The organism is Trueperella sp. LYQ143 (genome assembly GCF_046599595.1).
Classification (GTDB): Bacteria; Actinomycetota; Actinomycetes; order Actinomycetales; family Actinomycetaceae; genus Trueperella.
Genome location: NZ_JBKIWR010000017.1, coordinates 1 through 52,941, shown reverse-complemented (window position 1 = coordinate 52,941; position 52,941 = coordinate 1). Strand labels below are relative to the sequence as shown.

The 52,941-nt window shown below is 51.5% G+C and carries 42 protein-coding genes and 1 tRNA gene; 26 read left to right on the top strand and 17 right to left on the bottom strand.

Annotation, left to right across the window (positions count from 1 at the left end; genetic code table 11):
* Positions 1 to 874: 874 nt before the first annotated feature.
* The 4 genes from ACLHIL_RS07385 to gatC all read right to left on the bottom strand — a co-directional run bounded on the left by ACLHIL_RS07385 (position 875) and on the right by gatC (position 6,159).
* Positions 875 to 2,293, bottom strand: a complete 1,419-nt coding sequence (locus ACLHIL_RS07385; RefSeq protein WP_411297313.1) for an NAD-dependent malic enzyme — start codon at positions 2,291 to 2,293, stop codon at positions 875 to 877.
* A gap of 582 nt (positions 2,294 to 2,875) precedes the next feature.
* Complete coding sequence (gene gatB / locus ACLHIL_RS07380) at positions 2,876 to 4,366, bottom strand: Asp-tRNA(Asn)/Glu-tRNA(Gln) amidotransferase subunit GatB (protein WP_411297312.1); 1,491 nt, start codon at positions 4,364 to 4,366, stop codon at positions 2,876 to 2,878.
* Positions 4,367 to 5,863 carry an Asp-tRNA(Asn)/Glu-tRNA(Gln) amidotransferase subunit GatA gene (gene gatA, locus ACLHIL_RS07375; protein WP_411297311.1) on the bottom strand — a complete coding sequence of 499 codons (1,497 nt, stop codon included), beginning with the start codon at positions 5,861 to 5,863 and terminating at the stop codon, positions 4,367 to 4,369.
* Positions 5,860 to 6,159 carry an Asp-tRNA(Asn)/Glu-tRNA(Gln) amidotransferase subunit GatC gene (gatC, locus tag ACLHIL_RS07370; protein ID WP_411297310.1) on the bottom strand — a complete coding sequence of 100 codons (300 nt, stop codon included), beginning with the start codon at positions 6,157 to 6,159 and terminating at the stop codon, positions 5,860 to 5,862. Before gatC ends, gatA begins: the two co-directional genes overlap by 4 nt.
* A gap of 35 nt (positions 6,160 to 6,194) precedes the next feature.
* On the opposite strand from gatC, the gene ACLHIL_RS07365 reads away from it, so the two are divergent.
* Entirely contained in the window at positions 6,195 to 7,454 is a 1,260-nt protein-coding gene (locus tag ACLHIL_RS07365; RefSeq protein WP_411297309.1) for a phospholipase D-like domain-containing protein, read from the top strand.
* 250 nt (positions 7,455 to 7,704) lie between these two features.
* Here ACLHIL_RS07365 and ligA read toward each other — a convergent pair whose 3' ends face one another.
* Positions 7,705 to 10,413, bottom strand: coding sequence for an NAD-dependent DNA ligase LigA (gene ligA, locus ACLHIL_RS07360; protein WP_411297308.1), 2,709 nt, complete (start codon positions 10,411 to 10,413; stop codon positions 7,705 to 7,707).
* 347 nt (positions 10,414 to 10,760) lie between these two features.
* On the opposite strand from ligA, the gene ACLHIL_RS07355 reads away from it, so the two are divergent.
* From ACLHIL_RS07355 to ACLHIL_RS07335, 5 genes are all read left to right on the top strand, one after another.
* Positions 10,761 to 11,948: a sensor histidine kinase gene (locus ACLHIL_RS07355; RefSeq protein ID WP_411297307.1), complete on the top strand. Its 1,188-nt coding sequence runs from the start codon at positions 10,761 to 10,763 to the stop codon at positions 11,946 to 11,948.
* On the top strand, positions 11,941 to 12,627 hold the full coding sequence (locus ACLHIL_RS07350) for a response regulator (RefSeq protein ID WP_411297306.1): 687 nt from the start codon (positions 11,941 to 11,943) through the stop codon (positions 12,625 to 12,627). The genes ACLHIL_RS07355 and ACLHIL_RS07350 overlap by 8 nt, the downstream gene beginning before the upstream one ends.
* A gap of 154 nt (positions 12,628 to 12,781) precedes the next feature.
* On the top strand, positions 12,782 to 13,507 hold the full coding sequence (locus ACLHIL_RS07345; RefSeq protein WP_411297305.1) for an ATP-binding cassette domain-containing protein: 726 nt from the start codon (positions 12,782 to 12,784) through the stop codon (positions 13,505 to 13,507).
* Entirely contained in the window at positions 13,507 to 15,969 is a 2,463-nt protein-coding gene (locus ACLHIL_RS07340) for an ABC transporter permease (protein ID WP_411297304.1), read from the top strand. Before ACLHIL_RS07345 ends, ACLHIL_RS07340 begins: the two co-directional genes overlap by 1 nt.
* 140 nt (positions 15,970 to 16,109) lie before the next feature.
* Positions 16,110 to 16,352, top strand: coding sequence for a WhiB family transcriptional regulator (locus tag ACLHIL_RS07335; RefSeq protein WP_411297303.1), 243 nt, complete (start codon positions 16,110 to 16,112; stop codon positions 16,350 to 16,352).
* Between the two features lie 399 nt (positions 16,353 to 16,751).
* On the opposite strand, the gene ACLHIL_RS07330 is transcribed toward ACLHIL_RS07335, so the two are convergent.
* The gene (locus ACLHIL_RS07330) at positions 16,752 to 18,182 is read right to left on the bottom strand and encodes a sensor histidine kinase (RefSeq protein ID WP_411297302.1); all 1,431 of its coding nucleotides are present in this window, start codon (positions 18,180 to 18,182) and stop codon (positions 16,752 to 16,754) included.
* Between the two features lie 38 nt (positions 18,183 to 18,220).
* Here ACLHIL_RS07330 and ACLHIL_RS07325 point away from each other — a divergent pair, with 38 nt between their 5' ends.
* From ACLHIL_RS07325 to ACLHIL_RS07300, 6 genes are all read left to right on the top strand, one after another.
* Complete coding sequence (locus ACLHIL_RS07325) at positions 18,221 to 18,715, top strand: DUF2505 domain-containing protein (protein WP_411297301.1); 495 nt, start codon at positions 18,221 to 18,223, stop codon at positions 18,713 to 18,715.
* Positions 18,716 to 18,738: 23 nt separating this feature from the next.
* Positions 18,739 to 19,548 carry a thymidylate synthase gene (locus tag ACLHIL_RS07320; protein ID WP_411297300.1) on the top strand — a complete coding sequence of 270 codons (810 nt, stop codon included), beginning with the start codon at positions 18,739 to 18,741 and terminating at the stop codon, positions 19,546 to 19,548.
* 11 nt (positions 19,549 to 19,559) lie between these two features.
* Positions 19,560 to 20,135, top strand: a complete 576-nt coding sequence (locus ACLHIL_RS07315) for a dihydrofolate reductase (protein WP_411297316.1) — start codon at positions 19,560 to 19,562, stop codon at positions 20,133 to 20,135.
* A gap of 106 nt (positions 20,136 to 20,241) precedes the next feature.
* Complete coding sequence (locus tag ACLHIL_RS07310) at positions 20,242 to 20,709, top strand: YbaN family protein (protein ID WP_411297299.1); 468 nt, start codon at positions 20,242 to 20,244, stop codon at positions 20,707 to 20,709.
* Positions 20,710 to 21,294: 585 nt separating this feature from the next.
* Entirely contained in the window at positions 21,295 to 23,367 is a 2,073-nt protein-coding gene (locus tag ACLHIL_RS07305) for a Dam family site-specific DNA-(adenine-N6)-methyltransferase (RefSeq protein WP_411297298.1), read from the top strand.
* A gap of 96 nt (positions 23,368 to 23,463) precedes the next feature.
* Positions 23,464 to 25,461, top strand: coding sequence for an AlwI family type II restriction endonuclease (locus tag ACLHIL_RS07300; protein WP_411297297.1), 1,998 nt, complete (start codon positions 23,464 to 23,466; stop codon positions 25,459 to 25,461).
* 82 nt (positions 25,462 to 25,543) lie between these two features.
* Here the strand turns inward: ACLHIL_RS07300 and ACLHIL_RS07295 are convergent, their stop codons facing one another.
* The gene (locus ACLHIL_RS07295) at positions 25,544 to 26,863 is read right to left on the bottom strand and encodes an amidohydrolase (protein WP_411297296.1); all 1,320 of its coding nucleotides are present in this window, start codon (positions 26,861 to 26,863) and stop codon (positions 25,544 to 25,546) included.
* An 82-nt stretch (positions 26,864 to 26,945) separates the two neighbouring features.
* Positions 26,946 to 28,346 carry a C4-dicarboxylate transporter DcuC gene (dcuC, locus tag ACLHIL_RS07290; protein WP_411297295.1) on the bottom strand — a complete coding sequence of 467 codons (1,401 nt, stop codon included), beginning with the start codon at positions 28,344 to 28,346 and terminating at the stop codon, positions 26,946 to 26,948.
* Between the two features lie 307 nt (positions 28,347 to 28,653).
* Between dcuC and ACLHIL_RS07285 the strand changes: the two genes are divergently transcribed.
* Entirely contained in the window at positions 28,654 to 30,006 is a 1,353-nt protein-coding gene (locus tag ACLHIL_RS07285) for a lyase family protein (protein WP_411297294.1), read from the top strand.
* Between the two features lie 56 nt (positions 30,007 to 30,062).
* The gene (locus tag ACLHIL_RS07280; RefSeq protein ID WP_411297293.1) at positions 30,063 to 30,941 is read left to right on the top strand and encodes a LysR family transcriptional regulator; all 879 of its coding nucleotides are present in this window, start codon (positions 30,063 to 30,065) and stop codon (positions 30,939 to 30,941) included.
* A 585-nt stretch (positions 30,942 to 31,526) separates the two neighbouring features.
* On the opposite strand, the gene ACLHIL_RS07275 is transcribed toward ACLHIL_RS07280, so the two are convergent.
* Positions 31,527 to 31,865 (bottom strand): PadR family transcriptional regulator, encoded by a 339-nt coding sequence (locus tag ACLHIL_RS07275; RefSeq protein ID WP_411297292.1) that lies wholly within the window; start codon positions 31,863 to 31,865, stop codon positions 31,527 to 31,529.
* Complete coding sequence (locus ACLHIL_RS07270) at positions 31,843 to 33,222, bottom strand: hypothetical protein (RefSeq protein ID WP_411297291.1); 1,380 nt, start codon at positions 33,220 to 33,222, stop codon at positions 31,843 to 31,845. Before ACLHIL_RS07270 ends, ACLHIL_RS07275 begins: the two co-directional genes overlap by 23 nt.
* Before the next feature lie 713 nt (positions 33,223 to 33,935).
* Between ACLHIL_RS07270 and ACLHIL_RS07265 the strand changes: the two genes are divergently transcribed.
* Positions 33,936 to 34,009, top strand: a tRNA-Met gene (locus ACLHIL_RS07265).
* Here the strand turns inward: ACLHIL_RS07265 and ACLHIL_RS07260 are convergent.
* A complete protein-coding gene (locus tag ACLHIL_RS07260; RefSeq protein WP_411297315.1) occupies positions 33,969 to 34,313 on the bottom strand; it encodes a helix-turn-helix domain-containing protein in 345 nt (114 codons plus the stop codon). The genes ACLHIL_RS07265 and ACLHIL_RS07260 overlap by 41 nt on opposite strands.
* Before the next feature lie 108 nt (positions 34,314 to 34,421).
* Here ACLHIL_RS07260 and ACLHIL_RS07255 point away from each other — a divergent pair, with 108 nt between their 5' ends.
* The 11 genes from ACLHIL_RS07255 to ACLHIL_RS07205 all read left to right on the top strand — a co-directional run bounded on the left by ACLHIL_RS07255 (position 34,422) and on the right by ACLHIL_RS07205 (position 47,483).
* Complete coding sequence (locus tag ACLHIL_RS07255) at positions 34,422 to 34,616, top strand: helix-turn-helix domain-containing protein (protein WP_411297290.1); 195 nt, start codon at positions 34,422 to 34,424, stop codon at positions 34,614 to 34,616.
* Positions 34,617 to 34,634: 18 nt separating this feature from the next.
* Positions 34,635 to 35,696 (top strand): hypothetical protein, encoded by a 1,062-nt coding sequence (locus tag ACLHIL_RS07250; protein WP_411297289.1) that lies wholly within the window; start codon positions 34,635 to 34,637, stop codon positions 35,694 to 35,696.
* A gap of 182 nt (positions 35,697 to 35,878) precedes the next feature.
* Complete coding sequence (locus ACLHIL_RS07245) at positions 35,879 to 38,458, top strand: VaFE repeat-containing surface-anchored protein (RefSeq protein ID WP_411297288.1); 2,580 nt, start codon at positions 35,879 to 35,881, stop codon at positions 38,456 to 38,458.
* Between the two features lie 175 nt (positions 38,459 to 38,633).
* Positions 38,634 to 40,364 (top strand): hypothetical protein, encoded by a 1,731-nt coding sequence (locus ACLHIL_RS07240; protein WP_411297287.1) that lies wholly within the window; start codon positions 38,634 to 38,636, stop codon positions 40,362 to 40,364.
* Positions 40,365 to 40,383: 19 nt separating this feature from the next.
* Positions 40,384 to 41,001, top strand: coding sequence for a hypothetical protein (locus ACLHIL_RS07235; protein ID WP_411297286.1), 618 nt, complete (start codon positions 40,384 to 40,386; stop codon positions 40,999 to 41,001).
* The gene (locus ACLHIL_RS07230; protein WP_411297285.1) at positions 40,991 to 41,218 is read left to right on the top strand and encodes a hypothetical protein; all 228 of its coding nucleotides are present in this window, start codon (positions 40,991 to 40,993) and stop codon (positions 41,216 to 41,218) included. The genes ACLHIL_RS07235 and ACLHIL_RS07230 overlap by 11 nt, the downstream gene beginning before the upstream one ends.
* Before the next feature lie 4 nt (positions 41,219 to 41,222).
* Entirely contained in the window at positions 41,223 to 41,606 is a 384-nt protein-coding gene (locus tag ACLHIL_RS07225; protein ID WP_411297284.1) for a PrgI family protein, read from the top strand.
* On the top strand, positions 41,539 to 43,962 hold the full coding sequence (locus ACLHIL_RS07220) for a VirB4-like conjugal transfer ATPase, CD1110 family (protein ID WP_411297314.1): 2,424 nt from the start codon (positions 41,539 to 41,541) through the stop codon (positions 43,960 to 43,962). The genes ACLHIL_RS07225 and ACLHIL_RS07220 overlap by 68 nt, the downstream gene beginning before the upstream one ends.
* Complete coding sequence (locus ACLHIL_RS07215; protein ID WP_411297283.1) at positions 43,952 to 44,911, top strand: RCC1 domain-containing protein; 960 nt, start codon at positions 43,952 to 43,954, stop codon at positions 44,909 to 44,911. The genes ACLHIL_RS07220 and ACLHIL_RS07215 overlap by 11 nt, the downstream gene beginning before the upstream one ends.
* Positions 44,912 to 45,142: 231 nt before the next feature.
* Positions 45,143 to 46,651 (top strand): CHAP domain-containing protein, encoded by a 1,509-nt coding sequence (locus ACLHIL_RS07210; protein ID WP_411297282.1) that lies wholly within the window; start codon positions 45,143 to 45,145, stop codon positions 46,649 to 46,651.
* 1 nt (position 46,652) lies between these two features.
* Positions 46,653 to 47,483 (top strand): hypothetical protein, encoded by an 831-nt coding sequence (locus ACLHIL_RS07205; protein WP_411297281.1) that lies wholly within the window; start codon positions 46,653 to 46,655, stop codon positions 47,481 to 47,483.
* Here ACLHIL_RS07205 and ACLHIL_RS07200 read toward each other — a convergent pair.
* Genes ACLHIL_RS07200 through ACLHIL_RS07175 form a run of 6 tightly spaced genes read right to left on the bottom strand, consistent with a single transcriptional unit; the run spans position 47,431 to position 52,586 of the window.
* A complete protein-coding gene (locus ACLHIL_RS07200) occupies positions 47,431 to 49,167 on the bottom strand; it encodes a VirD4-like conjugal transfer protein, CD1115 family (RefSeq protein ID WP_411297280.1) in 1,737 nt (578 codons plus the stop codon). The two genes, ACLHIL_RS07205 and ACLHIL_RS07200, sit on opposite strands and share 53 nt — an antisense overlap.
* Complete coding sequence (locus ACLHIL_RS07195) at positions 49,164 to 49,679, bottom strand: hypothetical protein (RefSeq protein ID WP_411297279.1); 516 nt, start codon at positions 49,677 to 49,679, stop codon at positions 49,164 to 49,166. The genes ACLHIL_RS07200 and ACLHIL_RS07195 overlap by 4 nt, the downstream gene beginning before the upstream one ends.
* Positions 49,676 to 49,987, bottom strand: coding sequence for a hypothetical protein (locus ACLHIL_RS07190; RefSeq protein WP_411297278.1), 312 nt, complete (start codon positions 49,985 to 49,987; stop codon positions 49,676 to 49,678). The genes ACLHIL_RS07195 and ACLHIL_RS07190 overlap by 4 nt, the downstream gene beginning before the upstream one ends.
* On the bottom strand, positions 49,984 to 50,820 hold the full coding sequence (locus ACLHIL_RS07185) for a DUF3801 domain-containing protein (RefSeq protein ID WP_411297277.1): 837 nt from the start codon (positions 50,818 to 50,820) through the stop codon (positions 49,984 to 49,986). The genes ACLHIL_RS07190 and ACLHIL_RS07185 overlap by 4 nt, the downstream gene beginning before the upstream one ends.
* Positions 50,801 to 52,255, bottom strand: a complete 1,455-nt coding sequence (locus ACLHIL_RS07180; protein WP_411297276.1) for a relaxase/mobilization nuclease domain-containing protein — start codon at positions 52,253 to 52,255, stop codon at positions 50,801 to 50,803. Before ACLHIL_RS07180 ends, ACLHIL_RS07185 begins: the two co-directional genes overlap by 20 nt.
* On the bottom strand, positions 52,200 to 52,586 hold the full coding sequence (locus tag ACLHIL_RS07175; RefSeq protein WP_411297275.1) for a MobC family plasmid mobilization relaxosome protein: 387 nt from the start codon (positions 52,584 to 52,586) through the stop codon (positions 52,200 to 52,202). The genes ACLHIL_RS07180 and ACLHIL_RS07175 overlap by 56 nt, the downstream gene beginning before the upstream one ends.
* Positions 52,587 to 52,941 lie beyond the last annotated feature (355 nt).

Below are 52,941 nucleotides of genomic sequence, written 5' to 3'. Positions count from 1 at the left end.
GTCCTGAGCCAGGATCAAACTCTCCACAAAAAACCAGAGAGCAAACCAGCTCAAAAAACCAGAAACATCTGGCACAAAAACCCAGCCAGCACCAAACAAAACATCCAGCACCAACCAGAAAACAAAAACATAAAAAACTAGCACACTATTGAGATATCAAACAACACACTCACCTGTGATGACAGATCCTTACCGGATCCACCCCCTCAGGAGCAACCTCTCCAGAGTAGTAAATCTTTCGACTCATTTCAAGCTGAATCTTGTGATTCACATCGCTGAAGCGATCCGCCACTTAGCTCATCTGCAGCGCCCGACATTTTTCTTTGCCGGTTCGCCTTGCTGACTCCCTCAGCGGCAAGAAAAAACTTTACGAGGCAATGTGCGAGATGGTCAAACCACATCGCGGTGTCACTCCTCACAAGCGGATCAAGCACCGAAATTACAGCGTTTTCCCAGCTTATGAGCGAGCACACAGCGCGTTACAGTGGACAGGTTTTCTCTTGGCAGATATTTAGAAGATTCCGCGGAATATTGCCTTTCCAGCCAGTAAATACCACTATTCCGCCGTCGCGCGAGTTCCCCTTTCACTCACCACGCGTCACTACCCCGTAATTTCCAACGCACAGTGCTTAGCCTTCCCCACCGAAGCGCATACCCTATACCGCGGCGCGAAAGGGAGAACCCATAAACATCGAAAAATCTCCCCCAAATATCCTAGGTATAACAACACCACGAGCAGATCATCATCACCGCTCATTGACTGAAATCCAAACAATCCCCCGCATAAACTGCAAATGCCACTGGTGGGGTGTGCACAATACCTACTATGCACGCCCCACCAGTGGCGAGAACCGTATATGAACCGAGAACCCGGCTAGATACGATCAGACCTTTCCGCTAATTCGCTGTGTTTATGCGAGAATTCCTCACGAATTGCACTTGCCACCTTATCCGCTAATTCGTCATGGAATACGCCCGGAATGATGAAGTTTGCATTCAGTTCTTCCTTCTTGACGGTACTAGCAATAGCACTTGCCGCAACCACCAGCATCTCATCCGTCACCTCATGAGCACGAACATCCAACATACCTCGGAACAGCCCCGGGAACGCCAACACATTATTGATCTGGTTAGGATAATCCGAACGCCCAGTCGCCACTACCGCGGCATACCGCCCAGCTTCAATCGGATCAACTTCCGGCGTCGGATTTGCCAACGCGAAAACAATAGCTCCCGGCGCCATCGTCGCAATATCTTCACCGCTCAAAATATTGCCAGCCGACACCCCGATGAAAACGTCCGAACCGCGCAAAGCCTCTTTTAACGAACCGTCAATCTGGCGCGGATTAGTATTTTGCGCCAACCAATCCCGATCAGGATCCGCCTCACGCCGAAATGCTCCCAAAGTGCCAGCACGCCCGACACCAATAATATCCTGCGCACCTTGGCGCTTTAGCAGCCGAATAATGGCATTTCCGGCTGCCCCCACACCAGAGACAACAATTCGTGCGTCAGCAATGTTTTTCCCGACGACTTTCAACGCATTAATAAGCGCTGCTAACACCACAACGGCCGTGCCATGCTGATCGTCATGGAAAACCGGAATATCCAACTCCTGACGCAAGCGACGCTCAATCTCAAAACAACGTGGAGCAGAAATATCCTCCAGATTAATTCCGCCAAACCCCGGCGCTAACGCCTTCACGATGGCAATAATCTCCTCTGGATCTTTCGTATCAAGACATATCGGCCACGCATCAACATTGGCAAAATTCTTAAATAGCGCCGCCTTTCCCTCCATCACTGGCAAGGCAGCCGTTGGGCCAATATCTCCCAAACCTAATACCGCCGTCCCATCCGTCACCACCGCGACCGTGTTCTTCTTAATCGTTAACCGACGCGCAACCGTTGGATCCTCAGCGATCTGCTCACAGATCATCGCCACCCCAGGGGTATAAATCTTCGACAAATCCTGACGAGTACGCAAAGGACGCTTCAGCGTCACTTCAATCTTTCCACCCAAATGAGCCTGAACGGTCGCGTCATGAATACCGTAAACCCGCACGCCCTCGCGTTCTTCCAGTTGAGCACGAATAGACTTTGCATGGCTGAGATCAAAGGTGTAACACGTGATATCAAATAGCAAAGCGCTCTCATCAGAACGGACCATGTCAACGCCAGTCACCATGGCACCTTCGCGCGAAATAGCCGTAATAACTTTTGCTGTAGCTTGCGGATCATATTCTGTTTCAATGCGCAGCGTAACAGCGTAACTTGGATATGCGTTGACCATAACGTCCTCTCAATGAACAGGTATTTGCCCAGGCTATTGTGCCAAATAATCTTGCGCACCTACCGAATATTTCATCCTGCGAAAAACTCGACTACTTTTTCACACCACCGACCATCCCATCTGCCGATCCAATCAAGTTGTTACCGCACACGGACACCACTCACATACGCAGCTTTCAACTTCAACCACACGCTGCTTAGCAGCTCATATCTCGTTAACTCGTGGTAGATCTGCGCCACCAGATCCCTGTGAATTCTCGTTGGAATTGCAACACTTTGTTTCCTTTAAGGAGTGTTGTGATGCGGGTTGCGCCCCCCCCCTTCATGCGGTGTTGCGTATCGTTTTTGGGGATGTTGAGTATCTGTTGTGGGAATGAATTATCAGTTCGTAGCAGTGATTACGCGAGATTGATTCGGCACGGTTTTAACTTCACTCATAGCGCGCATCTTTTTGGAGTTTCAGAGACGAAACCGGGAGGCTGTGACGTAATAACTCGTCACAGCCTCCCGGTAACAATCGCGTGCAGACAGCAGCCATATCTGCTCGCTTCAGCACAGCCAAGATAGCGAGAGCAACAGTTAGCTACTGTGCGCGCTCCATGATGAGCTCCCGCACCCGCGCCGCGTCAGCCTTACCGCCCGTCGCTTTCATCACTGCTCCCACAATCGCACCAGCGGCTTGCACCTTACCAGAACGAATCTTCTCTAAGACGTCAGGCTGCGCCGCCAAAGCTGCGTCCACTGCCGCCGCCAAAGCTGCATCATCGGAAACCACTTCCAGCCCGCGAGCCGTAACAACCTCACGAGGGCTGCCCTCACCAGCTAAAACGCCCTCCAAGGCCTGACGCGCAAGTTTATCGGTGAGCGTCCCGTCAGTAACTAACAGATCAAGTTCCGCAATATGCTCCGCAGTAACCGGCACATCTGCCAACTCACATCCGCTCTCCTTGGCATAACGGGCCAACTCGCCCATCCACCACTTGCGCGCCCCCGCCGGACTCGCCCCAGCTTGCACGGCAGCGTCAATAACATCGACAGCATCCGCATTAACGATGTCCCGCATCTCCCGATCCGATACTGCCCACTCGCCCTTCAAACGGCGCTGCTTAGCTGCCGGCAACTCAGGAAGCGCGGCCCGAATCGACTCCACCAATTCCTTTGACGGCACAACCGGAACCAGATCTGGCTCCGGGAAATAGCGATAATCATCCGCATCCGACTTAGGCCGACCAGAGATAGACTTTCCCTCCGTCTCAATCCAGTGCCGAGTCTCCTGCAACACTGAACCGCCAGCTTCTAACACCGCACCCTGACGCTGCATCTCGTAAATAACCGCGCCTTCAATCCCCTTAAAAGAATTGACGTTCTTCGTCTCCGTGCGGGTTCCATACGGCGATGTTGGGCTAGGACGCAAAGACACATTGACGTCAGCGCGAATATTGCCCCGCTCCATCCGAGCTTCCGAAACACCAATCGCCCGTGCAATATCCCGAATCGTTTTGACGTACTTTGCCGCCACTTCCGGGGCACGAGCTCCCGCACCCTCCAACGGCTTAGTTACAATCTCCACCAGCGGCACCCCAGCGCGGTTGTAATCAACCAGCGAATACGAGGCGTTCTGCAACCGGCCATCGCCACCCATATGGACGTTCTTGCCAGCATCTTCTTCAACATGCGCACGCTCAATATGCACCCGGAAGATCTCGCCATCATCCAACTCAATATCCAAATAGCCGTCATAAGCTAACGGCTCATCCGACTGTGACGTCTGGAAATTCTTTGACAGATCCGGATAGAAATACTGCTTACGAGCAAAGCGACACGAGGAAGCAATCTTACAGTTCAACGCCAGACCCAACCGAATCGCATACTCAATACCTGCCCGATTCAACGTCGGCAATGCACCAGGCAGACCTAAGGAAGTCGGCGTGGTGTAGGTATTGGAATCCCCACCAAACGCATTGAGGGCACGATCAAAAAGCTTAGTCTTTGTTGATAACTCGACGTGACATTCCAAACCTAAAACGGGATCGTACTTCGCGCAGACCTCGTCAAAGTCCATTAATTCATCCATTTAGGCTTCCTCCCCTGCCGGGCAGTGCAACACTGCAGGATCCGCGGAGCTTTCCACCATCGCTCCGATTCGATACATACGCGCGTCTTCATGCGCAGGTGCAATAATTTGAACACCGACGGGCAAACCATCTGCCAAACCGGCTGGCACCGACATCGCCGGCACACCCGCAAGGTTCGCCGGAGTTGTCGTCAAATCATTGAGGTACATGGCCATGAGGTCATCCGTCTTTGACCCAAACGGGAAAGCCACAGTAGGCGCCGTGGGAGTCAAGAGCACATCAACCTTTTCAAAAGCCGCCGCCAAATCCCGCTGTACCAAAGTCCGTACCCGCAAAGCCGAACCATAGAACGCATCGTAATGACCGGTAGATAAGGCATACGTTCCCAGCAAAATACGGCGCTTGACTTCCGAACCAAACATGGCACCGCGCGTAGCGCTCATCATCGTCTCAGCAGTCACCGGACCATCCGTCGGCGTTACCCGGTTTCCATAGCGAACGCCATCAAACCGAGCCAAATTCGACGAGGCCTCCGCCGGCATAATCAGATAATACGCAGCAATTGCCGCATCGAATGACGGGCATGAAATCTCCACAACTTCCGCACCGCGGGCAACAAGTTTACGGACGACCTCATCAAAGACCGCCATCACGCCAGCCTCGCAACCCTCAGATTCGATCTCTTTTACCACACCGATCTTCACACCCGTCAGATCTTCAGTGTTTGCCCCATCCTGCGTCGCCTCAACGAGGTGATCCGCCGGATGTGGCAACGAAGTTGAATCATTGGGATCATAGCTCGACAAAATCTCCTGCAATACCGCCGCGTCCATCACATTGCGGGCAACCGGCCCGGCCTGATCGAGCGAGGAAGCCAAAGCGACGATTCCATAGCGCGAGATATTGCCATAGGTTGGCTTCGTACCGACAGTTCCCGTCATAGCTCCCGGCTGACGGATAGAACCACCCGTATCCGAACCCAATGCCCACGGAACCTGGAACGCTGCCACCGCAGCCGCCGACCCACCGCCGGACCCGCCAGGAATCAAATTCTCCCCCCACGGATTAACCGACGGACCAAAGGCAGAATTCTCCGTAGAAGAACCCATTGCGAACTCGTCCATATTCGTATGGCCCACAATCGGCAAACGAGCAGCCTTGAGGTTAGCCACCACTGTCGAGTCGTATGGCGCAAGCCAACCTTCCAGCATCTTTGACCCACAGGTCGTCGGACGCCCGCGATTGCACATATTATCCTTGATTGCTACCGGCACACCCGCATACGGCGGCAGTTCCCGCCCGGCCGCGCGATCGGCGTCAACACTGCGAGCAACCTCCAATGCGCCTTCCTCGTCAACGAACAAGAAAGTATTGAGCTTCTCATTCGTCTGGGCGATTCGATCTAAACACGCCCGCGTCAATTCCTCTGAGGTGATTTCTCCTGCCCGCAGCTTCTGCGCTAACTCGCACGCACTGAGCTTCAATAGCGTGTTCATGCATCCTCCCCTAGGATCGGTGGCACCATAAATTTGCCATCCTCATGTGCCGGCGCTGACGCCAAAACGGCCTCAATATCCACCTCTTGAATCTCATCATCCTCACGCCACACATTCTGTAAGGGGATCGGATGGGAGGTCATCGGAATATCGTCAGTGACAATCTCAGAAACCTTACTCATTTTTTCGGCAATCTCATTGAGCTCCGTCGTAAATTTCACGGTTTCCTGCGGTGTCAACGCGATATGTGCTAAGTCAGCCAGACGGGCGACTTCTTCTTCAGAAAATATCGACATGTCGTTCAGTGTAATACTTTGGGTAGGATGAACACATGTCACGATTCCGCAATATGAACAGCACCGGCCTGAAAAAGGCAACAAAATGGGGAATCGCTGGCGTTCTCGCCGCTCAAGCTGCCGCTATTGCTGCCGTGATTGCCGTTGATGAGCACCGTAAGCGCCGCAACCCTACCACCGGAGAATTCCCGACGATGGAGCCTCGGAGCGTCTGCGTCTCCGACTCGGAATTAACCGTCTACACCTACGGCGAGGATCTCTACACCGATATGCTCACCGCAATCCGGGAAGCCCGCTATCAAATCTACTTTGAGATGTATATTTTCAAGGCCGACGATGTGGGCTACATGTTCCGCGAAGAGCTTATCGCTGCTGCACGTCGCGGCGTGAGTGTATTCCTCATCATCGATACTTTCGGCAACCTCAACCAAGATCCGCGCTTCCGTTTCTTCCCGAACCATCCAAACCTGCATATTATTCGTTTCCCTCTGCTCCGACTCGGCATTTTCACCGGAAAAGGACGCGATCGCGGATTTGACCACCGCAAGATTTTAGTCGTCGATTCCACTATCGGATTCGTCGGGGGCTACAACATTGGGCGGCTCTTCGCCCAACACTGGCGTGACACCCACCTGCGGATCGTTGGCCCGCAAGTATGGGAACTCGAAAACGCCTTTGTGGATATGTGGTCGGTATATCGCAAGAGCCACCATCCGATGCTGCCTGATCGAGGGCAAACACGATGGACCTCCAAGTTGCGCGCAATCCAGAATATCCCTGCGTTCAAGTCCTACCCAGTACGTGCCACCTACCTATCGGCAATTGATCGAGCTGATAAAAAGGTGTGGATCACGATGGGATATTTTGTGCCGGATCGAGCAATCTTGCACGCGCTCAAGAAAGCAGCTCACCGCGGTGTTGACGTGCGCGTCCTGTTGCCACAGTATTCCAACCATATTGTTGCTGATTGGGTTGGCCGCCCTCACTACGGCGATCTTCTCCATGCTGGTGTACGAATCTTCCGCTATGAACAAGCGATGATTCACGCTAAGACGATGACCGTTGATGGAATCTGGTCAACCGTCGGAACAACAAATATTGATCGGCTATCTATGGCAGGCAATTTTGAGGTGAACGTCGAGGTTTTTGACCACAACTTCGCCGCGCTGATGGAAGAGATCTTCGCCTTGGATCTGACGAACTCACACGAGCTAACCGCGGAAAAATGGGATAAGCGAGATCGCATCGCCCGCATTACCGAGCGAATCCTACGCCCCTTAGCACCGCTTATCTAGACCTGCTCTGCTCGTTAAGTTTTATCCGTGTTGCCCGCGCGGATCTATCCGCCTGAACTGCACCGCGGATTTCCAAACAAAGTTCCGCTTACAGGCGTATCTCTTGGCGTCCAGTTCGAGTTCGCTAAAGCGCTTCTCCCCTTTTACCAAAAGGGCTAGCGCTCTTGGGCTCGTTATGGCTCGCGCCCGCTACAACGTGCATAGTTTCACACGTACCTTGCTCCACGAGCCAAACGAGACTCCTCAACCCTCACCCAGCAACACCAATACGGGAAAGGAATTCTGCTTCACTCCACACCGGAATACCCAGGGTCTGCGCCTTCGTCAGCTTACTCGCGCCTGGCTTTGATCCGGTAACGACGACGGTAGTCTTTCCGGAAACTGACGTGGTGAAGTTTGCCCCCGCTGCCTCCACTAACTCACGCACATCATCACGGGTGCAATGGGTAATCGTTCCCGTCACGACGACGTTCATACCCGCCAACGAGTCTGGTATGACCTGCGCAAGGTACGCCGCAACACCAGTTTCTCCATCCGTTGCCGAATCCTGATCCATATTGGGCAGCTCTAAGCCAGGTATTGCGTCATTTTCTTCTGCTTGCCGTTGACGAGAAACGCCCGCTTTTGCTGGCTCTCGATCGTTAAAACGCACCCCACATGCACTCCACGTCGAAATGATTTCCTGATGCCACGGCTCATCAAACCAATCCAGTAGCGATTGACCGATTATCTCTCCGATACCTTTCATATCAGCGAATGGCTCTTCTCCCTGAGCAATCTGGGCACGACCAGTTGCGATAATCTCGTGGAGATCTGGAATGTTACGAGCAAGCAAACGGGCAGCTTCCGGCCCAACATGACGGATATTCAAGGCCACAATCTTGCGCCATAACGGCTTCGTCTTCGCCCGTTCCAACTCGGCAATAATCGTTTTTAGCGTCTTTGTTGCCACGCTTGGCTGTTTCATTTCGTAGCTTGTGCGTGAATTATTGGGGGCATACCACGTAGGTTTCGTCCATCCAGCACGAATATATCGCCACGTCTGGGCCGCTCCACTGCCGCTCGGCGCCCAGGTGTACACCCCACGCATATCCTCCGCAGTCAGTTCAAAGAGCCGTGCCTCTGTGTCTAACTGTGGTCGTTGTGGACGCGGGATCCCCAGTTCGTCTTGTATGCTCTGGGCAATCGTCTGATCAGAATTGCAGATAGTACCTGACTCATCAATAATCCCGTAGGCTATCCGGCGTTCGCGAGAAAGCTGCATCCGCACAGTTGGGGCCGGCGCCTGCGCAACAAGCGGCCACCCGCGACTTTCTAAATCGAGGGCAATCTCGTCGGTAAATTCCAACGTTTTCCCCATTGCCAAGGCAAGTAAGGCTTCCTCGCGATAGCGTTCCGGATCGGTGAGCCACTGAGCAGTCATTTCCCCTAGCGCTTCAATATCTAATCCACCCCGAGAACCGATATGGATTACGCGACGCAGGAGCTGGGCAGGGCACGAGCGCGTATTGAGACAGCGAAAATCTTTTTCATCAACCTTTGCCGGCTGGATTGGCCCCCCACATGAGGGGCACAGTTTTGGCATGACGAAATCTCGTTCATCACCGTCACGATCAGCAAGAACGGGACCGAGTACCTCAGGGATAATATCTCCAGCTTTACGAATGATGACGGTATCGCCGATCTTGACGTTCTTACGGGCTACTTCCCCAGGATTATGTAACGTTGCTTTCGATACGGTTGAGCCGTCCACAAATACTGGTTCCATCACCGCATAAGGAGTCACCCGCCCGGTTCTGCCAACCTGGACTCGAATATCGAGCAGCCGAGTCTGCACCTCAATCGGCGGATATTTGTATGCCACTGCCCATAGCGGAATACGTGAGGTGTATCCGAGCGTATCTTGGCTGGCACGATCAGAGACTTTAATAACGACTCCATCAAAATCGTGTGCTAACGATTTACGGGCATGTTCGTACCGATCCAAAAAGTCATTAATCTGTTCAAGCGTAGTAACCGTGCGCGTCTGTTCTGATAACGGCAAACCCCAGTCATTAAAGGTCTGGTACGCACCTTCTTGGGTTGCCAATGCCGCGCGCAACTGCGAATTCTCCCCCTCGACAGCACCTACTCCATGTGCAATAAAGGCCAAACTACGCAAGGCATAATCATTGTTATTTTCTTTTTGACGCAATATCCCGGCAGCCGCATTGCGCGGATTGACAAAGGACTTCAGCAAGCTCATGCGCTCAACCCGAGCTGGTATATCCGCCGTATCGGCGCTATCTGTACTCCGGCTTCGCTGCTCGCTCGCCATCCGATTGCGGTTTCGGTTGAACGCCTCAATTTCCTTATTGCGCTGCTCGATTTGTGCATTTCGCTCATCCAGTAATTCGTGGTACTGCTCGAACGCAGCCCGCGGGAAGAAGATCTCGCCACGAATCTCAACGATTGTCGGATGATTTTCTCCGGTTAATTGCAGCGGTATGGAGCTAATAACCCGCGCATTATCCGTAACGTCTTCTCCGGTAATTCCATCACCACGGGTAGCAGCCTGAATAAGCACGCCATCGCGGTAGGTCAGACTGACGGCAACCCCATCAATTTTGACTTCCGCCGTAAACCGCGGAGTATCCGATAAATTTTTCACCGTCGAGTCATACCAATTTGCTAGCTCATGACGCGAAAACACATCTTGCAAGGAATACATACGTTGGCGATGACGCACATCTGTGCCAGTACGTTGAGATTTTGCGCCAACCCGCATGGTGGGAGACTGCGGATTCCACAGTTGCGGATATTCCTCCTCTAAGTGACGCATCTGCCCGATCAACTCATCATAGGTTGCGTCAACCATCGTCGTTTCCCCAGTCAGATAGTACGCATCCTGGGCCGCATGTAATCGCGGCGCTAGCTCATTCCATCGTTCCTGGGCAGCAGCAAAACTCAAATCTTTCACATGCATATTCTTCCTCATATACGCGCGCCCGTTAACGAGCATCCACAATCCGCGCGCCCTCGCCGTCTTCTTTTTCTGTTTGACGCTCCTGCGCTTTTCTCACTTCGCGTTTTCAGTTTTCTTACACAAAGTGGCACTGTTGCGTCCTTTACGGCGCTATCGGGCGCGCCACTGGTCATACCTCGCTATAAAACTTCACTACTTCGCCACAGGTCATGCCCCTGCCTCTTTAGCACTGTTTTGCCGGTAGCACATGCACTAAACCGTGCGGCTGATAGCTCTTTGCTCCGCCTCTAGTCGCACAGGATAAGCTGCCACAATCATCAAAATTTACGTACCCTAGACGCATGAACAGCTTTACTACCTGGAAAGGGATCTCGCTAGCAGATCTCGCACTCGCGCTGTTCATCATGTTTCTTGGTTTTGCTGACGCGGGCACCGCACCAGCAGTAAGCCTTACCAAATATGCCATCTGGGGCGTCGTGGTATGCGTGCAAGTTCTGGGTACTCTCCTGCGGCGCACCCATGCACTGCCCGCTGGAATCGCGGTCTACCTTGCTGCCCTCGTGCGGTTCATCCTGTTCCCCTATCAGGTTTTTCTGCACGACGTCGCCGTCCTCCTAGCCTTATATGCAGTAGTGGTCTACGCACCACGATCTGCCCGTTACCCAGCTATCGGCGGGGCAATGCTCGGAGCAGGTCTGTTAACCATCATGGATCCCCGAATATCTGGATCTATCTTCTCTTTTCTTTTCATCATGGCGACAATGCAAGCCGTCGTCATCGCCACCGCCGCTATGGCCATTGCACGCTGGCAGCAACTAAGTCATGTGCAATCGCTGATTCATCAAGCTGAAAGCGCTCAACGCGATGCGGAACGCGAAGCCGAACTGGCAGTCATTAACGAACGCACCCAAATTGCCCGCGAGATGCATGACATCGTTGCCCATACGCTCTCCATTGTGATCGCTCAAGCTGACGGTGGGCGCTACGTTGCCGCAATGAACCCCGAAGCAGCACAACGATCCCTAGAAGTTATTGCTGATATGTCCCGTGCCGCACTGGCAGATATTCGCTCTATCATCGGCGTTCTACGCGATCCCGACGATCTGAGTGCGCCATTAGCCCCGCAACCGATTGACGCCGACGTCAAAGATATGACTGATCGTATCCGCGAATCAGGACGTTCAATCTCCTACGTCCAAACCGGCCAATCGCGCTCATTACCCGTCGGTGCTGGAAATGCTCTATTCCGTATCTGCCAAGAAGCCCTCACAAATGCCTTGAAACATGCCGGCCCCCAAGCACATATCACGGTGGCCCTCCATTGGCGCACCAACGAAGTTATCCTGACCGTCTCAGACAACGGCCGAGGCGCTGCCGCATATAACGACGGAAAAGGGCACGGCATTATCGGCATGAATGAGCGCGCCGCTATTTTTGACGGAACCGTTACCGCTGGCCCACAAGCCGGTGGTGGCTTCCGAGTAACTGCGACAATCCCAACCTCAGAGAAAAGGACGAAGCATGTGTGAAAAGATTCGCGTTGCACTCGTTGATGACCAAGACCTAGTGCGCAGCGGCTTTGCGATGGTGATTGATTCTCAGCCTGATATGCAAACCGTGATGGAGGCGTCGCATGGTAAACAGGCCCTGGACCGGCTTGCATTAGTCCCCGCTGACATCGTTTTGATGGATATTCGCATGGCAGGCATGGATGGCCTGGAATGTACGGAACGGATCAGCGAAACTGAGTTTCCCCACGGAGTACGCCCGAAAGTTATTATCCTAACGACATTCGATCTTGACGAATACGTCATGCGAGCAATCCGTGGTGGCGCCTCAGGTTTCTTACTCAAGGATGCCCCTCCAGCGGAAATGTTGAACTCTATCCGAACTGTCTACCGCGGGGATGCGGTCATTGCACCGTCATCTACTAAACGCCTGATCTCCTATGTCGCCGAGAAAGCCCTAGAAGATCGGGTGTTAAATCCAGATCTCGTTGCCGGATTGACCACTCGTGAAAGCGAAGTTCTCTACCACATGGCCCGAGGTCTATCGAATACGGAAATTGGTGAAGAGTTAGATATTGCTGAAGCCACGATTAAAACCCACGTCGGTCGTATTTTCGCCAAGCTCGGCGCGCGCGACCGCGTACAAGCGGTGGTTTTAGCGTACGAAGCAGGATTAGTGCGACCCGGAGATGTGAACTAGCGAGCACGCCCCGAGCACTACCGGCGCCATGTATCGTATTCACTTTCCGAGGAGAGCTCATCCTTCTTCACTCGGCTTTTCCTACTCCAATAGCGAGCCTTAGACCGCTTACGCATACGCGATAGCACCACAAATACAAGGAAATGGAACCCTGATGATCCACTTAGAGTACGTTCGCAAGACCGGCAGTTTGGGGCGCGAATACGGCATCGTACTCGATGACGTCAGTTTCACTGCCCACGCCCAATCCTTAACTATGGTGCTCGGCTCAGCACCAGCAACGATAACGATGCTGATGGCACTCATTGCCGGATACGATACGCCAGATTCTGGCACGATCACGGTTGCCGATGTGGATGTGTCACGTGTGAGCACCAGAGGATGTGACGTGTTGCGTCAACGCACCCTCGGTTTGTTATATCCCACTCATAACCTCCTGCCTTCGTTAACCGTCGCAGCTAATCTCGTCTTTCCGGCACGTATAAACCGCCAACCTGTCAGCACCGAATCCTACGAACGAGTGCTTGACCTATTCGCTATCCGCTCCTTACTTTCCTACTATCCTGACGCGTTAACTGTTCTGGAACGACAGCGGGTTGCCTTGGCTTCGCTGGCATTAGCTGGCCGCTCTGTTATCGTCTGTGAAGAACCAGCAGCACACCTGAATTCTCGGGATTTAGAATCCCTGACGGCCCTCCTACGGCTTTGCGTTCGAGAACTAGATATGACGGTTCTCGCGCTAACCAGGAATCCTGTGTGCGCCAGTCATGCCGACCACGTTATTGTGCTAGATGACGAGCGCGTCGCCGGAGAGCTACATACGCCAGATCTGACCGCAATCTATTCTGCACTCTCTGCCCTACGTGGGGATGTTTGCTAGTGTTACGGGCATCATTGGAACACAACTGGCGCAGCTATCTTCTCGCTGCGTGCGCCATGTGCTACCTGTGTATTTTGGTGTTCACCTCAGAAGTACTGCGCGGATACGGCGATCAAGCAGTCGATTTTTCTGCCAAACGCTCTGTCCCTAACTCTGACGTCTTGGTATATTCCGAGAATCGTCCGGCACTTGACGTCGCCAAAGATATTTCCCAGTTGCCGTCAGTACGCGAAGTGTACGTCGATGCTTCGCGTCCAGTTGATCTGCTATTCCTTGAGGAACACCTCGTCGCCAATATGCGAACATTGCCGCCCGCTTCGCTACGCACCCAGCATTTACTTTCTGGATCGTTCCCGACTTCCCCAAACCAGGTAGCTATCAGCTATCACGTTGCTGAACAACTGAACGTCACCGTCGGGCAAAGTATTACAGTTTTGGAGGATCGGCTTGCCCAAAAGCTCAACATCACCGGAATTTATGCCCGCTCCCCGTTGCGAGATCAACTAGAAACCGGCCTTGAGATCCTCTCCACGATTCCTCCTGCCGACGATTATTTGGCTTATCAAACAGGCGATTCCATGACCGGCGGTATCGAGGTGCGGCGCGCCCCTGGGTATTCGCGCTCTCAGCTCCTCCAGGAGGTGCTAGCCGTCCCCGATACGCTCGCTATTACTAACGCCGAGCGGCTAACCAACGAAGTGAAATACGAATCCTCGGCAGTACGCCAAGTCCTTGCACCACGGCTGTGGGTTATTGCAACTGGAGGGTTCACTGCCCTATGCCTTATCGTTTTTGGTTTCATCTGGGCTGGCCAAACCCGCAAAGATGACGTGCGAATCAACCACGCGCACGGCCGTGCAACTGCCCGAATAGCAGGGATTTTTATTCGTGAATCCCTGATACTGTGGGGGATTTCGTGTGCAGTAGGGCTGCTCTGTGGTTACGCAATAACGGCAGTCATTATGGCCAATTTTGCTTCCTCTCCGGCGGCTTTCTTTTTACCCCCACCGCTTCACGGCACCTTAGGCGCAGTCATTCTCGCGCTATGTGCTACTTTTGCCTGCGCAATTCTCGGAGGCGGAATTTCCTGCTATGTAGCCCATAGCACGGCTATTCGCAGCGTGGCAGTCAAAGCCTTTACCGTTGTAGTAGGGGGCGGCATACTTGGCGCGCTGTTGCTGCATATCTCGATTGAAATGCCGCTTTTCGGCTATCCAGGGTGCTCTGTGCAGACCTTGGCAATCCATGCAGTCGGATATTTTGCACTTACGATCTTCGCTTTCCTATTGGCAATCGTCTTACATCGCATTTTTACTCGATTTATCCTGACGGATACTCGGATCACCCTGCTCTCTCGTACTCGGCAATCCGCTCTGCAGGCACTGTGCCTATGGGTGTTTTTAATCCTTATTGCAGCGATAACCGCGGCACAAACCTCGTCAGCCGGAATGCGTTCACCAATCAGCAACGATAGTTACGATATTGCCGTCCACGCTACGGTCGATTCCGGGTTGAGTGCTGGGCAGACGACAGCTCTCAACACCTGGACAGGGGCATCACGTCGGCTCGCCCTCGCTGAACTAGATGGCGCAACCAATAGCGAAACGAATGAGGCATTAGGGCCGATTTACATTGTTGACCCCCACCAAGCTGCTGAATTCTTCGGAGTTGACCCTGACGATCTCTCTGGAACGATTCTCTTCCCCGCCGAAGACTCCCCCGCTACCGCAGAAAAAATGCCAATAACCTTTACGCTGCATAACATCGGCTATCACGTAAATCTGAGCGTTCGCAATGCGCGTGTACCAATCCCCTTAGTCTCGCGCGAATCCCTGATGGCAGATATCCCAATTAGCGAATACTGGCTCACTCTCACCGGTAGTGCGCGCCACAATATCGCTGAATCCTATCTCGACTTAAATACTGTTCTACACAGCGCCTCCCTCAACGCGGGCGACCATACAAACAGCGAATCAGAACATAGCTTCGATATATCCTTAGCTCAACCTCTGGCTGCTGAGCATATCGATATGGGTCACGTGTTTGGAACAGCGCACATTATGTGGTGTGTTATCTTCGTCAGCACAGCATTATTCGCTATTCGTTCTGCGCTGGGGTATGCCGCACAAGTACGAATCTTGCGTTCGCATGGATTGAGCGTGGAACGTATCGGGGTTATGCATATCATTCACTCTGCCCTCGTGCTCATTACCTTCCTCATTGCTGGCGTGGCGTTAGGCATTGCCGGCACGTTTGTTGCCGTCTACCTCCCCGGCTTTGACGCGCGGATGCCTTTCCACATTCCAGTTAAGGAGTTGGCGATGACGATGGCGCTCATCTCTGGTGGCTATCTCCTGGTATCTATCGTACACGTTCTGAGTTGGACTATTCGTGTGCGCAATCACATGACCTGGCGATATGTAGGTGAGAATCACAGTTTTACCTCTTTACCCGGCAGCTAAAACCTGCGAAGGTGTAGAGCGTATATGTACGGCTAATTTGCCACTGCAGCTTACCGCTCGAATATGGAAAGGTGCAGGTGAATAACCGTCATACTCTGCACTAAATACGCATTATTACCCGAGCGTGAGGAGAGACTCCAATGGATTGGCGTCATTGGGCTGCCTGCCTGAACGAAGACCCAGAACTGTTCTTCCCTATTGGTTCTTCTGGTCCGGCTATGGCTCAGGTAGAACGCGCCAAAGCTGTCTGTGCCACATGCACTGTCCAAGAAACCTGCTTGAAGTGGGCGTTGGATAACAACCAAGACGCTGGCGTATGGGGCGGCATGTCTGAAGATGAGCGCCGCACTCTTAAGCGCCGCACTGCCCGCGCTCGCCGTTAGGGCACGCTGCTGTATCTCGGTGAAATCCATCGCGCATGGTGTGCTTTCCTGAGATGAGCCGCCACACATCCAAGCCGGATAGTAGATAGCTGCAAGCAACACGCAATTTTGCGCGCTATCGCTTCAACTCTGAATGTGCCGCAGCAAGGCGATTCAACAAAAACAACAGGGCTTCCCTATGATGGGAGGCCCTCAGTTATATAACGCATACCGCTAACAGGCTGCCACAATGTATCACCAGCGCTTGGCCGCACCCGTAATCGACCACCATTCAACATACTGGCTAATCAGCCTGCGATAGCGTGGGCGTCGTTTTACTTCGCATGCGATACACCCCGCGTATTTCCGTATTTTCTAGCTACCTATTGCCCTCTCGCCATAAGCGACGGTTCTTTGCACCTAGAACGAACGGATATGCAAGTCGAGATCGACGCACACACCTCCGCCCTCATTCGCAGACCACTCAATATTTCCTTTTAATTCTGCATTGACCATCGTCTTGACGATCTGCATCCCTAAGCCTGGGCGCGGCCCCTGCGGTCCTACGCCGATTCCGTTATCCGCCACTGTGATATGCAGATGATTGCCCTCGCGCTGGGCAGTAATATCTATTCGCCCTCCGTTAGGCAGACCATGCTCAATCGCGTTAGAGATGATCTCGTTCATCACAACGCCCAACGCCGTCGCTTGTTCCGCCCGAACCATCCCAAAAGTGCCGTGGAATGTGGCGATTACTGGCTCCTCCGTCACTGCCGCATCGCGAACCATGCGTAATACCGGCACAAATACCGAATCAAAATCCACCACTTCATTGATGGTTTGGGATAATTTTTCGTGCACGACGGCGATTGTCGCCACACGGCGTTGTGCCGTCTCCAAAGCACTGCGGGTATCTGAGGAATCCGCACGGCGCGCCTGCATCCGCAAGAGAGCCGAAACCGTCTGCAAATTGTTCTTCACCCGATGGTTGATCTCGCGAATCGTGGAATCCTTTGAAATCAGCTCCCGTTCTTGCCGGCGCAACTCGGTAATATCCCGGCACAAAATCACCGCGCCCAGGCGCTCAGCCCCGCGATGCAACGGTACCGCCCGCAGAGAAATAACAACGCCATGCGCCTCGGCTTCAGCCATCCACGAAGCTCGACCCATCAGCACTAGGGGCAAGGCTTCGTCAACCTGACCAGCCGTTTCTATCCGATTGCTCACCTGTTCCGCGAGGACCGAACCTAGAATCGGCTCTTCAATTCCAAAGCGTCGAAAATGCGATACCGCATTGGGCGAGACATATTTTGCCACTCCATCGGCATCCACATGAACTAGACCATCAGGCACGCGCGGAGTGCCGTGACGATAGCCTGTCGGTGAATTCTCTGCCGGAAATTCTCCCCGCGTCACCATCTCAATAAGAGTGTGCGCAATCGCTTCATAATTTGCTAATGCCTGCGACGGCACCCGATCGGCACGGCGAGCAGAAACAATAGCCATCGCCGCAATAACGTCCTTCTTGAACCGAACCGGAACAATACGTATGAGCGATACTTCGTCCTCATCAGCAACAGACTCGCAATGATCCAGCACGCGCTTAACGTCAGCAATAATCTTTTCCGGAGGCGGAAATCCCACCTGATCGGTGCGGTACACAGTGTGTGCCGTCGCCGGGCGCGCCTGCGCGACAGCAACCGGAGCCTTCGCACCACGAATGTAAAGAACCAGGTCAGAGAAGGTGATATCGGCGATGATTTGCCAATCACCAGTCAGTTGATGAAGCCAATCTTCCTGAGGCTCAGTGAGCGTTGCTTCGCGAGCAAGAATTTTCGACAGCGTAGGCACACTTCCCACAATAGTCAGGAATCGTGTTGAATAGAATTATGAAATTCGAATCAGAGACGAGTTACATTGGCCCGCTTGACGATGTTATTGAGGTGCTGGTTTCCCGCGAGTTGCTTCTCCGGCGCGCTGAACGCCTGGGGCATCAGGGAGAAATCACCTATTCTCGCAGTTCACAGACGCATACCTGGAGCATAACCGTCGATAACGCCCAGCTACCCTCAATTGCCAAATCTGTTATCTCTCACCCCCTCACGGTTGAGGTATGTGGTACGACACGCCCAATCGGTGACGGGGCGGCGATTGATTATCACGTGCAGGTTCATGGCGCACCCGTTCGCGCGCATATTGATCTCATTGCCGCCAACGCAGGAGCGACCACGCCCGCAAAAATCACTGGCGAGATCTCCGTCAATATCCCGTTGTTCGGCAAACGTATCGAAAAAACTGCTATCAGCCATATCGCAAAGTTCATTGCTGAGGATACTGATCTCGTCAATACGGAATTAGCCCAGCGCCGAGCTGCCTCGAATTAACTGACGTGGTTTACACTGACGCTATGGTCCACATCAATAGGCAATATGAAGATCTCCTCGCCGACGTTCTCGCGAACGGCACACATAAGGGCGACCGCACAGGTACTGGCACGTTATCCGTCTTCGGTCGTCAACTGCGTTATGACCTTGCGAATGAGGGGTTTCCCCGATTGACGACGAAATTCGTCGCAATGAAGGCCATTAAAGGTGAGTTGTTATGGTTCTTGCGCGGGGATACGAATATTAGCTGGCTCCACGAACAAGGTATCACTATCTGGGATGAGTGGGCCGACGAAAATGGCGATCTCGGGCCGGTCTACGGCTATCAGTGGCGTTCCTGGCCGACCCCCAGCGGAGAGCATATCGATCAAATTGCCCAGGTTATTGACATGCTTAAGACGAATCCGGATTCACGCCGCATTATCGTCTCGGCGTGGAACGTCGCTGACCTACCTCGTATGGCGCTCCAACCGTGCCATGCCTTTTTCCAATTCTACGTTGCTAATGGGACCCTCTCATGCCAGCTCTACCAGCGCTCAGCAGATCTATTCCTTGGCGTTCCATTCAATATTGCGTCCTATTCGCTGTTGACGCACATGGTTGCCCAGCAGTGCGATTTAGCTGTGGGGGATTTCGTGTGGACCGGCGGCGACTGCCATATCTACACCAACCACATTGAGCAGGTGCGCGAACAGCTCAGCCGTGAACCCTACCCCTTCCCCACCTTAGAGTTACGTAAGGCAGCGTCCATTTTTGACTATGAGATGGACGATATTCGCGCTTCGCAGGGATACCAACACCATCCAGCGATCTCTGCTCCGGTGGCGGTGTAGCTGTGCTCGCCATGATTTGGGCTCAGGCCCGCCACCGCGCCCTGGGGCGTGATGGCACTTTGGCCTGGCATCTGCCCGAAGATATGGCGTTCTTTCGGCATCTCACTACCGGACATCCCGTCATTATGGGGCGAAAAACGTGGGATTCCTTGGGAAAATATCAGCCGTTACCGAATCGTCTAAATATCGTAGTTAGCCGCAGTTCACAGCAGATTTGCGCGCCAGCGCAGCATGCCAGATCACTGCCGGAAGCGATTGCACTCGCCAAAGCAGCCGACAGCCAACGGGCGTGGATCATTGGCGGAGCTCAGCTCTACCATGCCGCATTACCGCTGGCAGATGCCCTGGTAGTAACCGATATTGATATTGACGTTCCGGATGCTGACGTATTTGCCCCGCCAATCCCGGATACCTGGTCGTGTATTGCCGCCAGCCCAACAGCAGGTTGGCATACGTCAAAAACTGGTTTGCCTTACCGTTTTCGCCTCTATCGCCGCCCGACCTCTCAGGTTGAACTGCCCGATTTTACACAGATTAGCGAGCGCGTCAGCCGACCAATCACACAGGCGGATCGGGAGCCCTCATGATGCTTCGAATCGCTTTTACACGCGCTAGCGCTGTTGATTTTGCAGGCTATCTGCGCCGCTTCCAGAAAGAGCTGCCCGCATTAACGGTTAAGAAGGCATGGCATAGATGGTAGGGCAGATCGCGCGCGCAATATATGCCGCGTTAGGTTGCTTCTTTTTCGCTCTAGGTTTTCTGGGGATTTTCATCCCAGTTCTGCCAACGGTGCCCTTTTGGCTGCTCACTGCGGCCTGTTTTATGCGTGGATCACGCCGTTTGTATCGGTGGCTGATGACGCATCCGAGATATGGCCCCTACATTTATCAGTATCGTCACGCACGCGCCATGTCGACTCGTTCGAAAATTAACGCTCTGATCGTCATGTGGGGCGGCATGGCATTATCAGCCTGGCTCGTTCCCGTCCTTCCGGCGCGTATCAGCCTGTTACTTATTGCTATCGGCGTCTCTATCCATCTATTGCGTATGGAGACGTTAACCAGTGAAAAATTAGTTGCTGCGCGCCAGACCTACCACGCTTTTCTCGCTAGCGAATTTGCCGACGAGTACGCCTCACACGATAGTTACTCAAGTACGTGATTCTCTCTTCTTTTTTTTCCCCCTCCCTTCTCCTCTCGTCATTTAATAAAACACCCCTAGCACCTTGCATAGATCTGGGAGAACGCATAGCCCGAGGAGCTCTGTAATTCTGGTAGGCCATCCAATGCGTGTTCTCTGCACGGCCCTTTCCTTGGCGTATCGCCTAGCACGCATTTTAGATAGAGAGAGCATACCCGCTGGTAATTAGGTAGTTTTTCTTTTTGTCCCTCCCTCTGCGAGCGGATCGCACTCCACGAAGCACGCACGTACCAATGCCGTATTAGCGCTCTTTTTTGTGTACGGCCGAAGTGAGGGGAGCTGAGTGAATCCCTACCGTAATCGCGTCATTCGTCATTAAGACTGTGACTCCTTTATGGGCCGTATTTTCCTCCTCAATCGCCTCGCTTTTAATCGCATAATAGAGTTAGTTGATTTTCACCTTTAATGCCAAAGTTTTTGGAAGAGGAAAATTCTTCGTAGTACAGCAACTGGCAACGCCGGCTGTCGCGTCAATCTCAGGAGCGATAGTTGATTGACGCTCCGTTTAGCATCTACGATGCTAAGTGCCACAACCAAAGGAGCGCCATGTCAAACGAAGCGGCAACGTTGCTTTCTGCATTCACAGAATTCCGTATTTCTGCCGATAAATGCCCTGGTCTTAGGCGCCCGTCACCCGAGGATATTGCCCATCTGAAAGCTGAATTCTCGCGGCGCGGCGGCAAAGTTGTTGAGGCACACAACCGTCGTTATCTAGGCAACAAAGCAGCAATTACCACCTTTATTCGAGAAACCCTCACCAGCCAGTTCCCCGATATTACCTCGGTTTGCGATATTTTCGCCGGCACAGGATCCGTAGCGCAAGCTTTTGCCGATAAACGCTTAATTACTAACGATCTGTTGTATTCAAACTACGTGGCACACATGGCCTGGTTTGGTAACGGTGATTTCCGCCCAGAACTCATCTGGCGGTTTACCGAGGTTATCAATAACCACTCCTCCACCGAGGATAACTACATGCGCTGCAACTTCGCCAATACGTATTTCTCCGCCGACGACTGTTCAAAAATCGGTGTCGCCCGCGAACTAATTGAGCTGCTGCGCACCGAAGGATATCTCCTTGGCAAAGAATACGAGATCCTCATTACCACAATCATTTACGGTATGGATCGTTACGCCAATACAGTAGGCCATTATGACGCGTATCGGAAAGGCGCACCTTTTCGCGCCGGACTACGCTTCCCCCTAGTCATGCCCGATACCCGCATACATCCCGATAATCTGGTTTTCAACACCGACGCAAACGAACTCGTGCGCACCATCAACGTAGACCTGCTCTACCTTGACCCGCCATATAACTCACGCCAATATTCTGACGCCTATCATCTGCTGGAAAATGTTGCCCGCTGGCAGAAGCCACACGTCCACGGAGTCGCGAAAAAGATGGATAGAAGCGAACTGAAAAGCGCATACAACTCAGTTCGGGCAGCCCACGCGCTTCGCGATCTCGTGAACCACGCACAATGCAAGTACATTGCATTTTCGTACAACAATATGTCCTCTAAAGGCAATGCCCGATCCAATGCCCGCATTTGCGACAGTGAGATCCTAGATATTCTTGCGCAAAAAGGCACCGTGCAAACATTTGAGATTGAACATAAACCCTTTAACGCAGGCAAAAGCCAGATCGAAGGAAACACCGAACGGTTATTCGTGTGCCGCGTCAATGACGTATCCGAACGCAATCACGCTATCGTTATCAGCCCGATTAACTATATCGGCGGCAAAGGCAAACTGCTGCCACAGCTAAAGCCACTCCTGTTCCCCGCCTCATATTTCGTCGATGTTTTTGCCGGCGGCTGTAACGTCGGTATTAATTCAGAAGCAAAAAAGGTGCTGTTTAACGACCTCAGCCCACAACTCATTCATCTCATGACGTTCCTGGCAAAGAACTCCCCCGAAGAAATCATTAAACAGATTGACCACATCTCACAGCAGTTCGGCCTATCAAAAACACATGAATCCAGTTACGCAACATTCGGCGCAGAAAGCACAAAAGGGCTAGCCGCCTATAATAAACCTGGATTCTTAGCCCTGAGGCAGGTCTATAACGCGACCCCTGAGGGCAGCGATACCAAGAGCCTGCTGCTCTACGCACTCGTCATTTTTGGCTTCAACAATCAGCTCAGATTCAACCGAAAAGGCGAATTCAATCTTCCGGTAGGAAAACGCGATTTCAACTCCAAAATGCGGCGTAAGCTACGCGAATTCTCAATGCGGATTCGCGAGTTGGACGCAGAGTTCACCGTGGGCGACTTCCGTGACCTACGTATCGACGATTTTCCTGACGACACCCTCTTCTACTGCGATCCGCCCTATCTGATTACTCAAGCGACCTATAACGAAAATGGCGGGTGGACGGTAACGGACGAGGAAGATCTCCTCGCTTTCTTAGACGCGATCGACCGTTCTGGTAGAAAATTCGCTCTATCAAACGCGGTAGAAGCAAAAGGACGCATTAACAGCACCCTCAACAGTTGGATTACCTCGCGCCCATACCGAGTACATGAGCTGAATATGAGCTACTCAAATTCCAACTATCAACGCAAGAACGCCGCAACTGCCACCCGAGAAATCCTCGTCGTCAACTATGAAAAATGACTACGCCCTGTTTTTCCCCCCCCCCTACGTCAAGCGCAGAGAAAACGTAGCGTATCATCGGTATCAACTGGAATTTTCACGAGCAGGTAGCCTGTCATGATCTACGAGAACATCCCTTACCGCAGCTTCTGTTGGGTCTTAGGCACGACGAGTTTCCGAACTGCGCAACTTAACTTAAAGACGGAACAGCAACTCCGACTCCTGCGCGATTTCACGAACGCACAACTGGCCTGTGGGCGTCAATGGATGTGGAACCGAGAAACTCAGTCGGCGTTCTATGACTTCATGAAGGATCAGAACTTCCTATCCGGCGAGGCGCCAAATAAGGATAAAGACGCCCGCCAGAAAACATCCGGTCTGACGGTTCTCGGGTTAGTCACACACGATAGAGAACTTACGGCGGCAGGCATAGATTTGCTCGACATTTTTGATCGAGGCGACTTTTCGAGCGATAACATCCTGGCAATCCCCAAGGATAGCTTTTTCTATCTGCGCCAGCTTCTGAAAACCACAGTTCAGGTGGACGGGATTGAAGTGCGACCATTTCTCGCGCTCGCTTATTTGCTGAACCGATTTGAGTTTCTCACCTGGGATGAATTCGCTTATCTATTGCCATTAGTGTCAAGCCCGCAATCTTTACAGCTAGTCGAAGACGGCATTGCCGCAATGCGTCGTGGCGAATCTGTGGACACCGACGAGGTTATTTTCCGAACGCTTATGGCGAAAAGTAATTACCAAGAGGCCTGGAATCTTCTGCAAGATGAAGAAATCAGCGAAGAACTGATTACCACCATCGGAATGAATCGAAAGAGCCGAACATACGATAAGCCGTATTATCAGCTCTTCACGTCATTAGAACAGGTATTTCTCAGTGAACATACCCCTGAGGCAGAGGTGGCACGCCTGTTAACTGCCGCTAAAAGAATTACCGGAAATGCAGGCACGATGTGGCGTAAGCTCCTGTTCCGGAAAGGGCTATCCGAACGCTCTGTTAAATCACAGGGGCTAACAGCAATCAAAGATACCTGCCCGTTCCTTCAGGTCAACACTCGCGATGATCTCAAGAGGTATTTCTTCAAATATCTGCATCTTTTCAAGGCGAAGGCCACGCTTGAGGATTACTTCGATTTGAACCGACGGTACATCAAACTCAGTGACACCGTTATCTTCGATGATCGAATGGTCACTTTCGATACGATCCCCGCTGCGTATTTCGCGCTGGCAGGCGAAGCATTACACGACGATATTTTCGCCGCACACAGCCGTCTACACGAAAACACCTCACTGAGCGATATTTCGCCACGATTCGCATTCACCGATTCACAAATCCTCGATCATCTGTCGCAAAAACTTGGTCGGACGCTCTCCTGCCTCAGCGACGTCCATGCCGTCATGAAAGACGAGAAGAACACCCGACTCCACGAGCTTCTCTGCACGCGCTTTACTGACGAGATTCTCTGCGAATTATTGGATTGTTTTGAACGCCGAGATGACTCTCGAATTGCCGAATTAGTGACGGATGAGGCCACTATTTCTACGATTTTTGAATACGTTCTTGCTCTCGTGTGGTTCCGGCTTTCCGGGAATAAAGGGGATGTTCTATCTTTTATGAAACTCCAGCTAGAGGCAGATCTTCTTCCGCGTTCCCATGCCATTGGCGGAGACGCAGACATCATCTACGATTACGAAGAATCCCCCAGCTATCCTGCCCACTGCCTCGTCATTGAAGCCACCTTAGCCGATAGTACAAATCAGCGGCGAATGGAGATGGAACCCGTATCGCGACACCTTGGAAACCAGATCGCAAAATCAGGAAACGCCACGGACTACTGTATTTTCATTGCGCCCTATCTCGATCTGAATACCGTCAACGATTTCCGGTCCCGAAAAAATAACGTCTACTTCGCGCCCAACAACATACTCGTTGAAAATATGAAAATTATTCCGATCTCAACCGCCCAGGTAAAACATCTGCTCCACTGCGGGCGCCGATACGAGCAACTGTACGCAAAATTTGATGCCGCTTTCCATAGCGAGATTATGCGCGCCGATCTGTGGCTGCAGGAGATTTCACAGCAGTTACAGCAGGTTTAGTGCCACATGTAGTAACACAATCATGCGTCTGGGCAGAAAATATCTCACTCCTGCCCAGACGCATGAGGTTACACCTAGTACGTCACGATTGCGGCGGCATCAGGCGCAGCGCACTCGCAACGAAAACACGCAGCCCGCGCGGCAAGCACTGCTCATCCACGTCCGTCACTACCGTATGCATTCCTCGAGTTATCGGCGACATCAACTGCATATACGTTGCCTGACCACCGTTTTCTTGGACTCGCTGGCACATGAAGGCGTAGTCATCGGAGGCATTCATTGGGAATCGATGCGGCAATCCGGCGATAACGCCAACTTCTTCAGCGCTGGAGGCAACATGCTCCATTAACGCATCATCGGATTCCAGCGATGGCGATTCACCGGCAACCTCAATATCGACAGTGACTCCATGCATCGCTGCCGCTGATTCCAAAATGCGAATCGTGTAATCAGCTAGGTACGTGTTAATCTCTGTGGTTGCACCGCGAACCTCTAGTTCCATCTCACCATAATCGGCAATAATATTCGCCCCAGATCCAGCCTGAATTCGACCGACGTTAATCCGGCTCGTCCCCTTGGAGTGACGCGGCATTGCCGAGATATTCAAGGCGGCAGTCGCAATAGCTAATACGCAGTTACGCCCGTTTTCCGGATTACCGGCCGCATGTGCTGCCTTGCCGTGGAAATATGCGAGGAACTTCGTCGTCGCAAATGTCCCGCCAGAACCAGCATGAATATGCGCACCCTCTTGACCGCCTGGCTCGACATGGGCGCTGAGCAGATACTGCACATCGTCAAGATGACCAGCACTCACCATAGATTTAGCGCCTCGTACCCCCTCTTCAGCAGGTTGGAACACTAAACGCAAAGTCCCTGACCAGGAATCCCGCAGCTCCATCATGATCCGAGCAACACCCATTCCGATAGTGGTATGCACGTCGTGGCAACATGCGTGCATAACCTGCGGATGAGTAGAAGCGAAGCCTTCTTGATTCGGGCGGTGCTCAGGAGAATCAGTTTCCTGCATGGGTAGAGCGTCAATATCAAAACGCATTCCCACAACCGGCCCCTCGCCGTTACGTAAGGTGGCCACAACTCCGGTGTACCCCCCACGCATCTGTTCCATAAGTTCCGGATCAGCACCTTCTGCGAGCGCCCGCTCAAACGAGGCCTGCAGAATCTCATCGGAAGGCACCCCCATACGGGTTGCCGGGTCGCATACGGCCTGACCAACCAGCACCTCATATCCGAGATCGCGCAACCAGGTGGCGACGATTGAGGTGGTACGGAATTCCTCCCAGCCAAGTTCTGGATGGGCGTGAATATCTCGACGAATTGCTTGAAGCTCCGGCTCAAGCCGCACAACGATGGTGTTGACCATCTCACTGACACTCTGGCTCATGATCGTTTCCTTTCCTCGCACGTGAACGTCATTATTTCTATTTAACTACGTATCTAACGCGGTTCTCCGGCCGTTATCGCAATTACAAGACGATCCACGACACAACAACCGAACTGACAATGCCTGACAGAACCACTGGCAAGGTGCGCTTCAAGAGCTGCTGAGGTTCTACCCCAGCAATACCGGCGGAAATCAGGGTTGAGGCTGCAACCGGCGAGCCGGAGCGAGCAAGGGAGGCAGCGCACTGCAAAGGCACGGAAATCATCGGCCCTGCCGCCCCCGTGGAGGCCGCGATACCCGGAACAACCGGCATTAGCGCGAAGAATGCTGCCAGGCCTGAGCCCGTCATCAACCCGAGCAAGACGGCAACCCCTACGAATGCCAAACCAATGAGCATCGCAGCACCATGCAATCCCGACACCTTATTGAGCAGCATCTTCAAAACACCCATCTGCTGAATACCTTCAATGAGGAAACCGGCCGCGATAATAATCGAAACCACGCCAGTAACCGCGTCCCCCATGCCTTTGAAATAACTGGCAGTGTTACCGATAGTGTCGAATAGGGTGCGCTGACGGATGAGTTCGATAACAACCACAACGAACAGGCAGGCTAAGGTAATTTCCACTAGCCCAATCTCAAAGGAGATGACGCCAACATGCTTCAAGATGTAGAGCACGAGGACGGATAACAGCGGCAGGACGGGGAACAGTGCGTAGAATCCTGGGACGTGCTTGGCGGCTTCAACACTCTCCTGTGATAAACCACGCTTGCCGATTTCACGACCGCGCTCCATATCACGTCGGTCTTGATACCGCTGCCAGAAAGTATGTACCAAAGCCATAATAAGGATGGCCGGAATAGAAACTTTCGCATTATTACCAAAGACGTAATCCCCGATGCTCATCTTCAACTGATGAGCCGCTTCAATAGAATCCGCAGCGAGCGGGCTAGGCATAATCGTTGCCGATGTACCAATGATCGCTCCAGCGGTTAACGGGCTCATTCCAGCACCAACGAGAGCCGGATACAGCGTCGCCCCAAGAAGTACTGCCAATGTTGCCCCTGAAGGCACTGCCAGGGACATCAGGTTAACGACGATGAAGGTCAAGGGCACGAGCAGAAGCTGAGCTGAGCCGCGTAGGGCTAATAGTGGGCGAGATAGCACGCGCACAGTCTTGGTATTCGCCCCCAGGGTATCCATATATGCGGTGTATCCGAAGAGCACCATGATAATCAGACCTGATCCGGTCAGGTTCTTCATGATGATGGCTTTCATGACGGATAGCTGATCGACTAAGGCAACCCCCGTCAGCGCTTTCTCGTCGTGAAGCATCGTGTTATCCCCAACATGCCCGAGCAGGACGGAGATAAGTAATAGCAACATGCCGCCAGCAAGAAGTGCGGCGGCAGCTTTGACTTTTTTGGCAATGAGAAATCCGACGAATCCTAGCGCAGCCAGGATAATAATGATCTCAAGCATGATGGAAAACCCCCAGTGCTGATAACGCAGCGTCCTTGCTGCGATCTTTTTTCTGTTTAGAGGCTACGGCAGCTCGCCGTCGAGAGATAATCATCCCTGGTTATAGGGCATTAGCAAAATTTTTCTTCACGTCATGATGAATTTTTTAAAATGCACTATAGAGAAAAACTATTACATGTCATATTCGTCTTGTTTCTAGGCTAAAAATACGCAACCGGCCAGCGTCGGTCGGAATGTAGAACGGCAAACACATAACCTAAAACATCATCAATCGAACAAGATCAGATGAACCGAGAAGGGGAATCTCATGGCTTTGTCTTTACCTGATAGTGCTCTGACGCGGGCAAACTACTCCACCACCCAGATGCATGAGGTGTGGAGCGAAAAAGCAACCATTCAATCCTGGTATGACGTGGAAGTCGCTCTGGCCCAGGCGCAAGCTGAGTTGGGCGCGATTCCAGTATCGGCTGTGGCAGCCATTGAAGAAGCCGCCACGGTTGACGACGAGCGCGTCGCAGAGATGACGAGCCGCAGTGCTGGCCACCCTCTCATCATTGCTTTAGATAATCTACGGGCACACATGTCAGATGCGGGCAAACCGTGGGTCCATTTCGGGGCGACCACGCAAGATATTCTCGATACGGGACGCGTCCTTCAGATTCGCCGCGCGCTTGATCTCATTGATACAGCACTTGCCGATCTCGATGCACAAATATGCAGGTTCACTCTTGATCACGCGCACACCGTCACTGCACAGCGCACTAACGGCCAATTGGCAGTGCCGGGCACGTTAGGGTTGCGCGGAGCACGCTGGCTTAGCGAATTGCGCCGCGATCGGGAACGTATCAACGAAGAACGCAAGCGAATTCTCTGCGCTCAGTTCTCTGGGGCGGCAGGCACATACGCGTCATTCGGTGCGGCTGAGGAAAGCTATGCCCGCAAACTTGCCGAACGTCTCGATTTACGTTTCGATCTGGTTACCTGGCATTCCTCGCGCGATTCGTATACTGCGATGATGGCAATGTTGGCGGTTCTGGCTCGTTCGCTATCAAAAGTCTCAGATGATCTCTTTGAAATGCAACGCACTGAATTGCGGGAAGCCGCCGAGGTGCTCGATATGCACACCTCTGGATCGACAACAATGCCGCAAAAGCGTAATCCTTTCGCGACTTTACAGGTCACTTCGAATGCTCGGCTGGCCGTTGGTTCTGCCATTTCGCTCCTTGCCCAACCTGCAGATTTGCTTGAGCGCGATCCGCGTCAGTTTGAAATCGAGCGCGACGTGCTACCGCGAGTATTTACTTTCGTTCACAAGGCCATCACAGATCTCACTGCGCTCATACCGCGTATCCGGATTGACGCCGAACGTTTAGCCCGCAATGCTCGCGCGGAAGGTCCACTCATCGTGACGGAGGGGCTGATGATGCGGCTTGCTCCGGCAATCGGACACGAGGTAGCTCATGATCTTCTGCAGGAATTTGCGAAAGAATGGCTAGCTAATGGGATAACGCTCAGCGATTTCGTTGCCCGGTATCCTGATATTGCTGAGCAGTTAGCCGGTGAAGATCTGGATGCCTTAGCCGAACCTGATTGGTACGTCGGAATCAGTGCACGCATCGCCCAAGAAACGGCAGAAAATACCGAGAGCTCACAGAAGTAGATTCCATTTTCTAAACCGATAAAAGCTTTCGGAGATTTTCGGGATAAGCTGGGGTTATGGATATTCGGCAACTCACCTACTTCGTAGAAGTTGTACGGCTCGGGAGCATTACAGCGGCGTCAGATACTCTCAACGTTTCTCAACCAGCTATCTCTGTTTCCCTGCGGAAACTCGAAACGGAGATCGGGGCACCACTGCTGTCCCGATCTCCGGCAGGGGTTCAAGCCACAGTTGCTGGGCGGGAGCTGCTCCCCCGCGCTGAGGCGATATTGGCCCGCATTGACGAAGCAGTAACCGCAGCGCGCGCAGCGAGCTGTGAGGGACCACGTCGCTTGCGCATCGCTATCCCGCCGATCGTAGGCATGTATGCCATTATCGACCTGTTGGAGAATTTCATCCCAGAACATCCCGAGATTGATCTGGTTATTACTGAAGGTGCAACGGCACAAGTCTTGGAGGAAGTTGAAAAGGGGCAGGTGGATATTGCTGTCGCTATCACTCCGACTATTCCCTCTGGCTGTACATTGTGGACGCAGGTCGCCGTCCCTATCGTTGCCTACGTTTCCCCACAGTCTCCAATAGCTCAAGCTAGCCGAGTGAATCTCGCTGATTTTGATGGGTATCCGTTCGTTCTTATGGGCGCCGGGGCGCAGATTTCTAATATTATTCTTGATGAGATCCGCTCCCACGGGGTGCATCCACAAATCGTTCATTGGACAGTTCAGCTCACAACGCTATTTGCGCTGGCTGGGCGCGATGCGGCGGTGGCATTTTCTACGGAGAACGTCTCACAATTGACCTCTGAGGCAGTGCCGGTTCGCACTGAACCTGAGCTTTCTGAAGTGGTATCTATTTTCGTTTCCTCACACCTGCCTATTGAGGGCGTGGTTCGCCATCTTCTCGACCGTATCACTGCCAAAATTGAGGGCATTTAGGAATCAGGGAGTTAGGGCGCAAGGCTAGTTTGCGGCAGACGGAGGATAACGCAAATTTTATTGCGCCTGGTTTTCCTTGAGCCAAGTCTAGCGAAGCGGGGATAGCCGCTTGAATACAGCAATAATGCGACACCAAACGCCACTAATATCAAGACATCAAGACGCGTGAGGACGCCGGCTAAAATTTTACTAAGACCGCCAGATTGGGGAAACGACGGATACCCCGTCGGATTTAGCTAACCAGAACATGCCTTTTCCCTCTTTCCTTTTTCTCTTTTTTTCCCCCCCCGAAGCCCTAGTGAACTGAGGGAATTGACGTCAGGCTGAAAAGCGTAACACCGCTCAGTTGAGCGATTTAATAGCGCGAGAAAAGCGAGGCAACGACGCTAAACCTGGCAAAGCACTACCCACAAATTTAAGCCTCTACTGCCCTACACACTCACCTACAGTTCCTTTATTTTCGTAGTCACGAGGTCGCGCGGAATACACCAACCATAGCTCAAACACGGAGAGTACTTGAGCCCGCCCTATGTGCAGGTTCGCAGCTCAGCAATGTGTTGCCTCCTCAACGCTTGCACAAGCTAACTAGCCAAGAGCGGCAATCCGATCAACGAGCTCGCTCCAAGCACGGCTTTGTTCCGCGAGAGCTTGACGCCCTAGCTCCGTCAGCCGATAGACCTTCCGCCCTGGCCCACCTTCTCCACCTTCCCACGTCGCGCAACACAAACCGTCGGACTCTAAGCGATTAAGAGCCGGGTAAAGCTTCGCACCGGCGACTTTATAAAAACCGGCATTGGCAAGACGTTGAGCCAGGCCATATCCATGCCCCGGGCTTTTGGCCATCTCCTTCATCAGCAGAAATGGCAGCAAGCTGCGTTGCCATTCCGCACCAGCGCCAAGGCTAATCTTCGACACTGATCTCACCCGTTTCTCCTCGCGCCTCGGCCTTAAGCCCAGATAAACCTTTCTGGCGTACCGCACGCCACACCCGCAGTTGCCGGAAAAATGCCACAGCGAAAATCACTGCCAATAGCCCTGCCACGACGAGCTGTATCACAGCCCATGAGGTCAATTCACCAAGGATAACCTCACGCAAGCACAGCGCCCACGATGCGACAAAGACGATGAGCCCGAAGCCATATCCTAGCACCGAGTACGTCATGTTCCGCATGACCGTATGCCGACTATTTTCCGCTAATTCTGCCGCGAACTGACGGACGTCACCGAATTCTTCCTCAGTGCTACACACCCGCCCGGATTCCTGGCTGGCACAATCAAGATGTTGGCGCAATTCGCGAATCTGAGAATCTAAGGTTCGCTCGTCCATGAGATAGTCACGCCGTAACGCGATTTCCAACTCGGCAAACCACTCGTTATTCAATGCGGCAACGTCATGGTGTATCCGCAGATCCAAGAGCCGCGACTCAATACGTCGTTTTTCTCGTTTGGCCGATCGGTTAAGCACAACAGAAATCAGAACACCTAATGCGACGACGCCCCCTAAGAACAAGAGCGAATTCATCCGCCCCCATACCGCAAGCATACGAGCGTCTCCCATGGTTTTTCTGAAACCGAAAAGCAAACCAACACATGGCACTGTTGCGCAGACCACCCCCAGGAGGGCTATCCACAGGGAACGGTGCGTGTACAGCCAGGTACAGACCACAACGGAAATGAATATCAGGTACCCCAAAATAATGCCGGAGATAAGAGAAAGATTGAGGCTAATAGTCATCGACCCGTTACCCTCACACATGCTCATCAGGGCGAGGACGATGGGGATCGTGTAACACACTGGCGAGAGGGTAGCGGCGATCTGCCTGAGCGTATCCCGAGTTCCCGTAAGGTAGACGTGACTCGGATCATCACCGGACTCATCAGACTTTGCACCATCGTGCGATGTTTGGCTGCCGGTAACCTCGTGGGTTGCCGGAACATCATTTGTTGCGAGGTTAGCTGCTGGAAGATCGGCTGTTGAAGATCTGGTTGCCGGAAGATCGCTTATCGAGCCGCTGGCTGTTGGAACACCTGTTGGCGAAACGTCAACCGCCGGAAGATCAGTTATTGGACGGTCGGTTGTTGAAGTATCGGTCGCTGAACCGTCCGTCACTAAGACATCGGCTGATGAACTATCCGCTGCTAAGACATCGGCTGATGAAACGCCGGTCGCCGAAACGCCAGTTGTTAAAACATCATCGCAGCTTTGGGCACCTGATACGCAATCAGACGCAGAACGTTCTTTCAGGCTTTCATGCCAGTTTGCTTCGTAGTCCTTGGCCATTTATAGCACCTCCTCGCAACTAGCAACTAGCAACTAGCAACCAGCAACTAGCAACTAGCAACTAGCAACTAGCAACTAGCAACTAGCAACTAGCAACTAGGTTCATTTTCAGACTAGTATATAATCATATCTAGGTCAATAATTTGAAGGTAATAATAAGGCGAAAACTCAGAGCTAGCCAAGGAGATAGCGCTCACGGAGTCCCCCACCCAGGCGAGGGCTAAATGAAGCACAACAAAACTAATACCGACGCAAATGGCGCTGGCAATCATCTACAGCTACGAGGAACACTCTTTAGCACAGCTATCACCAGCCCCTCACATCACCCATCAAATAACTATGATTGCCAGTGCTTGCCAAGTTGCTAGCCACCAACCACTAATCACCATTAAGTGTTGACAACCATCAACCGCCACAGCCCTGACCGCCAATAGCTGCGCACCCCGTAGCAACTCCACCTCTAATCACCCAATAACCACGCCCAATGGCAAGCCCTCCCCGATGCCAGCTACCAGCTATCAAATCTCGCCGTATTGATATGGCTACCTACTATCGAGCTACCACCAATCCCCCCCCCAGCATTGCACGCCACCTAACCCTCACATTCAACGTCTTAACCAGATAAAAATGAGCTTCACCCAGACAATCGTGAGAAAGGGCACCCTACTCCACCTTGTATTAGCGCGATCTTCTCCCTAGACTGGAACAGCCGACGCGGGGTGGAGCAGCTCGGTAGCTCGCCGGGCTCATAACCCGGAGGTCGTAGGTTCAAATCCTGCCCCCGCCACTAAGTGAAATTCAGCCTTGGGATCTAGCGATTCCGAGGCTGTTTCTACATCTAGGCGATAGGCATTTTCGCTTGGAAATAACTCAGAAACTGACACCTGAAGAAACTGCGCAACGTGATAAATATTCGTTGCCGTCCACGCTGTTTTGCCTTTCATTTTTCGTGAGACTGAGGCTTGCGTCATCCCTAGATATTCGGACAATTCGACCTGGGAATGCCCGCGTCGGCGTAGCCAAAGGTGTACCCGCTCACCTATATAGCTATCGACAGATAGTTTTTCAATGTATTCTTGATCCAGGGACATGATCCGATTCTAACATGTATAACTCGTTTCTACGATGAATATACTTAGAGGATCAAACCTTGATGACTAATATAATTTCTTATAGGAAACGACAAGAGAGGAGGGTTGATGGCTGGTAACTTTGTAACAGTGGCTCAGGTGGCCGACATGGTAGATACCACTCCTCATACCGTTCGGGTCTGGATTTGTTCAGGCCGCCTCGAAGCGATACGGCTTCCGAGTGGAACGTATCGGATTCCTCGCTCGGCAGTAGAAGAGATGATGCTTCCGGTGAAGGCTAAAGATTTAGTTAACAGAAAATGATTTGCAAAGGAACTCGTAATGCTTCGTCTTTCCTCTAAACCTCATATTGCTGGCGCACTCGGCATAGTCGGGGTATGTGTAGTCATGCTTGGCATGCTGCTGTTATGGCGTTTCAGCGGTGGCGACGCTGCGCGCGACGAGTACGAGGCTGCGTGGGATGAGTATGCTGCTGCTTCTGAAGCCTTAGCCCCCTCGGTTGATAAGGGTGAGAGTCTGGTAGAAGGCTGCGATATTAATGTTGGCGATAAGGCTTTGTGTCAGACAATCTCTGAGCTGGTTGCTGAGGGGAAAACTGCGCTTGACCAGTCGAAGATTGATGTGGAGAGCGCGGACAAGGGAGCATTTGCCTCGGCTCAAGCAACGCTGACTGATACGACGGCGAAGGTTCGTGAGTTATCTACTTCGTTTCCCCCAGTTCTCTCACGTGCTGACGAGTTGATTAAAACGAATGCGGAGAACTATAAGGATAGGCAACTATCTCTCGTGTATAAGGATGCTGCTGGTATTGTCGGTGAGGTCGATGGCGTACTTGGTGAGGTTGCCGGTCAAGAGCATTTCGCTCAGCTTGCTAGCCAGTTGAAAACAGCGCGTGATGCGCTAGCTACAAGCGTGGAGCGTGCCGATCACGCAATGAAAGATAGTGGCGTTACCGTTCTTGAGCTATCGAACTTTTTTGGTGATCTGACTCGTGACATGTCTGCTGTTGATGACGCGCGTAGAGCGTTAACGGCTAGCCGTCTTGGCGCAATTAACGAAGCTCAAGCTGCCGCTGCTGCGGCGGCAGCTCAGGAGCAGGCTTTGGCGGCTGCGCGTACTGAAACCAATACAGCATCCGGGCGTGGCTACTCGGCTTCGGGTTCATCTAGTCTTGGTGGCGGGAATCTCAACACCACCCCGCCACCGTCCAACTACTCATCTAGCAATGACAATGCTGCCTCCCGCGAGGAGGCAATCAACAAGAGCTACTACAGCAATCCCGGCGATAATCTCGGCGGCGGCTGGGTAGACACGTCAACTGGCGGTCTCTTATGCGGCGGTATGGACACCGAAGGAAACGGGTGGGTCTATGAATGTCCGTAATTAATAGAAGATGACCGGATACCTGTTGCAGCAGATATCCGGTCTGAATCTCCCAATTTGTCGAAACATATCCAAACTATCGAAAACTGAAAGGATTCACGTCTATTATGCATGTTTATAGGCGTTCGCGGTACAAGCGCCGCGCTTTTGGCGGAATTTTCGCCGTTGCTATTGCAGGTCTCATGACATTCTCAGGTATGGGAAGTATGCAGGCTGAAGCTGATTGGAACGATTCGGTTGGTCGGGGTATCTCACTTCCCGGTTTTACTCCGTATGGCGATTTCCGTCTAGGCCCACACTATGTTGAGACTCCATCTATTAACGGAACTCCGGTTGAGGAATATCCACTGTTCTGTGTCAATGCGAAGATGGCTGATCCAGGGCGCAACGAGATGGTATCCATTGCCACTTTGACTGATTCCTATAAGTGGGGTCCCGATGAGTTTGATCTCGAAACCCCTCAGATGGCGTATTTACTGAATAAGTATCAACGCAATACGAAAGATGATGTAAATCTTGCAGCTCTTTCGTACTTGATTCATTTGAATTTTGAGCAGCCGAAGAATGGTTTCGATGCACAAAAGCATGTCAATGAGCTTGTTGAAGCCACTCGCCGTCAAGCTCCTCAAGCTGAAGAGCGTGCTCGTCAATATGTTCAGGAGGCTCGTAATTCTGCAGCCGTCGGCTACGAGTCGGGCGCAGTTGAGGGCGACGGTAAGCGCGTCGGAAACATTCATAACATTGGTATTCACCCCGATAATAACAATATCTGGCTTGCAGGCTATCCCATCACTGTTACATTGAATGGTCCAGCGGTTTTTGACGCTACTGGTACAAATACATGGACTGGTACGACAAGTAATCAGCCCGTTTCTTTGTCATGGAGTTCAACGGGAAATGGTGTTGTTTCAGCGAGTTGGATTGCTCAGACTCCTCACCGTCGTACTTTGACGCGGTTTGGTGCGAATGGTCAGGTGCAGGACATGCTTTCGTATGGTAATCGTCCAGCGTCTGATCCTGTCGAGGTGACTGTTCCTGGTCCGTCGTGGCGGGTGATGTTTGATTTCCAGCCGCAGGGTGTTTCGCATGTTGAGCCGATTAGTGATGATGGTTCGTTTACGGATTCGTTTACTGCTTCTGCTAATCCGACCTATGGTGATGGGCAGTGGCTAGTGCTCGACGGCAAGCCTGTGCCGGTGACGTATAAGGTGACGGCGTATTATGCGGGGCTTACTCCTCCAGTTCAAGGGACTGTTCCTGATGGTGCTGAGGTGATTGGTAGCCAGACGGTTACGGCTAAGGGCCCGGGCGAACTGAAGGCGTCGTTTACTGCGGCGAAGCCTGGGTTTGCCACGGTGGTGTGGCAGGTGGTGAAAGCCGATCAGCCCGAACAGTACCGTGAGTTGATTCATGGTGACTGGTCGGATGGGTACGGGGTTGCCGATGAGACGGTTTCGTATCGTCATAAGGTCGAGATTGATTCGTCTGCGGCGGTTCGTGATACGAAGTCGGGTTCGTATCTGGTTGATGATGTGTGGGTGAAGGGTTTCCCTGCCGATCATGGCTCGTTTGCGGGTGACGGTCGGTTTAAGGCTGATGTTGCCTCGATGGTTCAGCGGCTAGTGTTCTTTCCTGAGTCTTTAGAAGTTAGTGATGAGAATGTGGGCAAGGCTGAGCTGATTGGCGAGGTTACAGTTCCGGCGAAGAATGGTTTTTATCCGTCGTTAGGGTCTAATGATTTCCGGGTCAAGACGGACGATCAAGGCAAGCTAGTTGCGGGCACGTATGTGTTTATCACGGTTTTTGATGGTGATAGCCGGGTTGCCCCGCTTACTACGTCGGCTACTGATACGACGGAACAGTTCCGTGTTAAGCCTGAGCCTGATATTCATACGACGTTGATGTATGAGGGTTCGCGTGATCCGGTGCCAGGTTATGGGACTCGCACGCTGACCGATGTGGTTGCTTATACCCAGCTTGAGCCAGGTAAAGAGTACACGGTGACGGGTACGTTGATGGATAAAGCAACCAGCAAGCCGTTGACAGATGCCACGGGTAAGCCGATTACTTCTTCGGCTACATTTACGCCCGAAACAGCTAACGGCACAGTTAAAGTCGAGTTCACTGTGGACGCTGCGCTATTTGCAGGTAAGGAAACGGTGGCGTTTGAGACTCTTTCGCGTGAGGGTCGCGATATTGTGATCCATGCTGATATTGAGGATAAGGATCAGACGATTCCGTTTGAGCCGTCTCCTGAGTTGAAAACAACGGCGAGCGATAAGGCTGATGGGGATAAGACGGTTAAGCCTGAGCCTGACCAGGTGATTCATGATCGGGTGTGTGATGCGCGTAAGTCACTCAAGCCTGGTACTCGTTACGAGATTGTGACGGCGTTGATGCTTTCTGATGGTTCTCCTGTTGTGGATGAGTCAGGCAATCCGGTGACGGTCACTACCGTATTTGTTCCCTCATCTGCTGATGAGTGTGCTGAGGTGGATATTTCCTTTAACGCCTCGAAGTTGGCGGGCAAGAAAGTTGTCGTTTTCGAGGACGTCCTTCACGATGGGGTGACTGTTGGTGTTCATCATGATCTGAGTGATGAGGATCAGACGGTTGAGGTTGGACCGAAGCCGCCTACTCCCCCTGTCCCTCCGACGCCAGGATTACCGCATACTGGCGCATCTGCAGGCGTGCTAGCTGGTAGCGCTGCCGCTTTCATTGCGGGTGGCGTGTGGCTTTTGCGCCGCAAGTTAGTCTCCTAAGCATTGCTAGTTACTGGGTAGATAGCCTGCCTGTACTGTGCGGGCTATCTACCCTCGGGCAGGTGCTTTGTTCGCATCTTAGATAGATAGTCCCCAGATACATCGGTGTCGTTGTTACGAGTTGGTGTGCTGGTAGGTCATGAAATTTACTCCGTCATGATGAGGATGTGTTGTTATGTCATCGGCAGATTATTTTGTTGTCCGCCGGGGCGCGGTCGTTTTACCGAACGAGATTGTTCATAACGATAAGCTTTCCTACACGGCTCTTGGTGTTTTAGCTGTGTGTTTGGCATTGAAGCCCGGAACGAAGTTAGGATATCGAAACCTTGCTGATACTCACGGGCTTGGTGAGCGTGGTGTGCGTAGCGCTCTTTTAGAGCTGGAGTCCCTTAATCTTCGTTTTCGTTTTCTGGTACGGGATCGAGAGGGCAAACTGCGCGAGTTGACGATTATTTCTGATTATCCGTTGAGTCCTAGCGAGGCGTTTAACGAGGTTCAGTTACGGATTGCTAATCGTGCCTATATTCCTGTCACAGTGTTGCGGTGCACGTCTCATCCGGAATTTGACGTTAACTCCATCCAGGTTGGCGATCTTAATCAGCGCGATGAGCAGTTAGAGCAATCGCGTCCGGATTCGATGCGCATGTTGAAAATGAGTAGTAGTCGAAGTACACGGTCAACTGCTCAACGTAAACCACATGCGAGTACGCAGAGTAGCTCGCTGGGTGAAAGCGAGAATGAATCCTCACGTTCATCTGAGAGCGTTGAGCACATTTCGCCAGCGGAAAACAGTAAAACTGCTGGTCACACCGTGCGGCGTTCTACCGTGGCACGGTCAGACGCCGCACAAATATCTAAAGATATTTCCAAACCAAAATTACTTCGTAATTTCGGTCTACCCAACCATCCACCAGGCGCGGGTGAAAAACTGGCACGTGATTCTGCTGATGGCGTTCCTGGTGTGGATGGTTCGGTGTTGTTTTCGGAAAAGATTTGGGCTTTGCTCACGGCGAGTGGGCGGGCGCGGATTGAGCGCATTGCTAGCGAGGCTGTGGGGCGTGGCTGGACGGTCGAGATGATCCAAAAGCGTCTTTCGGCTAATCCGCTTCCGGCGTTGGATCAGGTGCAGAATTTGGATGGCTTGGTGATTTACCGGCTGGAACAGATCGCTCGTGATGTTCCGCCGCGTACTTTGCGTACTGTTAGTCCGGCTGAACGGCGCTCAGAGATCCACGCTCAGTTGAAGAACGAGATTAACCGGATTCTTGATCGTGTTAACGCGAATTTGACCAGTCCACTACCGCATCGCAACATGCTGCTGGTTTCTGCGGAAGGCAAGATTGAGCAGCTTCCCGTTGCTGAACGTAGCGCTTTACGTCAACGTGTAGCGCGTGCCAGGGAACGCATTTCACATGAAGCGGCGGGCGAGTTTGCAAAGCTGCTCAACACGGTGATTCAGCCTGCCGCCTCAGCAACGATTGCGGGAATGCACAAGCGGATTCAACAGGCTGAGGAGTTACGCCCGATGATTGATCCTGTTGAGCAAAACACGCTCAAAGTGCTATCTGAGCGTGCTGAGAATGCGGTTACGACACGGAAATCTCAAGTGGAACGCGCCGCGTTTGAGATTTTACGTGTGCGTGGGTGCAAGGAAGATCTACCGGAGAATTTGCATCCTGATGTCGCGCAAAGATGTATGACTGTTCGGGCGCGTTATCGGCTTGAGCCTGATAAAGAGTTATCTGATTTTTTCACTTTTCCCGCTGAATCCTTGCAGGTGCGTTCAGCAGATGAAAGTGATGTTAAGCGTGGGTCTGTCGCGTTTTCTTCCTCTGACAATCACACCTGTGCGCGGCAGGCCCTATCTTCTCCACGACCTGTTATTGATAAGAGCCGTTCACTTTAGCGGCAGAAGAAAGGAAATAATGGTGAGATATCGTCTTTTAGTTGGTCTAGGCGCTGTCGTATTAGGCGTGTTTCCCGTCTCGCTGGCGTATGCGGATGAAGGTATTACACATCTGGATTCAGGCGATGTTGGTATAACTGAGCCTGATCCGACACCAGTTCCAACACCTGATCCTGAGCCTGTTGTTCCAGTTCCCGATCCGGTTGACCCTCCACCAGTACCGCCAGATCCAAGTGAGCCGGATCCATTGCCTGTCCCCATGCCTGATCCGGAACCAGATCCGGTGACGCCAATACCATCTCCATCTCCTACCCCGGATCCAGAGCCGGTACCTGAGCCACAGCCGCAGCCACAGCCTGATCCTGCGCCGATGCCAGATCCCACACCTGTTAACCCATCACCTACCCCGATAACACCGTCTCACTTAACCGCGCCTGTCGAGGAAGGTCACAGTCATGTTCTTCCGCGAGACGAAGGAGTAGATGGATACGCGAGCGAGTATTCATCTTCTCGACTGGCTTATACGGGTAACACGGCTTCACATGGGCTGGTGTATGGGGCGTCGATGAGTTTATGTGTGGGTCTAGCTGTTGTTGTGATGGCTTCTCGGGCGAAAGGGCGGAATCATGCCTTCTGATATTGTTCCATTCACAGCACAAGACTTTCTTAAAGTTATATCTGAACTTGTCGCAGCCGCTGGCGGATTATATGCATTATGGGGACTTATTAACCTTATTCTTTCCTGGAATGACAACAATGGCGGTCAAACGCGAACGCATGGATTCCAGTTTCTCGGTGGATTAGCGGTTATGAGCCTAGCGGGATATTTTCTCGCATTCAAGATTGGCGGATAATGTAGTGGCTCTTGAGGTAAAAGTCTTTCGTGAGATCACGGCTTACCAGCCGAAAATTCTGGCGGGCATGTCGGTACGTCAGCTTGTGGTCAGTGCTGTGTTTCTGCCGATTCTTTTTGGTAGTTATGCCGTTCTGTACCTGCGTGGGCTTGAGGATCTGGGCGTGATCGCGATATCTGTCTTGGCGCTACCTGGGGTTTGTTTAGGCTGGGTGCGCCCTATGGGCATCCCCTTTGAGCGCTATGTGGGTTATTGGTGGCGTTATCAGGGCGGGCGTCACAATCAACCGTGGATTTATTGTGATAGGGAATTTGATAGTGATGTTTCGGAGCAAAAACACACACCAAAAAGAAAAAGGATCGCCAAACTCGAAGTCTCAGGCTGCTAACAGTAAGTCACGGGGCGGTCGGCGTCAGCGTAGTGCTCAGAATGCTATTTACTACGAGGCATTAACCGAGTCGGGTTTGGCGTATTTAAGTGCTAAACGGTATTCGGCAACATTATTGCTTTCTGATATTGATTATGCACTTACTCCAGCGGCTACCCAAGAGGGGCTTGTGGAGAAATATGCGGCGTTTCTCAATGGTCATCTTGCTGGTCAGCATTTACAGATCACGGTGTTAAATCGGGTTTTGGATAAGGCAGATCTTCTTGATGAGGTTGCGTTATCTCCCCGTGGTGACGGGTGGGATTATGCCCGTTCTGAGTATAATCGGTTGATTTCTTCTCGTCTTGAGACGGGTCGGAATAATACGTTGACACAGCGTTATTTAACGATCACTATTGAGGCTGATTCCTTTGATGAGGCTCAGGTGATGCTGAATCGGATCATCAGTGAAGATGCCTCGACGTTGCGTGAGGTTGGCGGGTGTAAGGCTCGTCTTTTAACTGGTGCTGAACGTATCAAGGTTTTACAGCAGTTATTACGGCCAGGTGTTCGTCCGGATTTTGATTATGGTTATCTTGCTGGGCAAAAGCTGACCACGAAAGATTTTGTGTGTCCGTGGGCGATAGATGATACGCGCGATAAGGATTACGTCGAGTTATGGTCTGGCGGCCAGCGCCGCCTATGGCAAACATTAGTACTACGCCAGCTTCCACCGTGGATTTCTGATCGTCTGATTAATGAGCTGTCCACTATCCCCTCAGATCTTACCCTCTCGATCCATCTTGATCCCATAGATCAAGCTGAGGGGCTGAAGATGGTGAAGCGTCAGATTGCGGGGATGGATATCCAGCGGGTGAGTGAGCAGCGCAAACTGGCTAAGCAGGGATTGAGCGAGGATTTGATGCCTCATGAGCTGCGTGCCTCTCATGAGGAAGCAGTTCAGTTGCGTCACCAGTTAGAAACATCGAATGAGAAGCTATTTCAGACCACGATTGTTATCGGTATTGCGGCTGAGAATAGTTCAGAGCTTAAGGAATTGTCATCACGGGTATTGCGGCTAGCGGCGAAGCATTCATGCCGTCTAGAAATACTTCGCTACATGCAAATGGACGGGTTGAACGCAATTTTGCCTTTGGGTGTGTGCCGTTTACCGATTAAGCGCACGATTACTACTGCGGTTGGTGCAGTACTGATTCCGTTTACCTCTCAAGAGATTTTCGATTCGGGTGGGAATTTCTATGGGGTTAACGCTTTATCGAAGAATCTGATTGTTGCTGATCGAACACAGACGATGAATTCTAATGGGTTTATTCTTGGGACGTCGGGTTCGGGCAAGAGCCAGTTCGCGAAGTTTGAGATTGAGCAGATATTTTTGCGGCGTGCTCATGATGAGATTCTTATTATTGATCCTGAGCGAGAGTATGCGGCTTTGTGCCAGGAATTATCTGGGACTCGTGTGGTGATTTCTCCTGGTTCGCCGCACTGTATTAATCCCTTAGCTTTGGATAAGGATATGAGCGCTGAATCTAATCCGCTGCGTGACAAGTGCGCTTATGTGCTTTCGCTTATTGAGGTGCTTATTGGCGGGGCAAGTGGTCTATCGGCTCAGAAACGGTCACTTATTGATCGGTGCGCTCAAGGGCTGTATTCGACCTATTGGAATACCGATGAGGCAACGCCTCCAACTTTGTTATCCCTTCATGATGAGCTTGCGACTCAGGACTTTGACGAGGCAAGAGAGCTGGCAACTGGTCTTGAACTATATGCGAAGGGATCGGCTAGCGCGTTTGCTCGGCAAACGAATGTGGATTTATCGAATCGGCTAACCGTGTTCGATACGGCGGATTTGGGTAGTGAATTACAGACGTTTGGCATGATGGTTGTGCTGGAGACGATCTGGCAGAAGATTGTGCGTAATAAGGCTCGCGGCGTGCGTACATGGGTCTACATTGACGAGTTCCATCTTTTGTTTTCTCACGCTTATTCTTCGTCATATTGTCAAGCGTTATTTAAGCGAGTGCGCAAGTATGGAGCCTCGGCTACGGGGATTACTCAAAACATTGAAGAATTATTGGCTTCAGAAAGTGCCCGGCTGATGTTATCGAACTCAGATGGGCTATTCCTGCTTAATCAGCAATCCACCGATGCGGATACGCTCACAGATCTTCTTGAGCTTTCCGCCCAGCAGCGTTCGTATTTTGTTAACGCTTCACCAGGATGCGGTTTGCTGCGAGTGGGTGAGTCCACTGTGCCGTTTGATAACACGATGGATCCTCATTCTCGCTTGTTCAAACTGTTTTCTACACGTTTTGCTGATAGGAATGATACGGTCGAGGTAGGTAGTGATGGTCATTGACCCTTCCTTAGAGCCGGAAAATTTGCGGGTGATTGCGCAGGATAATGAGCTTTCTGCTGATCTTCTTGCCGCGCTAAAAGATCACCCGTCGTGTTGGCCTGGGCTGAGAGCCTGGGTTGAATATGTGCAGGTAACAGGGGAACACCCACCACTTCCTCCAATTGTCTATATCCAGCCCGCCGATGAGCCAACCGCTGGCAGTACTATTTCTCGTGGTTTTCCATTAAAACGTCTCGCGGTTATCGCTATAGCGGCGGCGCTGGTTGTGGTTCTGATTCTTTTGTGGCAGGTTGTCGGTCAGCGTAATTCTTCACCGCAAGCTATAGCAGAACACGAACCCTCCCCCACCACCCCTCCTGTGTCTACTGATACGGTATTTGCTTCTGGTAAAGGGTTTATGTGCTTGGCAAAAGACGCTTCGATTACCTGTTTGGGGGCTAATAATCTTGGTCAACTCGGTACGGGTAAAGCAGGGACGGAAAATATCCACCATTTCGAGTTGTCTGCGCCCGTCGAGCATCTGGTTGCAGGTTCAGATTTTGCCTGTGCCTCAACAGCTTCTTCGATTACCTGTTGGGGTGATAATCGTTGGCGGCAAGCTGGTGATAAATCCGATCAAATCCTTTCCCCTACTGTGATTGAGCTTTTCGCGGGTAAGCCGGTTGATGATCTTGTTGCTGGTGCTATTCACGCCTGTGCGCTTTCTGAGGGCAAGGTGTGGTGTTGGGGGTCGGATTATTACGGTCAGCTTGGCAGTGGTACTCAAGGTTCTCTCGCTTCTGGTCCTACTGCGCTGTCTCTTGATTCTGCTAGTTTTCTTCTCTCGTCAGATTATTCGACGTGTGCTGGCGTAAAAGATGCTCTGGTGTGTTGGGGATCAAATGAATCGCATCGGCTTTCTGCACAGGATGTTCCTATTTTGGTTCCGACGGTGATTAAAGATGAGTAGGTTTCAGCGTCATCGGGCTATCTGGGGGAAGATGGGGATAGGTGATTGGGTTTTTCTTCTTCTCGGGTTACGACATTTTGTGGTTCCTTCCGTGAACAAAACATCCTCCAGGTCGGGTGAGAATCAAGAGACGGATGGGGAATCACGTATCCGTGTCTATGTCTATGTCACGCAGATGCTGTGGATTGCGAGATGTGTTTGTATTTTTCTTTTGTTTTGGGCTGGTAGGGCATGTCTCGATTTCGTCGTACTTCACAGGTAAAACTTGTTAAGCCGTATATCCGGTCTACTCGCAAGATGACTCGAGATGTGCAGTCTTTCCATCGTGCCGCGCAAGAAGATAATCTTCAGCAAGCAAAGATCGTTTTCGATAAAACATCTCGTAAGGCTGCGAAGGTTTCATCGAAAACTGCTATGCGTCAGGCGGGTCGCGTTGGTCGTTTTGCTGTCTATCGGAGTAAACGTGCCATATCAAAAGGCTCGTCTGGTAAAACGTATTCGCTAGTTCGTCGTTTTCGTTTTCGTCATTTATCTGCGGCGAAGTCATCACGCACTGTCGGTGCGGCAAGTGGCAAACAGGCATATTTTGCCCGTCGAGTAACAACCGCTGCCGTGCGGGCAGTTTCAACAGTAGTAATGAAAGCGATTGGTGCTGTTGTCGGCATGGTATCCGGCGGTGTGGGTATTGCGTTAGTGGCGATAGTTATTTTGGCGGTATTGATTGCGATATTGTGTAGTTTTTTACCCAGTTGGCTAGTTAATTTCGTCTTGAATGATGAAGCGGGAAATCATGTGATGATTGCTGGGGATGACTACCCGTGGCGTGATAAAGTTCGAAATCCTGACGGATCACCTTCTGCAGTGTATAACACGCCTAATCCTGCGACGAACTATTATTACGGCAACTGTACAGATTTTGTGTTTTGGCGTGTGAACCGCGATATGGGCGGCACGCCTGCTCATTGGGTTTATACGTATGCGACTCTTACTCCGTATGGCGGGCACGGGTTCGAGTGGGGTGATGAGCGTAATCTTTCTAGGTGGGAAACGATCACGGATGCAGGTTACGTCGAGCAAGGCGATGTGATCTCTTTTGCTTCAGGCACACTCGGTCATGATTCCCCGTATGGTCATGTGGCCTATATTGCCTCGGTTGATGATGACGACGTAGTACATACGGAAAATTATGGTAACGCAGCCTATTATGTAGAGTCTTTCGATGTAGATACGCTTAATCGTGAGATTGAGACTGGCAAGGTAGTTATTAGACGTAATCCTGATTTGGCTGTCCGTAATGCCGGTACGGTAGGTAACGGGACAAGCGTTTTCGGGGCTGCCTCGCAATATATGGGAATGCCTTATGGGCGCGGGCAGGGCGACGGGTCGATTGACTGTTGCTGGCTTGCCTATCGTGCGTATCTTCATGGGCGAAGTATTACGTTACCGATGGCTGCTCCTGGTAATCCTCCGGCTAGAGCGAAATGTGAATACGCCATGTATTCTCTTTCTTCTTCGTATGGCGGGCATCTGATTCCACTAGAGCAGGCTCAGGTGGGCGATATTGTGTTTTTCCAGTCGTATAGTGTTCCCCGATCGCTCGATGAGCTAACCCATGTAGCGATTTATGCCGGCGAAAATACTGTGATCGATGCGATTCCTGGCGGGGGCGTAGGGTTGCGTCATTTATCGTTTTATTCCAATTCTGACAAAGTTGAACCGTATGTGGTGAGGGTGGATTAATATGACGACAATTATTATCGCGATGCTCACCGCGATTGTTGGAGGAGCTTTTGCTTCTGGTGCTGAGGCGTTGTATTCGTCGATTGACCAGTACAACGCGAACGCCTATGCGTTTGTGACGAACGTGAATTCGATAGCCGTTAAACCGATTGCTGCCACCCTCCTATCAGCTATTTTGCTTCTAGAGTTACTCCGGATCGTCTCTCGATATGAAGAATCACAAGCAGCGACCCCCGCCGTTGTAGCATTCACCTTCAAAGCCGTAGTGGTGATCTCGATAGTCCAGAAATCTGATCTGATTCTCGCCGCAATTAACGATATAGGTCACACGCTTATTAGCGGAGTTCAAGAACAGTCCCCTGCAGCTAATATCCAAGAGTTGACACCTACGGTCATTGAGGCTGTTGAGGATATGAGCTTGACGGATCAGGTGGCTGTCATGTTTATCTTATTCTTACCGTATATGATGTCGCTGCTCGGACATTTTGCATTGAAGATTATTGTGTTCTTGTATTTTGCTGAGATCTATATTCTGAGCGCCGCCGCAACACTTCCTCTCGTTTTCTTTGGTCATGTCGAGACAAAACATATTGCTATCGGGTTTTTGAAACGATATGCGTCAGCGGTAATGCACGGGGTAACAATTGTGCTTGTCTTGGCGGTGTATTCTTTCTTCCAGTTTGATTCACTTAATCTGTCAGCCTCGACGGGAGATACGCTACTTCACGATATTGTGAGCAATATTGGGGTTATTTTGTTTGGTCCTGCGTTCTTCTTATTCATCTTGTTCGCTTCTTCGCGCCTGTCGAAGGCCTTTCTCGGGGAAGGCTAATTGCTGGCATTTTCTTATCCATTACCGGCAGAAGGCCGCGGAGGAAATAGATACACAGATGTGTCGGAAGGCGTCCAACCTCGTCGGATGCCATTAGGTCGCGTGCGCTTGACCGGATTGAGTGTGTAACTGACCCGTTGCGCCCTTTACTGTGCGAGTGATCTTCCGTAATGATGGTCTGTTTACCCAACCGGCCAGAAATATATTTCGTTGTTGATTCTTCTGTTCCACCCAAGAACAAGGTCGAGTCACAGTTACCGACAATGGTTTCCCAGTCATCTTTATATAGGGATTTACCCTGAGCAAAGTTTTGCACGATGACTGATACTGAAATGCCTCGTGAACGCATGACCGCGATTTTCCGTTCAAAAGCAGGAATGCGCCCCACGTTAGGGAATTCATCCATAAAGCACTGCACTGGAACATCGAGATGGCGTTGTGGGCTGTTATCGGCTTTCAGGATTAAGGTTTGGAATAGTTGTTCGTAGAATATGGCAGCCATGAAATTGAAAGCCGCATGAGTGTCAGGGATGATGAGATAGAGGATTGTTTTCTTATCCCCTATCGTGTCCAGCCCGATAGTGTCAGCGGAGAGCACTCGTCGTATTTGTGTCATGTGTAGTGGTGCGAGGCGTACACCGAGAGAGATAATGACGGATTTCTTGGTTTCTCCCGCTCCTTGGGTGTAAGTGTTGTACTGGCTCAGGGCAAAGCGTAGCCCGTCGATGAGGCGTTTAGATTCCTCACTGTAACTCGTTGGGTCAGCATCGTATTCAGCTACGGTTTCGTAGATGGCGTCAAAAACGTGGTCAACATAGCTTTTCGAGGCTTCGTCGGTTTCCGATGCTTTCATTTGGGCAAGTAAATCCACTACCTCGACAAGGGTGGGGTATTCGGAGGTGTAATACGCGTATAAGGTCAAGGCAGTGAGTAGTGCTCGTTCTGCTTTCTCCCAAAAATCTGATCCGCTATAGGTGGTAGGGCGTTTTCCTGAGGTGTTGGTTATCAGGTTTTCGACAAGCACCATACAATCGACTTCGGGCTGTTCCGGGTTGAAATAAGCCAAAGGATTGTATGAATCCGACTTGGCGAAGTCGATCAGATTTAAGGTGCGCACGTCATATCCCTGCAGTCGCATAAAATCGTAGGTTTCGGCAGAGATTTCACCTTTGGGATCAGTAACTACGAATGAGGTATTGGCTTGGGCGAGATTAGGAATGACGTAGTAGCGAGTTTTGCCTGAACCGGCTGAACCGATTATCAGCGCATTGAGGTTGCGTTGCGTGCGATGCGTATCGAGTGAGAGCGCCGTATGGCTCGCAAACCATAGATTCTGCGTGTTATCTTTCCGGTTCATGAATCGGCGTAACGCACGTGGGTCTGCCCATTTTGATGAGCCATGTTCTTCCCCGTCACGCCGCCTGGCACGCTTATAGATCTGATTAATCATCATGACGAGAGCAATCAGAGATATTCCTAAGCCGATGAGTAGATCGTATTGGCCTGTGGAGATATGCAAGGGGTGATTCATGATGTCAATGAATACTCGATTGATAATATCGCTGAGCCGTATTCCCATGCGAAGATCTGTTCTGATTTGGTAGGAAATCTTATTTCCTGCCCATCCTGCAATGACTGCGGTACAGATAATGAGTATGATCCTTACACGGTTACGGGTATTCATAGCCGTCGCCCTTCCTGTGCGGTACGTAGTTTGTTTCTAATACGGTCTTGTAGATTCGCAAGCACTTTCTCGACGCCTATTAGTTCCCCATATTCTGGGGTGGCAGCACTTGGAGGTGTAATAGCGCTGGATGATAGTGGTATCTCGTCAATGACTTCTGCTTGTTGACAGGCATCGTCTATTGGCTGCTCGACGGGCACGCTCATAGAGTCCCGCTCGACGGGGAACTCCTCATGCTCGACGGGCAGATAACGGCTCTTATTGATAGACTCGCCTACTTGCCAGGCGGTCAAACATATACGCAGGCGATATAGTGCGCGCTGTGGTGGACGAAGTTGGCTAACGAAATATAGTCCCTCACGGCTGTAAATGATTGATTCCGCTCTGCCCATGCCTAGGAAGCATTCAGGTTTGACCTGTTGAATCTTTGCGTGTTCGATGTAGCCGATGCTGGAAAGAACGCGAGGTAATTCAGGGATAGCATGATCTGCGATCAGACGTATCGTATTCACCGTTGGGTCAGCTCTTTCCATAGATCGAAGTCATCGAACCCAACAAGGCTGGCAGTAACATACGAGTTATCTTCCGTCCCGTCATCTTGCAGTACACCGAACACCAGGCACCGATTACCTTGGCGGATTCGTCCTGAATCTATGAGGTGCTGTGCTCGCAGACCGCTGACCATGATGGGGACGTTAAGTTGATCTTCCTGCGTCTTTCCCACATGCAGGTAAAACATGATTGTCGGTTCAGCGTGTGATGTGACGAGATATTCTCGACTGATAATGCCTTCTAGAGCAATGGACGTTTGACAGGTCATCGTTTCTGCCCACGGTGAGGAATAATCTTTTTACTCGGATTGCTCACGCTTTGTGTTCGTTTCTCTATCTTTTGCTTGAGTTCTTGCTTAATTTGTTGTGGGGAAATCTTTGCGTTCTTCTCCTGGTCTAGTAGCTGGGTAAGGTTAGCTGATGTGGCGTTGCCTACCTGCTGCGAGGTGAGCGTGGTTGATTCAGGGGTTAATCCCGTTAGAGTGGCAGGGGTAGCTTCGAGGTTCAGTCCACTTCCAAAGATCGGGTCGATCTCAGAGGCCTTGGAAAACTCAAGAACTGTTTTGCTCTCAGGTATTACGTAATCGCCCTGGCTCTCAAGCTCTTTGACGGTAGCTTTTAATTGTTTGTCGGTAAGCTTTTCGACGTGTTCAATGCTGCGGTCATCCGTGCCGATCTCTTCTTGTAGCGGCTGTTCGCGGGATATCTGCTCAGTAACATTCACTAACTGTTGAAGCGCATATTTGACGGTTTCCATATCTTTTCCTGAATGGACAAGATATTTTTGACCGTCTGGGGCGACTTTCACCGCGTAATCCACGCCCAGTTTCTTCAACATTTTGACGACTTTATTTACGGTAGAGTCATCAATTTGATGCCATCTAGCGTCACCTTGAGTAACGATACGCTTGGCAGTTAGTTGTCCTTTCTTACGTAAGATTTGAGTGTGCGGCAGTCTCGATACTGTCCATAATCCAAGCCGGGCACTGTTTTTCAATGTATGCGCACTCGCGTTCGTAAGCCCCACAGCAACTCTGATTGCCGTGTTTCCTACAAAGACGCTGACGCTATGACCTAACTGTTCACCGCCGATGATGCTCATTGGTTTTCTTCCTTTCGTTAAATCCTTCGATAAGTTCTTTGACTTGCTGATACATATCAAGTTGTTTGAGAAGCTCATCTCGTCGTTGCTTCAATGCTTTATTGGTAGTGCTATCACCGGCCGATGTTGCCTTTTGTCTCTTGAAAACTGCAAACAACTCCGACTCGTTGCGCCGACAATCATCCTCTAGCTTCTCGATCATGCGCGACTTTTCTCCTTGACTCGATTTCAAATACGTGTAATAGATCAAGAGAGCACGGATTTCTTGCGACGCTTTCTCCATACGTCGATCCCTGCCAATGTTGCGTTTCCGCTCACGGCTAGTCATGCCATGTTCTTCCACGTGCGGATTCCAAAAGTAGTGACGCCGTGGTTGATACATTGTCATATCGTTCTTTTCTCGACGGGTTTGAGCATCATATTGCGGTAGCCATCGGGCAAGATACGCCGCTGTAACCTGCTGCGTTTTCCCATTTTTCTCAGTCACAATCAAGGGAAATGTTGCAGGTAACGACACGATATTCTGACCATCACGCTGTGATATCTGTGCGGTTTTCACCTGAACATACTGCCCAGATCCCCCTATCCAGATACGAGCCATGTCACCGTTGATATCAAGACGAGATGAATCAATCACATAGCTAAGAGCTGCGACATGTCCAAGACGCGCTTCAAGAGCTTGACGTGTATATGCCTCTCCGATGGTTTTTCCTCGCCGCGCTTTGACTTGCCCTGCCGATATGTCACGAAACGTAATGTGTTTACCACGCATATTGACCTCAACTCCCAGCGAGTTCAATTGCGCGATAAAGCCATCCCACGTCGTGTTTTCAGATACACATTGCTCAATTTTGGCAATGAGAATCTGAATGAAAGATCGACCTTCTGCACGCTGATAGCGCTCACCAATATCAATATTTTTATCTCGTTGTTCTCCTTCTCCTTTCTCGTGTGTGACCGAAAGGCCACGTGGCTCGGTAAGCTGGTTGGATAACGAACGTAAATATCTCGGCAGATTCTTCGAGAATCTAATCCGCTTCAAGGTCTGACGATGAACCGGATTGATTAACAGGTGATTATGGATATGTTCGCGGTCAACATGTGTGGCTACCACATAGTCATAGTCATCACCGACAATTTTTGCCGCCCACGCGCACCCAATTGTGTGCGCTTCCTTAGCGCTAATCTCGCCAGGTTTGAATGACTGGATAAAGTGATGAGCCTTAATCAGAGTTTTCTGACCCCCACTTGCGCGATATTTTTCTGCTCGTGCGACGGTTTTCTCGAACGCATCGACGATAGATTCTGCCGACTGAGGCACGCCACAATTAGACGAGACGAACACTTTTTCGTTCGTCTTGTCCCCATTACAGACGTATTTAACCGCTCCGAGTAGGTTCACTCGGATCGGTTTCGAGACCTTGACCGTAGCCACTGCGTTCTTCCATATCCTCACGAATCAACTGATAGATCTCTTCCATGAGTTCAAGACAGCGATGCACAATGCTTAATGTGACTACTTGATCTGTATTAACTTGACGGGCAATCTGGTTAAGATTATTACCAATACGCCCTAAAGCTGAGATAAGCGCACGGTTATTAGCCTCTTTATGAGACACAATAATATTCACACTAAGAAGCGCATCGCGGGCGAACTGCGAGAAGTTCCGCGATCCAATTGTGCGCATTCGGCGCACTATCCCAGCCCATTCCACAGCAGAAAAGTACATTTGTTTGCGTACTATCCGCTCTCGATTAGCAGACATCAACATCCCTAACCGGAGAAAAGCCACCTCCATTCTAGCCCATTACCACAACAAATCACTACTTATTTTTCCGCCTCATTCATCAAAATGATGAGCGGTTAGAAGCAAAAATTGGTGCAGATAATGCACCAATAACCGCAGTTTACAGTGCGGTTTTCCAGGGTTTTAGGTCTCCTAACAAGATTCAGTGTGTGCTCACACGTAGCACTATTTGTGCTCACACGGCCCTCGTGTGAGCACAAGTGCGGATCTTGCTAGACACTTGTACACACGCGCATATCACAGGACTCATTTTTCTTCTGCTTTAGGCTCGTGCGCATAACTGCGCCTTGGGGCTTGGGGGGGGGGGGGGGGG

Excerpts from the sequence above, each read along its gene's own strand:
- dcuC (WP_411297295.1), bottom strand. The coding sequence starts at position 28,346 with ATGCTTGAGATCATTATTATCCTGGCTGCGCTAGGATTCGTCGGATTT.
- ACLHIL_RS07245 (WP_411297288.1), top strand. The coding sequence starts at position 35,879 with ATGACATTCTCAGGTATGGGAAGTATGCAGGCTGAAGCTGATTGGAAC.
- ACLHIL_RS07385 (WP_411297313.1), bottom strand. The coding sequence starts at position 2,293 with ATGGTCAACGCATATCCAAGTTACGCTGTTACGCTGCGCATTGAAACA.
- ACLHIL_RS07355 (WP_411297307.1), top strand. The coding sequence starts at position 10,761 with ATGAACAGCTTTACTACCTGGAAAGGGATCTCGCTAGCAGATCTCGCA.
- ACLHIL_RS07175 (WP_411297275.1), bottom strand. The coding sequence starts at position 52,586 with ATGTCTGCTAATCGAGAGCGGATAGTACGCAAACAAATGTACTTTTCT.
- ACLHIL_RS07240 (WP_411297287.1), top strand. The coding sequence starts at position 38,634 with ATGTCATCGGCAGATTATTTTGTTGTCCGCCGGGGCGCGGTCGTTTTA.
- ACLHIL_RS07215 (WP_411297283.1), top strand. The coding sequence starts at position 43,952 with ATGGTCATTGACCCTTCCTTAGAGCCGGAAAATTTGCGGGTGATTGCG.
- ACLHIL_RS07315 (WP_411297316.1), top strand. The coding sequence starts at position 19,560 with ATGATTTGGGCTCAGGCCCGCCACCGCGCCCTGGGGCGTGATGGCACT.
- ACLHIL_RS07365 (WP_411297309.1), top strand. The coding sequence starts at position 6,195 with ATGTCACGATTCCGCAATATGAACAGCACCGGCCTGAAAAAGGCAACA.
- ACLHIL_RS07220 (WP_411297314.1), top strand. The coding sequence starts at position 41,539 with ATGTTTCGGAGCAAAAACACACACCAAAAAGAAAAAGGATCGCCAAAC.
- ACLHIL_RS07305 (WP_411297298.1), top strand. The coding sequence starts at position 21,295 with ATGTCAAACGAAGCGGCAACGTTGCTTTCTGCATTCACAGAATTCCGT.
- ACLHIL_RS07320 (WP_411297300.1), top strand. The coding sequence starts at position 18,739 with ATGGTCCACATCAATAGGCAATATGAAGATCTCCTCGCCGACGTTCTC.
- ACLHIL_RS07260 (WP_411297315.1), bottom strand. The coding sequence starts at position 34,313 with ATGTCCCTGGATCAAGAATACATTGAAAAACTATCTGTCGATAGCTAT.
- ACLHIL_RS07335 (WP_411297303.1), top strand. The coding sequence starts at position 16,110 with ATGGATTGGCGTCATTGGGCTGCCTGCCTGAACGAAGACCCAGAACTG.
- ACLHIL_RS07210 (WP_411297282.1), top strand. The coding sequence starts at position 45,143 with ATGTCTCGATTTCGTCGTACTTCACAGGTAAAACTTGTTAAGCCGTAT.
- ACLHIL_RS07205 (WP_411297281.1), top strand. The coding sequence starts at position 46,653 with ATGACGACAATTATTATCGCGATGCTCACCGCGATTGTTGGAGGAGCT.
- ACLHIL_RS07300 (WP_411297297.1), top strand. The coding sequence starts at position 23,464 with ATGATCTACGAGAACATCCCTTACCGCAGCTTCTGTTGGGTCTTAGGC.
- gatC (WP_411297310.1), bottom strand. The coding sequence starts at position 6,159 with ATGTCGATATTTTCTGAAGAAGAAGTCGCCCGTCTGGCTGACTTAGCA.
- ACLHIL_RS07185 (WP_411297277.1), bottom strand. The coding sequence starts at position 50,820 with ATGAGCATCATCGGCGGTGAACAGTTAGGTCATAGCGTCAGCGTCTTT.
- ACLHIL_RS07325 (WP_411297301.1), top strand. The coding sequence starts at position 18,221 with ATGAAATTCGAATCAGAGACGAGTTACATTGGCCCGCTTGACGATGTT.
- ACLHIL_RS07270 (WP_411297291.1), bottom strand. The coding sequence starts at position 33,222 with ATGGCCAAGGACTACGAAGCAAACTGGCATGAAAGCCTGAAAGAACGT.
- ACLHIL_RS07235 (WP_411297286.1), top strand. The coding sequence starts at position 40,384 with ATGGTGAGATATCGTCTTTTAGTTGGTCTAGGCGCTGTCGTATTAGGC.
- gatB (WP_411297312.1), bottom strand. The coding sequence starts at position 4,366 with ATGGATGAATTAATGGACTTTGACGAGGTCTGCGCGAAGTACGATCCC.
- ACLHIL_RS07285 (WP_411297294.1), top strand. The coding sequence starts at position 28,654 with ATGGCTTTGTCTTTACCTGATAGTGCTCTGACGCGGGCAAACTACTCC.
- ACLHIL_RS07200 (WP_411297280.1), bottom strand. The coding sequence starts at position 49,167 with ATGAATACCCGTAACCGTGTAAGGATCATACTCATTATCTGTACCGCA.
- ACLHIL_RS07345 (WP_411297305.1), top strand. The coding sequence starts at position 12,782 with ATGATCCACTTAGAGTACGTTCGCAAGACCGGCAGTTTGGGGCGCGAA.
- ACLHIL_RS07250 (WP_411297289.1), top strand. The coding sequence starts at position 34,635 with ATGCTTCGTCTTTCCTCTAAACCTCATATTGCTGGCGCACTCGGCATA.
- ACLHIL_RS07190 (WP_411297278.1), bottom strand. The coding sequence starts at position 49,987 with ATGACCTGTCAAACGTCCATTGCTCTAGAAGGCATTATCAGTCGAGAA.
- ACLHIL_RS07230 (WP_411297285.1), top strand. The coding sequence starts at position 40,991 with ATGCCTTCTGATATTGTTCCATTCACAGCACAAGACTTTCTTAAAGTT.
- ACLHIL_RS07280 (WP_411297293.1), top strand. The coding sequence starts at position 30,063 with ATGGATATTCGGCAACTCACCTACTTCGTAGAAGTTGTACGGCTCGGG.
- ACLHIL_RS07295 (WP_411297296.1), bottom strand. The coding sequence starts at position 26,863 with ATGAGCCAGAGTGTCAGTGAGATGGTCAACACCATCGTTGTGCGGCTT.
- ACLHIL_RS07255 (WP_411297290.1), top strand. The coding sequence starts at position 34,422 with ATGGCTGGTAACTTTGTAACAGTGGCTCAGGTGGCCGACATGGTAGAT.
- gatA (WP_411297311.1), bottom strand. The coding sequence starts at position 5,863 with ATGAACACGCTATTGAAGCTCAGTGCGTGCGAGTTAGCGCAGAAGCTG.
- ACLHIL_RS07310 (WP_411297299.1), top strand. The coding sequence starts at position 20,242 with ATGGTAGGGCAGATCGCGCGCGCAATATATGCCGCGTTAGGTTGCTTC.
- ACLHIL_RS07350 (WP_411297306.1), top strand. The coding sequence starts at position 11,941 with ATGTGTGAAAAGATTCGCGTTGCACTCGTTGATGACCAAGACCTAGTG.